General features: G+C 29.9%; 31 protein-coding genes and 1 tRNA gene. 21 read left to right on the top strand and 11 right to left on the bottom strand.

Annotated features, from left to right (window positions below):
* The first annotated feature begins 233 nt into the window (after positions 1–233).
* Together GQS58_RS16055 and GQS58_RS16050 are read left to right on the top strand one after the other, a co-directional pair.
* A complete protein-coding gene (locus tag GQS58_RS16055; RefSeq protein WP_166387772.1) occupies positions 234–596 on the top strand; it encodes a hypothetical protein in 363 nt (120 codons plus the stop codon).
* Between the two features lie 124 nt (positions 597–720).
* Positions 721–2,079: a sigma-54-dependent transcriptional regulator gene (locus GQS58_RS16050; protein WP_166387770.1), complete on the top strand. Its 1,359-nt coding sequence runs from the start codon at positions 721–723 to the stop codon at positions 2,077–2,079.
* Here the strand turns inward: GQS58_RS16050 and GQS58_RS16045 are convergent.
* Positions 2,072–4,501: an ATP-binding protein gene (locus GQS58_RS16045; RefSeq protein WP_166387768.1), complete on the bottom strand. Its 2,430-nt coding sequence runs from the start codon at positions 4,499–4,501 to the stop codon at positions 2,072–2,074. The genes GQS58_RS16050 and GQS58_RS16045 overlap by 8 nt on opposite strands.
* 61 nt (positions 4,502–4,562) lie before the next feature.
* Complete coding sequence (locus GQS58_RS16040; protein ID WP_166387766.1) at positions 4,563–5,780, bottom strand: DUF5103 domain-containing protein; 1,218 nt, start codon at positions 5,778–5,780, stop codon at positions 4,563–4,565.
* A 204-nt stretch (positions 5,781–5,984) separates the two neighbouring features.
* Between GQS58_RS16040 and GQS58_RS16035 the strand changes: the two genes are divergently transcribed.
* From GQS58_RS16035 to GQS58_RS15980, 12 genes are all read left to right on the top strand, one after another.
* Positions 5,985–7,334, top strand: coding sequence for a Na(+)-translocating NADH-quinone reductase subunit A (locus tag GQS58_RS16035; RefSeq protein WP_166387764.1), 1,350 nt, complete (start codon positions 5,985–5,987; stop codon positions 7,332–7,334).
* Between the two features lie 4 nt (positions 7,335–7,338).
* Positions 7,339–8,538 carry an NADH:ubiquinone reductase (Na(+)-transporting) subunit B gene (locus GQS58_RS16030; RefSeq protein WP_166387762.1) on the top strand — a complete coding sequence of 400 codons (1,200 nt, stop codon included), beginning with the start codon at positions 7,339–7,341 and terminating at the stop codon, positions 8,536–8,538.
* Positions 8,539–8,540: 2 nt separating this feature from the next.
* Positions 8,541–9,287: a Na(+)-translocating NADH-quinone reductase subunit C gene (locus tag GQS58_RS16025; protein WP_166387759.1), complete on the top strand. Its 747-nt coding sequence runs from the start codon at positions 8,541–8,543 to the stop codon at positions 9,285–9,287.
* A gap of 3 nt (positions 9,288–9,290) precedes the next feature.
* The gene (locus GQS58_RS16020) at positions 9,291–9,938 is read left to right on the top strand and encodes an NADH:ubiquinone reductase (Na(+)-transporting) subunit D (protein ID WP_166387757.1); all 648 of its coding nucleotides are present in this window, start codon (positions 9,291–9,293) and stop codon (positions 9,936–9,938) included.
* A gap of 79 nt (positions 9,939–10,017) precedes the next feature.
* Positions 10,018–10,743, top strand: a complete 726-nt coding sequence (gene nqrE, locus GQS58_RS16015; protein WP_166387755.1) for an NADH:ubiquinone reductase (Na(+)-transporting) subunit E — start codon at positions 10,018–10,020, stop codon at positions 10,741–10,743.
* Between the two features lie 2 nt (positions 10,744–10,745).
* Positions 10,746–12,056, top strand: coding sequence for an NADH:ubiquinone reductase (Na(+)-transporting) subunit F (gene nqrF, locus GQS58_RS16010; protein WP_166387753.1), 1,311 nt, complete (start codon positions 10,746–10,748; stop codon positions 12,054–12,056).
* Positions 12,057–12,296: 240 nt separating this feature from the next.
* Positions 12,297–14,021: an OmpA family protein gene (locus GQS58_RS16005; RefSeq protein WP_166387751.1), complete on the top strand. Its 1,725-nt coding sequence runs from the start codon at positions 12,297–12,299 to the stop codon at positions 14,019–14,021.
* Positions 14,022–14,113: 92 nt separating this feature from the next.
* The gene (locus GQS58_RS16000; protein WP_166387749.1) at positions 14,114–15,469 is read left to right on the top strand and encodes a hypothetical protein; all 1,356 of its coding nucleotides are present in this window, start codon (positions 14,114–14,116) and stop codon (positions 15,467–15,469) included.
* A gap of 171 nt (positions 15,470–15,640) precedes the next feature.
* Positions 15,641–16,333 carry a hypothetical protein gene (locus GQS58_RS15995; protein ID WP_166387747.1) on the top strand — a complete coding sequence of 231 codons (693 nt, stop codon included), beginning with the start codon at positions 15,641–15,643 and terminating at the stop codon, positions 16,331–16,333.
* 30 nt (positions 16,334–16,363) lie between these two features.
* Positions 16,364–17,026 (top strand): hypothetical protein, encoded by a 663-nt coding sequence (locus GQS58_RS15990; RefSeq protein ID WP_166387745.1) that lies wholly within the window; start codon positions 16,364–16,366, stop codon positions 17,024–17,026.
* Positions 17,027–17,109: 83 nt separating this feature from the next.
* Positions 17,110–17,805, top strand: a complete 696-nt coding sequence (locus GQS58_RS15985) for a sensor histidine kinase (RefSeq protein ID WP_317168398.1) — start codon at positions 17,110–17,112, stop codon at positions 17,803–17,805.
* The gene (locus GQS58_RS15980; RefSeq protein WP_240914643.1) at positions 17,789–18,538 is read left to right on the top strand and encodes a LytR/AlgR family response regulator transcription factor; all 750 of its coding nucleotides are present in this window, start codon (positions 17,789–17,791) and stop codon (positions 18,536–18,538) included. The genes GQS58_RS15985 and GQS58_RS15980 overlap by 17 nt, the downstream gene beginning before the upstream one ends.
* Positions 18,539–18,704: 166 nt before the next feature.
* Here the strand turns inward: GQS58_RS15980 and GQS58_RS15975 are convergent, their stop codons facing one another.
* Entirely contained in the window at positions 18,705–18,884 is a 180-nt protein-coding gene (locus GQS58_RS15975; protein WP_166387741.1) for a hypothetical protein, read from the bottom strand.
* A 209-nt stretch (positions 18,885–19,093) separates the two neighbouring features.
* Between GQS58_RS15975 and GQS58_RS15970 the strand changes: the two genes are divergently transcribed.
* From GQS58_RS15970 to GQS58_RS15940, 7 genes are all read left to right on the top strand, one after another.
* On the top strand, positions 19,094–19,885 hold the full coding sequence (locus tag GQS58_RS15970; protein WP_166387739.1) for an alpha/beta hydrolase: 792 nt from the start codon (positions 19,094–19,096) through the stop codon (positions 19,883–19,885).
* Between the two features lie 52 nt (positions 19,886–19,937).
* Positions 19,938–20,387 (top strand): retropepsin-like aspartic protease, encoded by a 450-nt coding sequence (locus GQS58_RS15965; protein ID WP_166387737.1) that lies wholly within the window; start codon positions 19,938–19,940, stop codon positions 20,385–20,387.
* A gap of 20 nt (positions 20,388–20,407) precedes the next feature.
* On the top strand, positions 20,408–20,857 hold the full coding sequence (locus GQS58_RS15960) for a GatB/YqeY domain-containing protein (RefSeq protein ID WP_166387735.1): 450 nt from the start codon (positions 20,408–20,410) through the stop codon (positions 20,855–20,857).
* Between the two features lie 34 nt (positions 20,858–20,891).
* A tRNA-Arg gene (locus GQS58_RS15955) sits at positions 20,892–20,965 on the top strand.
* Between the two features lie 493 nt (positions 20,966–21,458).
* Entirely contained in the window at positions 21,459–22,901 is a 1,443-nt protein-coding gene (locus tag GQS58_RS15950) for a hypothetical protein (RefSeq protein ID WP_166387734.1), read from the top strand.
* Between the two features lie 231 nt (positions 22,902–23,132).
* Positions 23,133–25,217, top strand: a complete 2,085-nt coding sequence (locus GQS58_RS15945; protein WP_166387732.1) for an AAA family ATPase — start codon at positions 23,133–23,135, stop codon at positions 25,215–25,217.
* Positions 25,208–27,082, top strand: a complete 1,875-nt coding sequence (locus GQS58_RS15940; protein WP_166387730.1) for a UvrD-helicase domain-containing protein — start codon at positions 25,208–25,210, stop codon at positions 27,080–27,082. Before GQS58_RS15945 ends, GQS58_RS15940 begins: the two co-directional genes overlap by 10 nt.
* A 737-nt stretch (positions 27,083–27,819) precedes the next feature.
* Here the strand turns inward: GQS58_RS15940 and GQS58_RS15935 are convergent.
* From GQS58_RS15935 to GQS58_RS15900, 8 genes are all read right to left on the bottom strand, one after another.
* Positions 27,820–28,809, bottom strand: a complete 990-nt coding sequence (locus GQS58_RS15935) for a hypothetical protein (RefSeq protein ID WP_166387728.1) — start codon at positions 28,807–28,809, stop codon at positions 27,820–27,822.
* On the bottom strand, positions 28,809–29,321 hold the full coding sequence (locus tag GQS58_RS15930) for a hypothetical protein (protein ID WP_166387726.1): 513 nt from the start codon (positions 29,319–29,321) through the stop codon (positions 28,809–28,811). Before GQS58_RS15930 ends, GQS58_RS15935 begins: the two co-directional genes overlap by 1 nt.
* Complete coding sequence (locus GQS58_RS15925; protein WP_166387724.1) at positions 29,314–30,054, bottom strand: DUF6291 domain-containing protein; 741 nt, start codon at positions 30,052–30,054, stop codon at positions 29,314–29,316. The genes GQS58_RS15930 and GQS58_RS15925 overlap by 8 nt, the downstream gene beginning before the upstream one ends.
* Before the next feature lie 2 nt (positions 30,055–30,056).
* Entirely contained in the window at positions 30,057–30,488 is a 432-nt protein-coding gene (locus GQS58_RS15920) for a hypothetical protein (RefSeq protein WP_166387722.1), read from the bottom strand.
* 9 nt (positions 30,489–30,497) lie between these two features.
* On the bottom strand, positions 30,498–30,776 hold the full coding sequence (locus GQS58_RS15915) for a helix-turn-helix domain-containing protein (protein WP_166387720.1): 279 nt from the start codon (positions 30,774–30,776) through the stop codon (positions 30,498–30,500).
* Between the two features lie 450 nt (positions 30,777–31,226).
* Entirely contained in the window at positions 31,227–32,687 is a 1,461-nt protein-coding gene (locus tag GQS58_RS15910; RefSeq protein WP_166387718.1) for a hypothetical protein, read from the bottom strand.
* A gap of 353 nt (positions 32,688–33,040) precedes the next feature.
* Positions 33,041–38,455, bottom strand: coding sequence for a T9SS type A sorting domain-containing protein (locus GQS58_RS15905; protein ID WP_166387716.1), 5,415 nt, complete (start codon positions 38,453–38,455; stop codon positions 33,041–33,043).
* A gap of 430 nt (positions 38,456–38,885) precedes the next feature.
* Positions 38,886–41,880: T9SS type A sorting domain-containing protein (locus GQS58_RS15900; protein WP_205860454.1), on the bottom strand; the 2,995-nt coding region annotated here is incomplete at its 5' end.

Here is a 41,880-nt window from a genome sequence, read left to right as displayed (position 1 = left end):
GATTTTGGAACAGCTACAGCTATTAAGGCATACGTAAACGGTAGTGAGCAATATAAGTTTGAACTTACTTTAGACGGGGCTGAAAGTGTAGTTTATGCAGATAAAGAAGGTAATTGGTTAAAAGAAACCGATGTTATAGTAGTAGAATAAGGGTGTAGTATTACAGTGATTACAGATCTAAGGATCTTTAATTTAAAAGTATTCAATCATAAAAAATATAAAAGCATACAATCATGAGAAAATTAATTTTAACAGTAACCGTAGCACTTTTAACAAGTGGAGTATCAGTATTTGCAGCAGACAATATCCAAACGAACAATGTAGACGAAATTGTTGTAGTAGTAACGAATGATGATTTTAAAGAAATAAGTGTAAAAGAATTGCCAGAAGCGGTTTCTAATTCAGTTTCAAGAGATTTTTCTACAGCTACAGTAGTTAAAGCATATTTAAATGGTAGTGAGCAGTATAAAATTGAACTTACTGCAGATGGAACTCAAGGTATTGTTTATTTAGATAAAGAAGGAAACTGGTTAAAAGGTACAGACATTATATCACCAAGTGAAGAAGGGGACGTTAGTGAAGAAAAAGAGGAGTAGTTAGAAGACTTAAGGATCTTTAACCTCAATTTTTCAAAGAGAAAGACATTTTTTAATTAAAATGTCTTTTTTTTTTACCACAATCAATTTATCTTGATATTTTTGTAAGAAATGTATAAGCTTTATGAAGGAGATTTTATTAGTTGAAGATGATGTAGCATTTTCAGAAATGTTGAAGCAGTTTCTTAAGCGACATAAGTATGTTGTGGAGGTTAGTTATAATATAAAAAATGCTTTGCAGCAGTTAGAAAAGAAAAACTACGATTTAGTTTTTACAGATTTGCGCCTTCCTGATGGTGATGGAATTACCTTGTTAAAGCAAATAAAACTTAGTAAACATGCTACTCCCGTAGTTTTAATGACTAGCTACGCAGAGGTTTCTACCGCTGTACAAGCAATGAAACAAGGGGCTTTTGATTATATATCGAAACCTTTTAACCCAAGTGAAGTTTTAGAGGTTATTAGCAATGCTTTAGAGGAAAAGGCAAGTGATGTTGCTGATGATCAAGAAAAAAAGCAAAAAGAAGCACAGCAAGAAAAAGAAAATAGTAAAACCGATACCGGCTTTGTTAAAGGTATAAGTAGTTCATCAAAAGTACTTGATGAATATATTTGTCTAGTTGCTCCTATTAATATGTCTGTGCTTATCACAGGAGAAAGTGGTACGGGAAAAGAAGTGGTTGCAAAAACAATTCACTTACAAAGCCCTAGGCATAACAAACCTTTTATAGCCGTAGATTGTGGTGCAATACCTAGAGAAATAGCTTCGAGCGAGTTTTTCGGACATAAAAAAGGTTCTTTTACGGGGGCTAATGAAGATAAAATTGGGCATTTTGAATCTGCAAATGGAGGCACTCTTTTTTTAGATGAGGTAGGTAACTTAACCTATGAAAATCAAATACAACTCTTACGTGCTTTGCAAGAAAGAAGAATTAAACCAGTAGGAAGTAGTAAAGAAATTAATGTTGATATTCGTTTAATTACGGCAACAAATGAAGATTTGCTTTTGGCAGTTGAAAAAGGCGATTTTAGAGAAGATTTGTACCACCGTTTAAATGAGTTTTCTATTAAAGTACCTAATTTAAAAGATAGAAAAGACGACTTAATCTTATATGCAGATTTCTTTTTAAACAAAGCAAACCAACAGTTGAGTAAATCTGTAATTGGTTTTTCTAAAAAAGTATTAACTATTTTTCAGAATTATCAGTGGCCAGGTAACTTAAGAGAACTGTCTAATGTAATTAAAAGAGCTACTTTATTAACAAAATCAGAAATTATTGATGTAGATGTTTTACCTAGTGAATTAACTAAAGTAAAAGCAAATACTGTTTCATCAAATAAATTTTCTACAAAAGAAAACGAAAAGGTGCTGATTATAAGTGCGCTAGAAGAAGCAGGAAATAATAAAACACAAGCGGCAAAATTATTAAATGTTACTAGAAAAACACTTTATAACAAAATGAAAGAGTACGACCTTAATTAAGGTACTCTTTTAAAGTTGTTATAAAAATATTTAACTGGTTCTCAAAATCAATAAAATCATCTTTATTAATAGCTGTCGTAGTTTCAAATACTTCTAAATAAGGAATTACGGCCTTTACTTCTAATTGTTTAAACATACTAAGCATTTTATGACTTATTTCATTTAAAGTCTTAATATCAGTGTCTTCTTTTGCCTTTTTTAGTGTTAAAAGATTCTTTTTAGTGTCTTCTAAAAAAATATGTAAAGTGTTTTTTATAGCAGCAATATCATTGCCTAAAAAAGATTGTAAAGATTCTATACTAAAACCTGTAGTTGCTTTTTCTGTACTTTCTACAACTTTGGTTTTAAGTGGTATGTTACTCGACTTAAAAAAACGATGTAAAACATCTTGAAGCTGGTTGGAGTTAAAAGGTTTTATCAATACTTCTGCAAAGCCAATTTTTAAATATTCTTCTCTAGAAATATTTGCACGCCCAGTCATGGCAATAATCGGTTGATTTTTATAAAGTTTATGATTTTTAAGGATTTCCATAAAATGGATACCATTCATTTTTGGAAGTTGAATGTCTGTTATTACAAAATTATACGAAATTTCATCAATAGCATTAATGGCATTTTGTGCGTTTTCAAAAGTGTATACTTCAATATTAAATTGTTTTAAAAAATCATTTAAAAGTAAGCGAACAGAGGCATCGTCTTCTACAACAACAGCTGTTAAGTTAAAATTGGTAGTAGTCTTTTTAGTTTCTTCAATCTTTACAATAGGTTTGTCAGATAATTTTACGGGTATTTTTAAAGTAAAAGTACTTCCTATATTTAGTTTGCTGTCTAAGGTTAGCTTTCCGCCTAAAAGTTCTGCTAGTTTTTTAGAGATGGTTAAGCCCAAACCAAAACCTTTTAGATTATTGTCGCTTGCATTTTCTGCCTGACTAAAAGCTTTAAAAATAGATGCTTTTTGGTCTTTACTAATCCCGATTCCGGTATCTGTTATTAAAATTTCTAAGGTGGTTTTTTGGTGCTGTTGCGTTATAGAACTTTCAATAGTAATGGTGCCTTCGTTTGTGAATTTACAGGCATTTACAATTAAATTGTATAAAATTTGTTTAATTCTAAACGGATCACTAATAATAAGACTGTTAATAGAATTGTCTTGTTTAACCACAAACCGTACTGGTTTATCTTGAATGATATTTTTTGAATTTAGAATAATTTCATTGATATAACTTTCTAGGTTGAAAGGAATAGATTCTATAGCAATATGACCATTTTCTAATTTAGAGAACTCTAAAAGATCATCTACCAATTGCCCCATGTATGTAGATGCGCTTCTTATATGGTCTAAATAATTTTTGTCTTTTGTGTTCTCTGTAGATTTTTGAAGTAGTTCACTAAACCCAGAAATAGTACTTAGCGGAGTTCTTAAATCATGGCTAACCATAGAGATTAACTGTTCTCTACTTTTTAAAAGTGATTGTGTTGTGCTGTTTGCTTTTTCTAATTGTAAACGGTAACGCTGGGTTTTCCAGAAATCGCTTAGAATAATAATAGAAAAAATAATAATGATGATAAAACTAATTCCGGCAGCAAATAAAATAATTTTTCTACTCTGGTTTAATGTTTCTTCTCGTTGTTTGTCCATATTACTAGTATAGAAAAGAATGTCTTTTTCTAGATTCTCTAACAATTCTTGTAATTTTCTAGAAATGGTTAAATCATTATTTATAAGTTCATTTTGTTTTTTTCTAAGAAAAAAACGCTGGTTGTTACTTTTATTTTGAGCCTCTTTTAGCATTTTTCTAGAAATAGAAACTAAAGAGTCTATTTGTTTTTGTTCAATATTATTAATAGAATCTTTTGGGACGTATTGGTTTAAGGCTAGTGCAAAATTTTCTAATTTAGAACTTGTTCCATTATCAAAATACAACGGATTTTTAATAAAATCGTTTATTGTAATTTTTAAAAGCAGCGAATCTATAGAACCTAATTTATTGATCGCTTCGTTTATAGATTTATTAGAATCATAGTTGGTATTTAAATCTTTTAAATCGATAATATTTTTTAGTTTTTTATCAATTATTAATTTAATACTATCTAAAATAAATTCTTGAGAATTGTTAGCAACAATAAGGCTCAGTGAGTCTATTTTTGATACTAATTTTTTGTTTTCTTCTAGGTATTCATTAAATTGTGTTGGAGAATTTAACTGTAATGCGGCTCTGGCGATACTTTCGTTTTTGTATATGTGAGCTATTAAAGTACCCGTTCTAACAATTACGTTTCTGTCTGAGATATCTTGTTTTTGTAATTGTGTAAATGTTTTTAGTTCAGAAAGCACTAAATAACCAGCAACAGTAGCTAAAAGCCCCAGAATGATGTAGCCTATTATAACTTTAAAAGTAATATTCTTTTTTAATGATTTCATAAAGTAAGTGTGTAATATTTTTTAAAGCAAGCTAATTTTATAAAAAAAAACAATATTTTGTTTACCTATTCTGATTGAAATAACCGTTTCCAATACCAATTACACGTTCATAAAAACTACCAAAAGGTTTGTAATATACAATTACAGTGTATTCGTTTTCAGTTTCATAAAATGTACCAAGTATGTCATTTGTATTTACATTTCCATCGGCATTTAAGGTTGCAAAAGTGTAATTGTAAAAACCTTGTTTTAAAAGCATATTTGCAGCATAGTATTTTTCCTTAGAATTATATTCCATTCTATTTTCTTCCGTAATATTAAAATCATTAAAAGCACCGTAAACATAAAGATCTTTATTAGCAATAGGTTCATCAGCCAAAACAGAAAAGTGCATCATTGCATAATCTGCTTCCGTTCTAGAATCATCTGCTTCTATAGTTCTAACCACAAATTGTCCGTTAATATCTGGGTTGTATTTGTATTCGTTAAATTCATTATAGGTGTAAGGATATAAGTAATGATTAAAAACATCTTCCTTAATTACTTTAACCACATTTAAACTACTATTTCTAATAATTTTATTGTCGAAATTTAGATATTCGTTTCCTCCCCAAAAATTAGTTTTGTTGGTATACGTATATAATAATTGATTTGGTTTAAAAAATGTAGGTTGAATGTCTGTTATTTTTTCGTTCCAATTATTGTTTTTTAAGATAACAACATTTATTTCTTGATTAGGGTTATTTATTTTTATGTTTGGATGCGTAATCGAAAACTGAACTGTTTGTTGTGTGTTTAATGTTTTTGTATTTCTACTTCTTTCTACAGATACTCCAACGGTAGTAGCGTTTTCGTACAAAACAAAACGTCTTGTAAAGATAAGCTCGTCATAACTATTTAAAATTGATACAAGGTAATTTCCACTTTTTGTAATTACCGTATTTACATTTGGTATTTCTACAGAATAATGAGAGTAGCTTTGTAGGGTGTTAAATGAGTTTGTTACTTCTATAATGGTATTTTGATTAAATCCATTTATATATTGACTAGAAGACAATCTACTAGGTTGCCAATCATGCGTCATGTGTTCTATTTTGTATTGATAATCTTTGCTATCTGCATCTAAATCATCAAAAGAAAGTTCTAGTACAGTACCAAGAGGAACAATGGCAGAAAAGTTGTTTTCTTGCAATGTTCTTAACTGAATAGATTTTATGTTTTGCGAAAAAGAGTTTAGGCAAAACAAGATTGAAACAGTGATTAGAAGCTTTTTATACATATTACAAAAATAGTGTTCATTTATTTTAATTATCAATATTTAAGCCAAAATTTATGACATAACCGTTCTCATTTATTTCAATTATTTAGATTAGATATAAATAAGAATATTTAACTAAGATAAAAGTTAAAATATTTCACTCATACATAGCAAAAAGCCTAAATTTGCTTGATTTTTTAAGATAACTAACAATTCCAATTTACTATGTCAAAAGACATTCGTATTAAAAAAGGCTTAGATATTAAGCTTATTGGCGGTGCAGAAAAAACGACTAAAGAGGTTTCTTTAAGTAGTGTTTATGCAGTTTTGCCAGAAGACTTTCACGGAATTACACCCAAACTTGTTGCCAAAGAAGGAGCAGAAGTAAAAGCAGGAGAAGTACTTTTTTATTCAAAAAGTGACGAACGCATTTTATTTCCAAGTCCTGTTTCTGGTAAAGTAGTAGAGGTTATACGTGGAGCAAGAAGAAAAGTATTAGCAGTTAAGATCTCTGCAGACTCAACACAAGAATATAAAGATTTCGGTACTAAAGATGCAGCTAAAATGTCTGCAGAAGAAGTTAAGAATCATTTATTTGCTTCTGGTTGTTGGCCATTTGTAAAACAACGTCCTTATGATGTAGTTGCAAATCCAAACCAAGCACCTAAAGCTATTTTTGTTTCTGCGTATGCAAGTGCACCTTTAGCAGCCGATTTAGACTTTACTTTAGCTGGTAAAGAAGCCGAATTGCAAGCAGCAATTACCGCGGTTTCTAAACTTACTAACGGTAAAGTACATGTTTCTGTAGGAGCCAATTCTAACTCACCTTTAGCTAATATTAAAGGAATAGAGTTGCATAAGGTTTCTGGCCCGCATCCTTCTGGGAATGTGAGTACTCAAATTGCAAGCATAGATCCTATTAATAAGGGAGAAGTTGTTTGGGTAATTACACCACAAGACTTAATTGTTATTGGTGAATTGCTTTTAACAGGTAAGTATAATGCAACTAGAACAGTAGCTTTAACAGGTTCTAAATTTAGCAAACCACAATATGTAACTGCAATTGCAGGAGCCTCTATTGCAGATGTTACGGCTAACAATTTAGTAAATGATAATACACGAATTATTAGTGGAAACGTACTTTCTGGAAAGCAAGTAAAAGAAACTGAATTTTTAGGGTATTATGATAATCAAGTTACTGCAATTCCTGAAGGAGATGATTATGAATTATTTGGTTGGAATAAGCCAGTTTTTAATAAGATATCTGCCTCTAGAGCGTTAACTTTTTCTTGGTTAACACCAAAGAAAAAATACGATTTAAATACAAATACAAACGGAGAGCATAGAGCATTTGTTGTAACAGGTTCTTACGAGAATGTTTTTCCTTTAGATATTTATCCAATGCAATTGTTAAAAGCATGTATGTATAAAGATTTAGATGAAATGGAAGCTTTAGGAGGTTACGAAGTAGCTCCAGAAGATTTTGCACTAACAGAATTTATTTGTGTATCTAAACAACCTCATCAGAAAATAATACGTGAAGGTTTAGATTTAATGAGAGAAGAATTAGGATAAGATTATGGGCTTAAAACAAAATTTACATAATTTAAAAGAGAAATATAAAGGAACTAAAATGGCTCCTGCGTTTAACGCAATCCATACCTTTTTATATTTACCAAATGATGTTACTCACGGAGGAACTCATATAAAAGCAGCAGACGATTTAAAGCGTACCATGAACACGGTAATTATGGCTTTAGTTCCTTGTTTGATTTTTGGAATGTTTAATGCAGGTTATCAACACTATGCAGCAATAGATGGTTCTTTAAGAGCAGATGTATTAGCTAACTTTTTTACGTTAGATAATCTTTGGATAGGAATCATTAAAGTATTACCACTAGTAATCGTTTCTTACGGAATTGGTCTTGGAGTAGAATTTATTTTTGCGATCATTAAAGGTCATGAAGTAGAAGAAGGATACTTAGTAACAGGTATGTTAGTGCCATTAATTGTACCAGTTGATACACCGTTATGGATGTTGGCTGTTGCCGTTGTTTTTGGTGTAGTAATAGGTAAAGAAGTTTTTGGTGGTACAGGAATGAACATCTTAAACCCAGCTTTAACCATTAGAGCTTTCTTGTTTTTCGCATATCCTACATGGATGTCTGGAGATAAAGTTTGGGTACACGATGCTGTAAATAGAGCCGGAACTGCAGATGCAATTTCTGGTGAAACTATTTTAGGTAGTTACGCTCAAAATAGTGAAGTAATTTATTCTAACTTTGATAAGTTCATGGGGTTCATTCCTGGTTCTGTTGGAGAAACATCTACATTATTAATCCTTTTAGGAGCCGCTTTCTTAATCTTTACTAAGATTGGAAGTTGGAGAATTATTCTTTCTACATTTATAGGAGCAGCCGTTATGGGATTAATCTTTAATCAAATTGTAGCAGCAGATATTATTACAGAATCTAGTTCTTTTTACGGATTAATGAATACGGTTTGGTGGGAACATTTAATGATTGGTGGTTTAGCATTTGGAGCTGTTTATATGGCTACAGATCCTGTAACAGCATCACAAACAAACAAAGGGAAATGGATTTACGGTTTCTTAATTGGTTTTATGTCAATTATGATTCGTGTATTTAACCCAGCGTACCCAGAAGGAGTATTTTTAGCAATCTTATTAATGAATGTTTTTGCTCCAACAATAGATCACTATGTGGTACAAGGAAATGTAAAGAAAAGATTAAAACGTGCTAAAGTTAAAACTGCCTAATTATGAGTAAGAGAACAGATAGTAATTCATATACAATGATTTTTGCCGTAGCAATGGTATTAGTTGTTGGTACTATGTTGGCTTTTACGGCTTCGTCTTTAAGACCAACCATAACAGCGAATCAACGTATAGAAAAACAGCAAAATATCTTATACGCTATGGGCGTAAATGATAATGATGAAACAAGTGCAAACTTTGTTTCTACAGATATTGCTCAAGAGGAATTTGAAAAATACATTAAAAAACAATTAGTTATTCAAGGTGATAAAGTTACTGAAGATGACAAAGCGTTTTTAATTGATATTAAAAAAGAACAAACAAGCGCAAAAGAAGGAAACGAACGTCGCTTACCATTGTTTATTGGTGAGAAAGATGGTGAGACTTTTTATATTGCACCAATTAGAGGAAAAGGACTTTGGGATGCTATTTGGGCTTATATTTCTATAGATAAGGACATGGTTATACAAGGTGCTTATTTTGATCATAAAGGAGAAACAGCTGGTTTAGGTGCAAACATAAAACAACGTTTTTTTATGGATGATTTTATTGGAGAACACTTATTATCTAGCAATGGAAACTTTAAAGGAGTTGATGTAGCAAAAGGTAATAACGATCCATTAAATGAAGACAAAACGGATAATGAAGTAGATGCCATCGCTGGAGCAACAATTACAGGTAACGGAGTGTCTGCAATGATTAAAGATGAGTTAAAGCTTTACATTCCTTATTTTAAAACTTTAAAAAAATAATTTATGGGACTTTTATCAAAAAAAGACGCAGCATTAATTACAGATCCTTTATTAGATGACAACCCTATTACGATACAAGTATTAGGTATTTGTTCTGCTTTAGCTATTACAGCAGAATTAAAAGCATCTTTAATTATGGCGTTTTCAGTAATGGCAGTATTAGCTGTAGGAAACGTAGTTATTTCATTGATGCGTAACATTATACCATCTAAAATTAGAATTATTGTACAACTAGTTGTAGTTGCTGCTTTAGTAATTGTGGTAGATTTAGTTTTAAAAGCTTTTGCTTATGAACTAAGTAAAACACTTTCTGTTTTTGTTGGTTTAATTATTACAAACTGTATTATTATGGGACGTTTTGAAGCTTTTGCTTTAGCAAACGGACCATGGAGATCTTTCTTAGATGGAATTGGTAATGCAGCAGGTTATGGTTTAATTTTAGTGATTGTAGGTTTCTTTAGAGAATTATTAGGTTCTGGTACTTTATTAGGATTTAAAGTTTTAGGAGATCCTATTACTAAAACAGGTTTGTATGCATTTGGGTACGAAAATAATGGATTTATGATTATGCCTCCAATGGCATTAATTGTAGTTGGTATTATTATTTGGATACAGCGTAGTAAAAACACATCATTAATAGAAGAAAATTAAAATGAGTTTGCAGTAAGCAGTTACAGTTTGCAGTAAAATGCTCACTAAATACTGATACTAAAAACTGAAAACTAAAAATATGGAACATATAGAATTATTTTTCAAATCGATATTTATAGATAACATGGTATTTTCAGTATTCTTAGGAATGTGTTCTTACCTTGCCGTATCTAAAAAAGTAACTACTGCCGTTGGTTTAGGAGCTGCTGTAATTTTTGTATTAGCAGTAACTGTACCTTTAAACTGGTTATTAGATCAATATATCTTACAACCAGGCGCATTAAAATGGTTAGGTGCAGAGTATGCAGAATACGACTTAAGTTTCTTATCATTCATCATGTTTATTGCAACAATTGCAACCATGGTACAATTGGTAGAGATTATTGTTGAAAAATTCTCACCTTCATTATACAACTCACTAGGTATTTTCTTACCATTAATTGCAGTAAACTGTGCTATTTTAGGTGGAAGTTTATTTATGCAATCTCGTGAAATTCCTACCTTAGGTTTAGCATTAACTTACGGAGTTGGTTCTGGAATTGGATGGTTTTTAGCTATTGTAGCAATTGCTGCAATTCGTGAAAAAATTAGATACTCTAACGTTCCACCTGCATTAAGAGGTTTAGGAATTACGTTTATCATTACAGGATTAATGGCTATTGGATTTATGAGCTTTGGAGGAATGTTAACTGGTGGTGGTGATGAAGAAGAAAAACCAGCTACGGAAGCTAGTATTAAGAAAGAAGAAGTAAAACCGGCAACGAAAGAAATTGTAGCTGAAAACACAAATACAAACCAAGAGTAGATATGATATTAGCAGCAGGTACAACAGGAACCATAATTGCAACAGTAGCAGCTTTTTTAGTATTAACACTGGTATTGGTCGCGTTATTATTATTTGTAAAACAAAAACTATCGCCATCTGGTCCAGTAACAATTACTATTAATGGTGAGCGTAAAATAGAAGTTGGTTCAGGAAGTTCTCTTCTATCAACTTTAGGAAACGAAAAGATATTTTTACCATCTGCATGTGGAGGTGGTGGAACTTGTATTCAATGTGAGTGTCACGTAAATTCTGGTGGAGGTGAAGCTTTGCCAACAGAAATACCTAACTTTACTCGTAAAGAATTAAAAGAAGGAATTCGTTTAGCTTGCCAGGTAAAAGTAAAACAAGACATGGATATTTCTATTCCAGAAGAAATCTTCGGAATTAAGAAATTTGATGCAGTTGTTGTAAGAAATTACAATGTAGCTACTTTTATTAAGGAATTTGTTGTTGAAATACCAGAAGATATGGGGTATAAAGCAGGTGGATATATTCAAATTGAAATTCCAGCTTGTGAAGTAAACTATGCAGATATGGATATTACAGCGCATCCAGAAGAGCATGATACACCAGATAAGTTTGAAGGTGAGTGGGATAAATTTAACTTACGTCCATTAGTAATGAAGAATACAGAAACTGTAGAAAGAGCATATTCTATGGCTTCTTACCCTGCAGAGGGAAGAGAAATTATGTTAAATGTACGTATTGCAACACCTCCTTTTGATAGAGTGAAAGGTGGCTGGATGGATGTAAATCCTGGTATTGCTTCTTCATATATTTTCAACCTTAAAAAAGGTGATAAATGTGTTATTTCTGGACCTTATGGAGAATTCTTTATTAATGAGTCTGAAGCAGAAATGTTATATGTAGGTGGTGGAGCAGGTATGGCACCAATGCGTTCTCACTTATATCATTTATTCAGAACCTTAAAAACGGGTAGAAAAGTAACATATTGGTACGGAGGTCGTTCTAAAGCAGAATTATTTTATATCGAACACTTTAGAGCATTGGAAAAAGATTTTCCAAACTTTAAATTCTATATTGCTTTATCAGACCCTACAGAGGCAGATAACTGGACAAAGAAAACAGACATTCATGATGAAGCTGGAGATGGTTTTGTTGGGTTTATTCACAACTGTGTAATTGATAATTATTTATCTAAGCATGACTCACCAGAAGATTTAGAATTGTATTTCTGTGGACCACCATTAATGAACAATGCTGTTCAGAAAATGGGTGAAGATTTTGGTCTTGCAGACGAGAATATTCGTTTTGATGATTTTGGAGGATAGACTTCAATTAATTATAATATTACAAACCGATTCAGAAATGAATCGGTTTTTTTGTGGAGTTAACTTTCTAAAATATACAGGTATTCCTCTATATAACCTCATCATTACCATTTATAGATTGAAAACGTCAGTTTATAAAATCACCCTTTAATAAATTAAGATTTAATAGAATATTTGTTCAGTATTAATCAGATAAAAAGCAATTAAGAGGAAATGCTTTTTTGTAAAACAAACTCTATTATGAAAAATTTATTTAAACTATTACTAACGCTATTTGTACTTACAAATACATTCTCATCATTGGCACAACAAGAGCCTTTAGATAATAATTATTTTCAATTAAGTCCCAGAGTAGGATACGATTTTCCGACCTACAATAATAATACTCCTTATATCGATTATAAAGGTGGTTTAGATTTAGGAATTTCCTTAGACTATTATTGGACATGGTTTGGGATAGGTGCAGATTTTGATTACATTAAAAACAAGCCAGAAAGTACATATCCAATAATAGCAAGTACTTTACCAACAGCTTTATCCGAAGCCAAAATTACACGTATATTTTATGGAATTGGTCCCAATGCACAAATAAGAAGTAATTCTGGTAGATTTAAAACTGAATTTAATACCCGTTTTGGATTAGCATCTATAAAAGGTGGTAGAACACTTTTAACAGGTCCAACAGCAGCAAACATATTAAATTTTCATGCTGGTTATAATGCATCAAGTGTATTTACATTTAAAGGTCAAGTTCGTTTTACTTATTTCTTATCTGAAAATTTTGGAATTAATGCTGGTGCCTATTATATGCGACACTTTGGTGTTACAGAGTTAAATGAAGCAGGGAGTTCTGCAAGTTACCAACCTTTTACAGAAGATGCTGGGGAGTTTTATCTTGATCAAGGAAATCCAGAGGTAAGAAGTGAACCGTGTGATTGCGATATTTCTTCAGTTGGTTTATTTGCAGGTGTTACGTTTAAATTCAGTAAAAAAGAGAACTCATGTCCGGTTTGTGGAGAAGACCATGTTCCACATTGCTGTGCAACTTGTGGGTGTAGTGTAACTGTAACAGCTAAAGATAAATTTACAAAACAAGTTTTACCAAATACAGATATTGTGTTAACAGATTTAAACGGCAATATTGTAAAAAGTGCGACTACTAATACTTACGGCGTTGTGGTATTTACAGATGTACCAGAAGATAATTATGTAATTAAAGGAAAATTGTATAATGTTTCTTTAGATGAAGGCACAATTACCAAGGCAGAATTTAAAAACTGTAAAAAGGAAAGTGCTGGTATACAAAAAGTGATTGTATATGCTGATGAAAATTTTATCTTAAAGGGAAATGTAGTTGAATGTAATTCTACAACCGGAATACAAGGTGTAGATATCATCTTAAAAGATAAAATAAATGCAGGTCAAAAAAACACTTTATCAAATGCAGAAGGAGATTTTATTTTCCATTTAAAACAAGCATCAACTTTTGGTTTAAACGGAAGAAAAGATGGGTATTTTTCTAATGAAGTAGAAGTTTCTACAAATTCTTATAATAGAGATAATACTCTTTTTATAGATTTTGAAATGTGTATTGATCCTTGTGGTGTGGCTATAAAATTAGACAATATCAATTTCGATTTAGATAAAGCAATTATTCTACCAGCTGCAAAACCAGATTTAGATTATGTGGTAAAATTAATGCAAGACAACCCAAGTATAACTGTAGAAATGTCATCGCACACAGATAGTCAAGGAGGAGATGATTATAATCAAAGTTTATCTCAAAGAAGAGCAGATGCTACCGTAAATTATATTGCTGGTAAAGGTATTTCAAGAAGTAGATTAATTTCTCGAGGTGCAGGAGAAAGTGAATTAAAGAATACCAAATGTGCTAATAATGTACCATGTACAGATGATGAACATAGAATAAACCGTAGAACAGAATTTAAAGTAGTTTGCTTTTAATAAAATTATTTTAGTTTGATTTATTAATAATTAGTACCCAAGTCAAGGCAGTAAAAGGCTGTCTTGACTTACATTTTAAAAACCTAGAAAATATGAAAACGAGATATAAAAATAGAAGAGTTAAAACTTTTCAAAATTCAATTAAATTATTAAGCCTTTTTGCATTAATTAATCTTATTGGTTGTAGTGATGATGATGGTTGTGCTTATGATTCTAATACTAGTTTGTGTACTTTTTCAAAAACGAATACAAAACTTTCAGGTTGGTCAGTTGCAACCTGTTACGCAGGTACAGCAAGTAATCCTATTGGCGTAATTTATGATACAAGTCTAAATTCATCTGCAGTGCCAGGTGATGATTGGGGAGCTATTTTAGGTCCAGTTTTTCCTATTTCTCCAAAAGCTATCCATCCACCGAGCTGGACAGCAGCAAATATTGGACAAGTTTTTGGAATTGCTATTGATGACAGTGAAAATATTTTTTTAGCAACTTCAGGAATTTATAATCAATCATCAGGATATAATTATGATAATGGTGTTAAATCAGCAACTATTTATAAAAGTAGTTCTCCTAGTTGGAGTGCAACTCCTTTTATTAGTCTACCAACATCAACAGGAAATTTTAATGATATTGGTAATATTGCTTATGATAAAAGAAACAATCAATTATTTGCAACAAATTTAGAGAATGGTATCATATATAGAATTACGGGTTTAAATGGCTCTTTAGGCACAGTGGTTGACGTATACGATCCATGGTCTCAAGATCCATTACCTTCTGCACCTGGTATTGTAAGTCAAGATGAACAAGTATGGGGTATTGGCGTAAACTATGAAGGAGGAAACACAAAGGTTTATTTTCCAAGAGTAACAAGTGCTGGGGCAAGAGAAATTTATTCAATTACATTAAATAATGATGGTAGTTTTCCTGTAACAGCTTCAGAAGTTGTAGAAATAAGTGCTGTTCCAGGAACTCAAAATGTAATTTCAGATTTTGCTTTTTCTAGTGATACTAACGAAATGTTACTTTCTGAAAGAGGAAACCCTCATGCTTCAAAAGTTTTTAGTTATTCTAGAACGTCTGCATGGAACTTTAATAAGCAATATTTTGTTGGAGCAAACGCAGGAGCAGATGGTGAAAATTCTGCAGGTGGAGTAGACTTTGCTTATAAAGAACTAAATGGAGATATTAGTGCTGATTGTGATAATTTCTTTTGGGCTTCAGGGAATTATATGGATGCTAGTAATATTTCGGGTAAAGTCTATGGGCTAGAGGGTATTTCATATTCAGGAAATAATTCTTCTACTGCCGTAAGTCCAACTGCAAATAAAGACACAGATTTATTTATAGATTTAAATGGAAGCTATTCAACTGGAGATAAATTAGGAATAGGGGATGTAGAAGTTTTTGATGCAAACTCTTGTTTTATAGATATCTGTAGTCAATAACTAAAATAAATAATTTATTTTGGATTGATTATTCATGAAAAGGCAATGGAGATGGTATCAAAGTTGCTTTTTTAAACCTTATTTTAAAAACTAATACAGAAGTTATTTATTTAGATATCAAACATTTTTTTTAACATTTCATTAATTAACATTAACTTTCAAGAAAAAAATATGAAAAATTTAAAAATCAAACACCTTTTTTACGCAACTATTACTGCTTTAATCTTTTGTTCTTGTGCAAGCCCAATTGAATTATATGAAAAATCAGGGCACGCAATTACAATGAAGCAAAGCCACAGTTTATATGAAAATTACAATGATAATATAAAGCCTTACGTTGAAAAAGCACAAAATTCAATTTTGGATAGAAAAGGATATGAAGGAACAGAATATGTATTGGTTAGCATACAACAATTAGAAAATTACATTCAATTTTTAAAGGAAGTAGAAAAAACAAATAAAGGTAATGAGAACAATAAAGTTACTGGAATTGCAATATTTTTAGGTGCTCATGATAAAAATAAAACACTTAATTCTATACCTAAATTTAATCATAATATTAAGAGTTATGACGAGATGAATGAGAAAAATGATAGGGTAGTTGGAGACATGAGACATAGAGAAACAGTTTTTTTAGCTCCAACCTTTAGAGAAAACCATAAAGATTCAATATTTACCAATGAGTTTGATAGACATATTCCCTTTTTTATTGAATACACAAACCAAGATAATAAATATAAAGGAACTTATAAATATTTATTACCCTACCTGAAAAATAAGGAAACTAAAAGTGCTACAAGATCTTTAGAAAGAAATTCAAGTTTAAATGCAGATGAGTTTAATATTATGCCTCCTAAGTCTTAATTAAATAGTTTAAACTAAAATAATTTTCTTTTGATAGAAGTAATATATGAATCTGTAGTTTATGGTTATTTATATATACAAATAATACCAGCGATTATTGGTTTATTTTGTATTAAGAAACTAGATGTTAAATATCGATATTTTCTGCTATTACTTTGGTATGGGGTATTTAATGAAATTTTTTCTTTATACTATGGTAGATATATTGTAATACATAAAAATGTAGTTTTTTATAATATTTTTAATGTCATTTATTTTAGTTTTCTATTTTGGTTATTCTATTCTAAATTCAATAGTAAAATATTTAAAAATATAATTATATTTTTTGGAGTTCTATATTTCACAGTTGTTGTGTATGAATTACTGATTAAACAAATAGATTACACTAGTCAGAGTTTTTTAGAGTCTTACATAATTGGTGGATTTAGTATTTTAATCTTTGTAGCTTATTATTTAATGGTGTTATTAACATCTAGTAAACAAGAAAATATATATACCAATTTATTACTATGGATTGCAATTGCACATTTTATCTACTATTTAGGCTTTATACCTTTTAAAGTAGGTCAAAATTATTTTGCAAGTTTTAAAGAGTTTCACCATTTGTTTGGTTTATTAATTACAATTACAAGTTTAAAAAGTATCATTTTAAGTATCGGTTTTATATGCACTCACCAGAAGGTTCAATCATAGGTTATTCAATATTAATACTCGTTTTTTTAGGGGTATTACTAGTATTGCTTTTTTTTGTGTTTATAAACCGAAAAAACAAATTAGTGCGTAATAATTTTGAGGCAACTATACAAAACCAAAAACGCCAACACAATCTAGAATTAAAGGCGTTGCGTAGTCAAATGAATCCACATTTTGTACATAATTCTTTAAATGCGATTCAATATTATATTCAACAGAATGATGTAGAAACATCAGAAAACTATTTAGCAAAATTCTCGAAATTGATGCGTCAGTTTTTTGATTATTCAAGAAGGAAAAGTGTTAGTTTAAGTGAAGAAATTAGCTTGCTAGAAAATTACCTTCAAATAGAAAAATTACGCTTCGAAGAAAAAATAGCGTATGAAATAAAGGTAGATTCAGAATTAGATATTGAAGAAGAACAGATACCTTCTATGCTTATACAACCGTTAGTAGAAAATGCTATAAACCATGGTTTATTTCATAAAAAAGGGAATGGAAAAGTAACTGTACTATTCAATTTTATAAATGCAAATTGCTTTAAAGTTAGTGTAATAGATAATGGTGTTGGTTTACAAAAATCGAAAGAACTAAATACTTCTATTAAAAGTCAAAATGCTTCACATTCATCTGAAGTATTAACTGAGCGAATTCATTTTTTAAATGAAAGTGGTTCTTGGAATGTAAGCCATAAGATGATAGATCGTTCTATAGAAACAGGTAAAACAGGTACAGAAATTGTTTTAGAATTTAATCAAAACTATGATGACAAAAATTAAAACGATACTTATTGATGATGAGCGTAAAGCATTATCTATTTTAAAAAATAAAATTGAAAGATATTGTCCAAACATAGATATTATTGCAGAAACTCAGAGTCCAGAAAAAGGTTTAGAACTTATAGATAAATTGCAACCTCAACTGGTATTTATAGACATTGCAATGCCTGTAATGAATGGGTTTGATGTTTTAGCAAAGGTAAAGAACCCAAATTTCGAAATTATTTTTGTAACCGCTTTTGACCAATATGCAATAGATGCTATAAATTATAGTGCTATTGGTTACTTATTGAAGCCGGTGGATAATGAAACTTTAATAGCAACCGTAATAAAGGCTTCTAAAAATATTGCAGATAAATCTGCCTTAGAAAAAAACAAATTACTGATTGAGAATTTAGGTGTACAAAATTTTCAGAAGAAAAAAATAGTCATTCCATCTGCAGATGGATTAGAGTTTGTAAAAATAGATGCAATTATACATTGCGAAGGTGTAGATGGCTATACTAAGATTCATTTCAGCAATCAAAAACCTATTTTAAGCTCACAAAGCATAGGTCATTTTAATAAATTATTACAGCAGCAAGATTTTTACTTAGTCCATAAATCTCATTTGATAAATCTAGAGCATATAAAAAAATATTTGAACGAAGGTTACGTATTATTAAGTGAGAATCATAAAGTGCCTGTCTCTAGAAATAGACGACAAGATTTTTTAAATAATTTAAAAGGTTAATTTTAAGTGTTTTGAAAAGGTAGTTCGTTCATTTAATGTTTCATCAAAGAAGCTTTTATCAACACAAAATTTAATAAAAAAACCGATTCATTTCTAAATCGGGTTTTTTATACACATAAATTTTGCCTTCTTAATAAAAAAGAAATTTTACTTTAAGTTTTACTATTTACTCTTTAATTTTAATATCTACATTTCCGTCTCCATCAGTTTTTACACTTCCTTTTGGAGTTTCAATATTTACATTATTTTCAGTTTTAACTTCAGTCTTTTTTTCTGATTTTTTATCTTCTCTACAAGCGGTAAATGATATTGTTAAACATACAACTACAAATAATAATTTCTTCATTTTTTTATGTTTTATAATTCATAGTAAGTTAAAAACATTTTTTTACTAATGTGCTTTTTATTTAAAAAGTTAATTAATTATTTATAAATACTTTTATACTCATTAAATCTATTTTTTAGGTTGATTATCTCTTAATTCATTTAGATATATTGTAATCACGTTTATTTTATAATCATTAAAATGATTAATTTTGTTGTTCAAATTTATAAATGGTTTATTTAGTATATTCTTTACCTGTAATAATAAGTGTTGTTTTTATTGTTCTTTATCTCTTTCAAGAAAAATTCATTTTTTTTAATGGTGATATATTAGCTAAAAATTATCAATATAAATTTACAAACCAGTTTGAAGAAGTCTTTATTAAGACAGATGGAAGCAATGTAATTAATGGACTTCACTTTCAATTACCAAACCCAAAAGGAGTTGTTTTATTTTGTCATGGTAATAAAGGTAATTTAACAAAATGGGGAGATCGGGTTGCTTACTTTTTAGAATACAATTATGAAGTCTTTGTTTTTGATTATCGTAATTACGGAAAAAGTACTGGTGCATTTAATGAAGCAGCCATGTACAAGGATGGTTTAGTTGTTTATAATCAGCTAAAAAAAAGTTTTAAAGAAAAGAATATTGTTGTTTATGGTTTTTCTTTAGGTGGAACTTTTGCAACCAAAATAGCGTCTCTTAATACCCCAAAAGAATTAATTTTAGAAGCTCCTTTTTACAATTTTAAAAAAGCAGCTACTTATAAATTTAAGGTTGTTCCAACTTTTTTGTTAAAATATCAATTTAGGTCTGATAAGGATATTTCTAAAATAACGTGTCCTATTACCCTTTTTCATGGTAATAAAGACGATACAACCTCTTATAAGCAATCTAAAAGCTTGTTAGCACTAAATACATCAACTAGAAATAAGTTTGTAGAGATTGATGGAGGAACGCATCATAATCTTAGAGAATTTGCTATTTACAAAGAGAATCTTAAAGAAATTTTAGAACGATAGTACTTCTTAAAATTTATAAATCGTATTTTTGATCACTTCAAAGCATAATAAGATGAGTAGTATTGAGAAAATTTTAAAGAAGAAGAAATTCGTCAAAATAAAGCTAAATAAAATTGCTACCAATCATTTAGAATTGAAGGCAACAATTAATGGTGTTAAAGGGCGATTTATTTTAGATACAGGTGCTTCTAATTCTTGTGTTGGGTTAGATATGATTACTCATTTTAATTTGGATGCTCAAGAAAGTGAAACCAAAGCGGCTGGGGCAGGAGCAATAGATATGGAAACGTTACAATCTGATAATAATTCTTTAAAAATAGGAAATTGGAATACTAAGAAATGTCATTTAGTATTGTTTGATTTATCGCATGTAAATACTGCTTTAACGCAGCACAAAGCAAAGGAAGTACATGGTATTATTGGTGCAGATGTACTACAAAAAGGAAAAGCATTTATAGATTATCGTAAAAAAGTTTTATACTTAAAGAAAACAAAGAAATAATTAATTTAAAATAAAATACAATGAGTTTGCAAAAAGAAGTAATGGATAAAATGAAAGAAGCAATGAAAGCAAAAGATACGGTTGCTTTACAAGCTTTAAGAGCGGTTAAATCTGCCTTTTTATTAGCGAAAACCGAAACAGGTGTTCAAGCAGAAATTACGGAAGAGCAAGAAATTAAAATTATTCAGAAGCAAGTTAAACAAAGAAAAGACAGTGCAGCTATCTTTATAGAACAAGGCAGACAAGATTTAGCAGACCCGGAATTGGCTGAATTGGCTGTTTTAGAACAATTTTTGCCAGAAGCATTATCTGAAGAAGAAATTGAAAGTGTTGTTGTTGCTACGATTAGTAAAGTAGGAGCATCTGGAATGAAAGATATGGGGAAAGTTATGGGAATTGTTTCTGCTGAGTTAGCAGGTAAGGCAGATGGTAAAACCATTTCTACTTTAGTGAAAAAGAATTTAATGTAAAAAATATTTTTGTTTTCTTTATAGAAAACAAAATGGCTGCGTAGTTCAACTGGATAGAATATCAGATTTCGGCTCTGAGGGTTGGGGGTTCGAATCCCTTCGCGGTCACTGATCAAATCACTTAAACTATTTATTTTAAATGGTTTAAGTGATTTTGTTTTTATGAAAATCATTTAATTGGTACTATTTGCGGAACGAAAATGTTTTGTAATATTACTTTATTAAATAGATAATTAATTTTATTATGGACTAAATCTTTGGGGTATTCTTAATTTATAATTTAGTGTGACTATTGATTCTTATTTTATAATCAGTTGTGTTTATTGATGTTTTTAATAACATGTTAGATCTAAAAGTATAATGAAAAATTGAATTATTATGCGAAAATATTGTTTTTATTATCCCTGAAATTTTTAAGGGAAATGTAATATATTTGATTAAATACAACATGTTACCTGCAATGCGTGAAATCCAGCCTCAAATATTCATATGACAGTTTTTTAGAGACTTTTTTACAAAAAAATAACGAAAACACTGGGATAACAAGAAAAAAATAAAACCATTGCTAAACTCTAAAGAGTTTATTTATATATAGTGTGATATGACAATAATAGAAGATATTTTAAACAAAAGAGGTCCTTTAATGTCAAATGAATTGTCAAAATCATTAGAAAAATCTGAAGGCATTAATTATAACACTGCTAGCCAAAGAGTTGCTAGAAATAAAAAAATATTAAAAATTAAAGGGTACTTTATAAGTAATTTATCGCTTTGCTATTTAGAAAAACACATTGAGGATGGACTTTTGTATGACTCACTAAATAAAGCAATGTTCGAAAATGGAAAGAAATATTGGTACACATTGAATGCTCTAGAACTTCACGGGGGAATTATTAATCAGAATTTTTTAGAATGTTATACAAATTATCCGATTTTAGCTTTAAAAGGACATTTGCCTTTCAAAAAAATAATTCAAAAATTTATAAAATCAAATATTCTAAATTATAATAGTGAGTATTATTATATTTCTCCTAAATTAAAAAGAACAAATTTAAATTCATTAGCCTATAAAACGATAGAAGCTATTAAAGAAAATATTCTTACTGATTTTGGAAACTTAACTAAAAACATTGGATTAATTTCCTATAACACAGCTGAAAATTACGGAGAATTCGGGAAGTTTAGATGGGCTTTTAAAGGTGTTTCAAACATAACTGGACTGATGCAAGGGAAAAACCCTGGTTTTGTATTAGCTGACATTATAATTGGCGTTCCGATTAATGAAAAAGATATTTTATTCTTTATTGAAAAAATAAAACATATTCAAAGTTTCAATAACGCTTCTAGAATTATTCCATTTCTAATAGTCGATGATTTGAGCAAGGAAGCTTTAACATCTTTAAAATATCACGGAATAGCTGTCGGTTTTATTAAAGAATTATTTGGACAAAAATATGCTGAAACACTCAAAGAATTAATTGGTGTACTAAATAATGCTGGCGCCAGTTTAAAATCTTCTCCAGAAAAATATCTAGATTTAATTAAAGAATTAAAAAAATATAATGAAGGTTTAGCTAATAATATTAAAGGAGCACTTTTTGAATTTGTTGTCGGACACATTCATTCTTTAAATAGCAACAATAGTATCGATTTAGGTCGTGAAATATATGAAAACAATTCTAGGCACGAAATTGATGTTCTAGCCAATTATAATGATAAGATTGTTATAGCAGAATGTAAAGCCACACGTTCGAGGATAGATTTAAAAACTATAGATAAATGGTTAGGAAAAAAAATCCCAGCTTTTAAAGTATGGATAGAAAAACAAGAAACTTGGAAAAAGAAAAAAATCGAATTTGAATTTTGGTCGACTGGTGGGTTTACAGATGATGCTATCGCAAAACTAGATTATATATCTTCATCTGCTTCTAAATATAAAGTATCATATTTCAAACCAGATGATATTAGGAATAAAGCTTTATCTATGGACAATAAAAAATTAAAGGAAGCATTAGACGATTTCTTTTTAAAAGCGAAAGTATAGTGAAGAACAAAGCACTGCAGGTAACACCGTATATAATTTATTGCTGGCTTATCGCTTACTTACGAAAGTCCTCGCGGACTTTCTTGGTCGGTAATTATTCACTAAATTAGTTGCTTGAAACACGCAACAAACCATATACAACAACGTTACCCCCAATGCATGAATTCCGTAAATTAAAAAAGTCTTCTGACACAAATACTTACTTTACTCAAAAAAAATAAATAAAACTTAATGAGAATAGAAAACATTGAAATAGACAACTTTAGAAGCTTTGAAAAAGGAACAACTGTTAAATTTAAAGAAGGTGTAAATGTTATAATTGGACATAATAACGCGGGAAAATCAAATCTACTCAAAGCATTAGGATTAGTATTAAACCAAGGAGCATCAAAACGTCTTGAAGTTGATGATTTCAATAAAAAAACTACTATCGCAGAATTAAAGAATGAACCACCTTTTGTTCAAATAACAGTTTCCTTTGTTGAATCAATAAATGAGGTTGAATATTCAGATGATTTAGTTACGGTATCTACTTTTTTAACAAAAATTGAAACTCCATATGAGGCAAAATTGACATACCGATTTTATTTACCAAAGAAAGATGAGGAAGAATATAAGAAATCCTTAAACAACATGTCATCTACTAATATCAATGATTATTGGTTAATAATTAAACATCAGTTTTTAAAAAAATATGTTTCAAAAATATATGGAGGTAATCCGGAGTATAAAAATATTGCAGACCCTGATGCATTAAGAAAGATCGATTTCCAATTTTTAGATGCGATTAGAGATGTTGAAAGAGATTTATTCTCAGGTAAAAACACATTACTACGTGAAGTTATTGATTTTTTCATGGATTTTGATATAAAAAATGATGATAAAAAGGGTTCTAAAAAAATTGATAAAGAAGAAAAAATAGCGAAGATTATTAAAAGGAAAACAGATTTTTCTGAGGAAGCCAAATCATTAATAGATTCCTTACATAGAAGAATGAAAGAAGGGAAAAAGGTCATGTTGCAATATGCAACTGATACTGGTGCATCTTCATTCAATAATGCTAAACCAGAATTTGATGGGCACATACTAGATACAGAGCTTTATTCTGCTTTGAAACTTGTAGTGGAATATACAACTGGAATGAAAATAACTATTCCAGCAACACATAATGGCTTAGGGTATAATAACTTGATATTTATGTCATTACTACTTGCCAAAATGCAAAAAGATGCATCTGGCGAATATCTTGGTAGTAATGCTAAAGTATTTCCCGTTCTTGTTATCGAAGAACCAGAAGCCCATTTACACCCATCCATGCAATATGAGTTTTTGAAATATATTACCAACAGTGAAAAGAATAATGTCAGACAAGTTTTTATCACTACACATTCACCAAATATAACAGCAGCTGTGCCGTTAGATAAAATCATTTGCTTACATCGTGACCCTAAACATCAATTAAATATTGGGTATTTAGGAGATGTATTTACCAATTCTGATACTGATATTAAGTCAAAAGCATATGTACAAAGATTTCTAGATACCACAAAAGCTGATATGCTTTTTGCAAAAAATATTGTTATGGTTGAAGGAATTACAGAACAGCTACTGCTACCTATATTTTCAAATTATTTACATAAGGATTTAGAAAAAGGCCATACTTCTGTCATTAATATTGGAGGCCGATATTTCAATCATTTCTTAAAATTATTTGATTCAACTAAACCAAACACAATTCATAAAAAGGTAGCTTGTATTACTGATTTAGACCCAGTAAGAAAAGATATAACTGTCCCTGATTCAAGTTTCGAAAAGTGTTATCCCTTTGAATTGCATCTCAGCCCTTCTAAATACGAATACAAAGAGACGTCAAATGATATAATTGATACATATTCAAAAGACAAAAACCACGCAAATATTAGAGCATTTTCGCAAAAGAAGAATATAAGCAAAACTTTTGAGTATGCATTAGCATATGAAAACCCCAATTGTGAATTAATAGTTACAGAATCAATAAGCAATAAAAAAGAACTGAAAGGATTAATAAATAGTAATAGTAAGACTATTGACAATCTTTTTGAAACAGTACATAAAAGTAATGAGAGTAAGCGGATAATAAAAGGTTTAGAAGAAATAAGTATGAATGATGACGAGAAAAAGAAACACTTATTTGCTGCTCGATATTTAAATTCTTTAAATAAAGGAGAAAATGCTTTTGAATTAGCAAATGATCTAGCTAATAATTTACCTGAAAACAAAGCCGAATTTAACGTTCCTAATTACATTAAGGAAACAATAGATTGGATATGCGAATAACATCAAAAAGCAATATAGATATAGAGCAGCATTTTAAGGTAATTGCTGGGCCTGGAGCTGGGAAAACAACATTCTTGATTAATCACATTAGAAATGTATTGCGTGAATCTAGTAGATTAAATAAGTGCAGAAAGATTGCTTGTATTACTTATACTAACGTTGGCGTTGATACAATTATTAATAAATTAAATGATTCAAATGATCATGTCGAAGTTTCGACAATACATAGTTTCTTATTTACTCACATTGTAAAACCGTACTTATTTACAATAAGTAAAAAATATGATTTAGGCTATAAATTTCGTATAGATGATAATGCTCTTATAAATTTAGAAAACGATATTCCTACAAGATTAATTGAGAAATTAAAATCAATTAAGAATAACATATACAATAAAATAGATTTTGAATCTGAATTAGTCAAAGTAATAAAAAAAACAAACGTAAGTAAGTTTTTTAAAATAATAAAAGAGAACTCTCTCTATTTATCTCAAAATTTTGATAGCCCATTTGAACATATCATTTCAGAAAGATATTTCCGTAAAACGGATTTACCAGGGAGGTATATAAAGAAAAATGAATTAAAAAATATGTATTGGGCAATTGATAACAATCAATGCGTTTTAAAATTGAAAGGTAGAAAAATGGATTTTCACAATTCATTATTAAAATACAAATTAAATTATTGGAATAACGGCATTATGCACTACGATGATGTTTTAGCATTTGCTTGGGAAATAATAAATTCAAACTCTAATGTGTTACGTGTATTGAGAGCAAAATTTCCATATTTCTATATTGATGAGTTTCAAGATACAAGTCCTATTCAAACAGAAATCTTAAATAAAATAGCATCTGAAGAGACAGTTGTTGGTGTTATTGGCGATGATGCACAATCAATTTATGAGTTCCAAGGTGCGAGCGTAGAAGATTTTAAGAATTTTGAATTACCTAATATTAAAAAATATAAAATTGAAGATAATTATAGAAGTACAGAGCAAATTATTGATGTGTTATGTTGTATTAGAACAGGTTTTAAGCAAATAAGTCCAGATAAGAAACAAGGTGTAAAGCCAATGATTTTAATTGGAGATAGCATTAAGGCTTTAGAATTTGTAGAAAGTAAACATGGTCTAGAAAATGTTAATTCGTTATCATTTATGAACCCTACAGCATCAGCAATGCGTAATCGCACAACTCTAAGCGATGAGAAGATTACTCCGATTTATAATTATTTTGAATTTGATTCAAACGCTAATAGAATAAAGGTTTTAATCAGTCTAATTAAATCATTAGAATTTTCGAAGGTTAAACTATACGCTGATGCTATAAAGGAAATAAGTAGATATTTTAAAGGGAAAGACAACTTTAAAGGACAAAAAATAGCTTTACAAGTTATTAAGACATTTTTAAAAGAGTATGAATCAATAAAAGAAGGTTCTTTATTTGATTTTTATGAAAGAGTTTTCGGCTTGGAATACTTTAAGTCAGGGAGCTATAAAATTAGCAAGATTTCAAAATTAGCCTTAATTGATTCTTATAAAGCATTACCTTTTTCAAAAATCATTTTATCTGTCAGATTGAATAAAGATGAAACCCAACATCGTACAATTCATAAAGCCAAAGGAGATGAGTTTAAAAATGTTATCGTAATTGTAAAAGGTAAACAAGGTAACAAGTACAAGGAAGAAGGAGATTTGTCTTTTTTACTAAACCCTACGATAAGTAAAAAAGAAAGTGAGAATGAAAGAGTTTATTATGTTGCTTGTAGTAGAGCAATGAATAATCTTTATATAAATGTTCCTGACATTTCTGATTCAGCAAAAAATAAACTGAAAGACATTTTTGAAATAAAACATGTTTGAGGTTAAAAAAAATAAAAGCACAGGGGGTAACAACGTGTATAAGTAATAAGGGCTAAGTGCTATACCGAAAGTTAGTGCTTATTTACAAAGTCCGCCCAATTTGCAATTTGACAGTTAAATAAAAAAGATAACAATAAAATTGCAAATTGGGCTAAGTGCTAAATTGAAAATCAATGTATATTTAACCCCTTACTACTCATACACAAAACGTTGTAAAAAACTGGGCGATTGTACGTTTCTGAAAATTTTAAAAGTGCCACTTCTTGAAATAGATTACATAATTTTAAACATTATGTATAGAAATGACAATAGGTAATTCCCTTTTTAAGATAGCTTTTTAATTTTTTAAGATTGATTCTAAATTCTATTATTTTTTTCTTTTATGTCTATGGATATAGATTCCGTTTTTTAAAATAGTTGAACTTGCTTCAACTGTTTTAAAAAATGCACGAGCATAAGCGAGATAAAATAACTCCAATTTTCGTTAGAAAAATGTTACTATGAATATAGCAAGTTTGTGAAATGTGGCCACATTACACACTACTTGCCTTTAGAATTATGCAGTCAATTTAGTTAAATATAATAACTAAAATTTTAATCTTTAAAATGTAAAAAAAGCCACTTCTAGAAGTGGCTTTAAATTTGTGAAAAAGAAAATGTTTAGAAAACATTTCGTTTATTTTTTAAATATAACTATAATTTTAAATTTTTTTTCTAAACATACTTTTTTTATTTAATTAGTTTGAAATTGTATTTATAATTTCTTTTGTTTCTGGCAAATAGTCATAATCGTAATTTAAAGGATTGTGTTTTCTAACTAAGTATTGAATAACGTTTTCATAAACTTCATTTCCTTTTGAAATATTTATTTTGGTTGGAAACCATTCAATAATTAAATCTTCATGGCTTTTCGTTGAGCTTCCTCCTGTTAGTTTTTCCCTAACATTATGCACGCTGATAACGTTGTTATTTTGTTCACTTCTATTTACGGTCCATGTAAAATGTGCTTTATTGTTCCAGAACCCAAATTCAGCATCAATTGGATATATTTCTTTATCGTTATTTCTAGCGGCGGTCATGTTAGGGTGTTGTGAAACGTGTATCGATATATTTTTCTTACACCATCTTAACACCTTTTTAGAGCTATAAACACCATCATTATAAGTGTTTCCTGTGTCTTTGTATCCGAATTCAAAAGAGTTAACCGGATCTAAAAATAAACCATGTGCATTAACTCCATCTTTTATCAAGCATTCAGTTACTTTAATAGCTTCTTCAATTGTTTCTACGTCTAAGAATATAAAATGCTGATCTATCCAGTCGCTTGCCATTTTGTGAAGTTTCGGGTTGCTTTTTTTTATATCAATTGCAAAATCTCCTAAGAAATATTGTAAGTACTCAACTTTAGAACTCCAATCACTGTTTTCTTGAAAAGCTACAACCCAAACAAGATTATTAACAATAGATTGCATTAACTGTATGATCTTGTAAATAGTGGTCTTACCATCTCCTTTACGTCCTGTTAAGGCATATAGAGATTTCTCTTTACATACAAAGTGTTTATCAAAACAAGGGATACCTATTTCAAACCCTTTTTGTATTTCTCCTTTGTAGAATTTTTCTACATTTTCATTTATTGAATTGGAATTTACAATGTGATTTTTATAATTAAAATCATCTTTAAAATCTTCTTCCTTAAAACTGTTAGGTGTATCTATGTCAAACATTAGCTTCTTCTGTGTAAGGTGTTAGACATCATTTCATTTAGTTTACTCTTAACAAGTTCCAATGTAAAAGTTTCTTTAAATCGATGGTAATCCATCAATATGTTATGACCTTCAGTATCTGTAAAATCATCTTTGGTAAGTTTGTTTAGTTGATTACTACATAAATCTTCGTAAAAAGTTTGATAAAATAATTCTAAAGGTTTTGATAATTGATTAGAGATTTGAATAAAAACCGAATCGTTAAAAACAGTAGTTTCTTTTTCTCTTATTTGCCCTAATAGCTCCATGATGAACAACTTTGCAAATAATTCGTTATTAGAGATAGTTTTGCTTTCCAGTCTATTTACCATGCCTAAGATGCTTTTAAGTGCGTTAAAATCGTCTTGTAGTACCTTAAACGTTTTAAACTCTCCTTTTTCATTAGGTGATATTCTCCATAAAAGCCTATTTCCGCTTTTTTTAACATCCCAATAGTCTTTCGAGTATTTTATTTTTTCGTTATTGCTAGGCATATCTAATTGGTTTTTCAGATTTAATAACTGTTTTGATTTTCTGTTTTCTTAACCAATTAGAAAAATGTATTTGAAATGTATTTTTAGTTTGGTGAACTTCTTCACTTACGTTTAATTGAGCTAAAAATGATTTTAAGTATTTTTCTATAGTTAATTGTAAAACTGTCTTGTCTGTAGATATTTTGTGTAGCTTGTTTAAGTTTTCTAATGCAGCTAAATCTTTAGATATATTATCTGCATACGAATTGTAGTTTTTAGAACACTTTATAAAAATACCATCAACAACATCATCAAGATCCCCTTTATTATTAATATCATTAACATTAACATTAACATTATCAGCGATGTTTGCGATATCTTGCGAGTCTTTGCGACCATTACTATCGGGGTGCGATGCTTTGCGACTACCTGCGATTTTTTCTGCTTGATCTAAAGTTAATTCATTTGATTTGTATTTGTCGTAAAGCTCTCTATTCCATCTTTTTAAATTACCTTCTCTTCCTGAAATAGATCTTCTTTCTTTCGTTTCTTCAAACTTCTCTAAATCTCTATTCAGTTGTCTTTCTATAGGTTTCCATGCTGATAGTATTACTCTATCAGTTAATTCTGGTTCTTTACCGTTTACATACTCTAGAAGATGTTGAAATAATATTCCTTTTTCTTCAATTGTTAAATGATCTATATTGTCCATTAAATCACAATATAGAACAAAAGATTTTTTGTTTTCTGCCATGATTATAGATTTTTTTGAAGATTAGAAGCTGCAATACAGTATTTCTCCCATTCTTTAGGCTTTGTTGATACATATTGTACGTTTCTTGATTTTGTAGTGATGCATCTATCATAAAAAACAACTCTTAATTTGCTGTTTTTTTCTAAGCTTCGTTTTAACTGTGTACAATATTTATTAGGGATTCCAAGATCTTCGGAAACTTTGGTAACTGTTGTTGTGTTTTGGAGTAAGTAGTTGTAGAATCGTGTTCTATATTCTTTTCGAAAAACATCAACTAAAATAAGTAAGCCAAATGACTCGCAAGTTTTAGGTCTTTCTGAGATTGAAATATATTTAGATTCTCTAATATAATTTTTTATTTTCTGATAATTAGCCTTATATTGATCTTGCTTAATAATATTACAATCAAGGCCTTGTGTTTTCTTCTTACACATAGCCTTGATTTATTTTTTTAATTCAACAATTCTTTCTTGTATAGCTTTAAGGTCGTATAAAACTCTATTACCTATTGATTTAGGTATTAAAATCCCTTTGTGATGCCAATTATGCAGAGTAGATAAATTTACTCTTAAATACGCTGCTGTTTCCTTTCTGGTAAGGTAGGTTGGTAATTGTTTTGCTTGTTTTGAATTTTTAAACTCTTCAAATTTCTTGTCAAAGTGGTCAAAAATTATTGCATAATGTTCTTCTAGGGTAGTACCTACTAATTGAATTTGTTTCATTGCTGAATTGTTTGTTATTAATATTTAGCAAATCAACTCAACGCAAAAAAAAATGTATCTTTGTAGTTCCTAGTTACAAGGGCATTCTATTCGGCGCAAGTTGATGGTTTGCCTTTTTTTTATTTTAGTTAATTCTTAACTAATTTGATTTATGTAAATCTAAGTCTATTTAATCGTTTTCCTTTTATTTTTGCTATTTTTTAAAAGATTGATATTCAGTTGTTTAGTATTTTTGTTGGTAAATAGCTCTGTATATGTATGTTTAATTACGTCTATTTTGGTGTTTATTAGTTGATTTAAGGCATTATTTTAACTAGTTGATGACTTTATATGTTTTTATTATTTTTATGTTGTAAAATTGAATTATAAGTGTTTTTTGTATGCTTGATCAGTGGTTGTGAAAAATATATAGTTGTTAAAACTGAAAATTTCTAAATAAGTCGTCTTGTTTTATTGGTTTGAAACATTTCTAATAATTTTAAGGACTGCTTTTTTATTCTTTTTCCTTTCTTCTATTTCTCTTAATCGTTCTTCGTGATATAGGTCTATTTGCAATTTTGTACGTTTGATATTCGTTTCTTCATTGTTGTTGATGTAGCTGCGTAGCATTCTTTCTGTTTTATGTCCTGTAATAGCTGTAATTAATGCAGTATCTATTTTTCCATAATAATTGGTAGCAAAAGAACGTCTAAAAGTTCTTGTTGTAATTAATTCGTGCTTAGGTCTTTTACTAATAGTGTTTCTAATTTGTTCCTTTCCATTGATCTCTATAATTTCTGCTTTGCTTCCTTTTATCTCCTCATTTATACCAGATAACATACATACTTTCTTTATGTCTTTGTTTAGTTTAACACCATTTGAAGGATAGTTGCTTTTAGGTAGTCCATATTTATCAATTAAATACAGTATTCTATTAGATATGGTTATTTGTACAATAGAATCTGTTTTGTCTGTTCTAAATTTCCAATAATCAACACCATCAACATTTTTAATATTTTCATCTACAAGTTTATTCATATCTGTGTAGCGTAAACCTGTTTCACAGCCTATTAAAATTGCTTTTTTAGCATCCTGTAGTTCTTCTTCTGTTATTTCTTTATTATCTATTAGATCAAGTTCGTCATAATTAAGTGTAACTACAATTTTACCTTTATAAACATCTTTAAACATTTTAAAGGTTCTTAGTGTTTTACTTATTTTAATAATATTGTTTTCGTCATTTTCATAAGAATTGATAGCGGAACTTCTTAGCTTTTTTAATTGTTGGTTTATGTAGGATTTTGAGTACTTCATTTCTAATAAAGCCCAATTCTGGAATTCAGTTGCGAAATCTTGGTTTAGATCAAGTATTTTAAAAACTTGGTTTTTGTTTTCTTGATACTTTAATAGTAAGCTATGTGTTACTTTGTATTTCTTTAATTCGTTTGGGTTAGTAGCGTACTTAACATACATTTTAGTAATTGCAGAAGTTAATAAGTTAGCTTTCTTTATTTTTTCTTCTTTTTTTGTTTCTTTAGATAATGCTAAAGCTTCATTATCAACAATAATTTTTATTTTTTCTTTTGTGTCAAGTATTTCTGTATTTTCTTGAATTGTATTTTTTAACCATTCTCGAGTTATTGGAATTCCTTTGTTGAAATCAAAAATAAATTTATCTACAATATCATCTTCAAGCTTATTAAGTTCTGCTTGGTGTGCTTTTTGGGTTGCAGGAATCTTTTTACCAAAGTCTTTTAATTGAAGTTTTTTATCTATGGTTTTTCCTTTTTCGGTTGTTCTTTTAAACCAATATTCTTTTTTTGATACAATAGGGGAGGAGATTCTAATATCTATTTCTTTTCGGTGGGTTAACCTTATTGATAATTTACCTGTTTCTTTTGTGCTACGATATTGGAATGTGATTTTAGGCATATTGTAATTTTTGAACAATACAAAAGTATACAATTGGTACTTAAAATGGAACGAAAATGATGTATTATTTTAAACTTAATTAAATCTTATTGTGTTTTATTTGTTTTAAATCCTTTTAAATAAAGGGTTTTATAGTTTATTTGATATCCTTCTGGTTTAAATATTCGAATCCCTTCGCAGTCACAAAAAAAAGGCTAAGAATTACATTTTGTAATTCTTAGCCTTTTTTAATTTATAAGATAAAAGAGGTTATCTTTTTTTGTCAACCTAAATTTATTTCAGATTCTTATGATGGTTGAAGTTGCATCAGTTAAGATGCTGAAACTAGTTCAGCATGACAAGGTTTAATCTAATTACTCAATAACCAATTTTTTGCTTATGGTACCTTTATCTGTATTCATTTTTACAATATAAATACCTGTTGTTAATTGTTTTTTGATGTTTAATTGATACGTAGATTTTTGTTCTTTAATATTCCAAGTACTTACTTTTTTACCAAGAATATTAAATAACTCTACATTTTGAATGTTTACTTCTTGGTTTTTAGAGATTACAATGTTGTTATTATCATTGTCTGCATAAATACTCGTTTTACCAGCAAGTATATCTTCTTGAACACCAAGTAGTGTTTCCTCGGTTGCGTTAAAAGCTAAAACAAACCTATCTGTGTACGTTCCTGCTTTTAATTGATACGTTACATTGGCATTGTTTATTTGCTGTGTTTTACCTGTTAATTTGTCTTTGATGTAAACGTCTTGATTGATGTTGTTTATTTCATCAATATTAATGGTAATAATACTGTTTTCACTTACAATAACTTCTAAAGGTACTTCTAATGCGTTAGAAATTTCTTGTACTCCAGAAATTACATAGCTATTTGCGTCATTTGGAAACTTCCAATAGAAATCTGTAGTACTAACATCAAACATTTCTGAGTCATATCCTTTTTCATAACTAAAAGAATTTGCTTGATTAAAAGAAATTCCAATTTGACGATGTAAATTACTTCCTTGATCATTAGAGTAACTCATTCCTAATTTTAATATAGGTAGCTCATTATTAACTGATTTCACAGTTTTTTTCTGACTACTTTTTAAGAATATAGAGGTACCATCTCCTTCTGTTTTGTACTCTCTTTGACTATTGTTAAATTTAATTTTTCCGTTACCAATACCTTCTACAAAGAATCCTTGACCAATTGCAACATATGGTTCTGGAGTTTTGTATAAATTTGTATAAGTATCACCTCCTGAGTCTGGAATACAAGCTAACTGACCATCTTCATCTTTTAAAATTATCTTATCAATATAAAGACGTTCACTAGAGTTAGAGTTAGAGGTTAATGTTATGTCACTACCTGATGTTATGCACATAGCAAACTTTATTTCTTCAAAACGATTACTAGTGTTTGGAAGCTTAAATTCTCCTCTTTCAACATTATTTATTTTAATTTTTAATTTTTTAAGTCCTGTTGCTCTATATACAATTCTTAAAGAATCTACTCCTCTAGTAATATTTTCAAAAGTGATATATTCATCTTTAGCTAAAGAAACTTCTTTATTACCTAGACCAATTAGGTCTAATATAGCTCCAATTAATGTTGGTGAATCTTCAGCTTCAAGCGTGTAGTTAACAGGTTCTATTTTACCCGTTTTTACAGCTGTTGCCATACTTACGTTTTGAGCAGCATATCCACCAATATAACCTCCAAAGTTATGACCAGCAGTTCCTGAAGCTTCCGTTTCTGCTACATGTTGCCAAAAATAAATAGTTGATATTAAAGCGTTATTATCATCTAAAAACTTTCTAGCATTTAAAGCAGAAGGGAAAGGATTACCTATTAAATAAGATTGTCCTTTAGTTATATTCTTAGTCTCAAACTTACCATCATTAGGGGTACCCACAAATGTGTAATTTTGGTTTCTTCCTGGTCCTTTAAAAGTATAACCATCACCTCTATCTATAATTCCTTTTTTATATTTATGTGCCCAGTTAGCTCTTCCGTTACTAGCAGGAGCATAGGTATATACCCAGTAATCTGCTAAGGAAATACCAGATCCAGTAAATGCACCATCATAACCACCAACAAATTTAATTTCTTTAGGTGTATTTGCTATGGTACCGTCTCTAAGAACAGATTCTATAGTATAGGTATCTTCATTTAAAGTGGTAACAGGAGAACTCATGTAGTTGTAACGATATAAACTAGGTACTTCTGAGTTTTGATCTACAAACAACCTTCCATCCCCAGAAACGGTACTTGCATCTGTGTGTGTTTGTATCAATTGAGCAGAAGAACCAGATAAACGAATTTCTCCGTTTAACTCTATATCATTAGTAACGACTAATAATTGATCTGTTACTCTTAATTCATTATTCTTAACAACCTTTAATTTTCTTGCACTTAATCTATTGTTCTCATGATTGTAATATGCATTAACTATAACATAACGAGATCTGTCTGGAAAACCATTATTCCAAGTACCATCTGTATTTGTTGTAGTTTCCTTAATTCTGTGTAAACCTAACAAGGTATTTGCTTGTTTATTAGAAGTCTTTATTTCTGAAATTAAAGGATCTTGAGAGTGTCTTTTAGTATTGCTATTACCACCACCATATCCAGATTGGTATGAGTTTATGGCATCATCTATAAATACTACCCACTCACTTTTTGTATAGTTAGGATTCGTTTTTAATGTTTCATCTATTCTTACAACCGAAGTTTTGTTAGCAATATTAGAGGCTACATCGTATCTATATGCCCAAGAATACACTCCAGAAACAGAAGAAAGCGTAATAATATCATTAGTAGCATCATCTAAACTAGTTAACGCATTATTAATAATAATGGTTGCATCTGCTGCTAATTCATCCTTAGAAATAATACTGTTTGTACTATTTTTAAATAATACAGATTTACCTGCTTTTAGTTCTGTACCAACAATATAAGAAGCATCTGCTTCTACACCTGTTTGATCGCCTGTTTTATCTTTATATAATTGAATTTTAATAGTTTTAGCAGGTATAACTTTAGAACTGATATTTGTAATTTCAATCCATTTTTCATTGTTGAATTGATATACTTGGGTAATCATCACATCTGCAGCTACAGGTACATCTCTATAATCAAGATTACCGGTAGTTGGGGTTTTAGGGTCGAAGTCATTGTCTTCATCACCAAAAGAGTTTTCTAAAGTTACTAGGTCTGTTACTTTATTGTCAGGATTTAAACCATCATTAACAGTAGCTCCATTTATTGATGAATCATCATTATCCTCAAAATTATCATCTAAACCGTCATTATCTTTGTCATTTCCACTAAGGATATTCTTTGTATGACCATTTTCAAAAATATCAGGAATTCCATCATTATCTGAGTCTGAATCTAAATAATCTGCTTCGTCTGTTTTATCCGTATTTTCAGGAGTAAGACCAACAATATTATTTGAGATGTCTTCATAATTGTCATCTACACCATTGTTGTTGGTGTCTTTTATAGTAGTTCCTATTCCGCTAGGGGCGATGTAATCAGCTGTAGTTTGTCCTTCAATATTATCTGGAATCCCATCATTGTCTGCATCAATATCTAAGTGGTTTAATTTACCATCATTGTCTGCATCACCTGTTTTGTAAGAGTTTGGTTTTCCATTATTATTCGTGTCAGTTCCTGTAATTATTAAAGGAGTACCAGAATTTATAGCACCATCTACTGCATCGTCAAAACCATTTGTATTTCTATCAGTTGTTAACTTTCCGTTGGTATCAATATTATCTACTTTACCATCTTTGTTAGCATCTTTTCCTCCAGCTTCAATAATATCTACAATACCATCGTTGTCTGAATCTAGGTCTAAATGATTTGGAATTCCATTTCCATCAGTATCTCCAGTTGCATAAGAGTTTGGTTTACCATCTTTATCTGTATCAGATCCGGTAATTATTAATGCATTATTCTTGTTATTTGATGTTCCTGATTGGCCAACATCACCATCTACAAGATCATCAAAACCATCACTGTCAATATCATTTTTAAGTTTACCATTGGCGTTAATAGTATCTACTAAACCATTTCCGTCAGTATCTGTTCCGCCTGCTTCTATAATATCAGGAATTCCATCATTGTCAGCATCTAAATCTTGTGTATCAACAATTCCGTCGTTATCTGTATCTGGGTTTGTAATAGCAACTCCGTTAGTTCCTCCTTTTACATTAGCGTCGTAACGATCATCTAAACCATCTTTATCAACATCATTTTTAAGAGTTCCATTTGTATTAATATTGTCTACTAAACCATTTCCGTCTGTATCAACTCCACCAGCTTCTACAATATCAGGGATACCATCGTTGTCTGAATCTAAATCTAAATGATTAGGTATACCATCTCCGTCTGCATCATAAACATCTGGGATACCATCGTTATTAGCATCTGTATAATTTGTTGTACTACCATCACCAGAATTACCATTATCTTCAGTGTCTAAATAGTTAGGAATTCCATCACCATCCTCATCACCATCAGCAAAGTTGTTTCCATTTTCAACAGTATCTAAAATACCGTCATTATCATCGTCTAAATCTATAATATTAGCAATACCATCATTATCTGTATCTGCAGATACTGTAATTTGTAATTTTCCATCATTAGAATTTGCGCCAAGTGTATCTGCTACTCTAAATAGAATAGAAGCGTCTCCAACATAATCTGTTGCAGGAGTATATATTACTTTTCCATTTTTATTTACGGTATAGGTACCAACTCCAGGAATTACTAACGGCTTACCAACACTTCCTAGGTTTGTTAGGTCATTTGGGTCTATTAACGTAATTGTTTCTGGAGCTAAATTACCATCAGGATCACTAGATCCGTTAAGTACATTTTTTGTAAATGTGGTGTTAGAAATAATGATGTTGTTTAAGTTATTTATTACAACTGGTGGCTCATTTACTTCTACTACAACAGGTCTCGTAAAGACTACTTCTCCTAGAAATCCAACAGAAATATTTCTTGTTATATTTGGTACGTTGTTATTTCTACCTAATGTAAAGTCTACGACACTTACGTTTGTGTAATTAATTCTTACAATAGATCTTGTGTTATCTATAGATACACTTTGGTCTGTTGTATTTGTTTCACTAGTAAAACGAGTTGAGTTCGCTACCGAAGTTCCTGGAGTTGCAGAAATAATAGTAGGACTAGCAAGTTGATAACTATCTGGTACAATAACTTCTGCCCATTCTCCTGCATCTAAATCTATAATTTCTAACGTATAAGAATCTAAAGGAAACACTACTGCGTCATTTATATTACTATCTGCAGAACCGGCAGCAATAAATTCTATTCTCCAACGTACAGCCTGATTAGGTTGACTGTATGTTATAACAGGTTCAAATCTGTTTTTAACAAATTGTGTATCATCAATGCTTACAATAGTTGGTGTACCAATAAAGGATACAATACTTAGAATTGCATCAACATCATAAAGGCTTCCATTGGCTTTAAGTTGTACATCTTGTATTAAATACTTTGCACCTGGTCGTTTGTCAATACCTTGCTTTAACACTTGACTATTTGGAAAAATAGGAGTGCTTTGCCCATTTGTGTTTTGAAAAGTAATAAGTAAACATGTAGTAAGTATAAGATAAGAAACCTTATTTGAATTTGATACTAATGTGTTTTTTAAACTAAATAAAGATAAGTTTATAGGGTTAAATACATTAAAACGAGCTATTTCCCCAAATAGTTTCGTTTCTTTTAGATATTTAATCATTTAAGAAAGTTTTTTTTAAAAGGGTGCAAAAGTAGTTATTATTAACTGAGCACCATGTTATAGAAACTATTAAATTTTATATGTCACACTTAATTTAAATATTTAATTGTTTAAGATATTTTAGGACGAGAATTTTAAATAAATAATACATTCATTATATAGATAATTTTGAAAAAGTAACTGATTGAGAGAATTTCCTTTTTAGAAGCTATCCTAAAAGAGGTTGTCTAATTTTTCTTGTCAATCTGAATTTATTTCAGATTCTTATGATGGTTGAACTTCCGTAAATTTAGATACTGAAACAAGTTCTACATAACAAGGTTTAATCTTTTTTTATTGAATTTATTTTGACAAAAAAAAACCAGTGAAAATTTTTCACTGGTTTAAATTTTAAGAATTGTTCCTTTATATCTGGAATATTTCTAAAGTATTATTCAATAACTACTTTTTTATTGATAGTACCTTTATCTGTATCCATTTTTACAATATAAATACCTGTTGGTAATTGTTTTTTGATACCTAATTGATAAGTCTCTTTTTGTTCTTTAATATTCCAAAGGCTTACTTTTTTACCAAGGATGTCAAACAACTCTACCTTGTTTATTTCTATTTCATTGTTTATAGAAATTACAATTTGGTTGTTTTTATTGTCTGCATAAATATTGGTGTATGCAGCTAATATTTCATCTTCTAGATCTAAAGTATTGCTTGGAGTAAAAGCAAGTACAAAACGATTAGTGTATAGTCCTTTATCTAAAGTTAAAGTAGTTTTTCCGTTTTTAACACTATATGAAGTTCCAGTAAGTTTATCTGTAATGTAAATATCTCTAGAAACATTCTGAATTTCATCTACCATAATATTTACTTTACCAGAATAATCCATGATAACTTCTAAAGGCACTTCTAATTCATTAGAAATAGATTGCACACCAGCAATTACGTATTTTCTATAATCATTAGAGAATTTCCAATACATATCGGTTTTACCAATTTCATAAGCTTCAGAATCATATCCTTTATCATAAGCAAAGGAGTTACTTTCTTGAAAAGAAATTGCTATCTGATTATGTAATAACAAGTCATCTGTGTTTTTATATTCAAACCCTAATTTAATAACTGGTAATAAACTAGTAGTATTTACTTTTTTACTACTTTTTTTACTTCCTTTAAAGAATACAGATTCTGCACCTTCTGTTATATAGGCTCTTTGGCTGTTGTTAAATTCAATAGGTCCACCGGATGCATCTTCTCCTTCTACAAAGAAACCTTGGCCAATTGCTATATAAGCCTTTGGTGTTTTATATAAATTTGCATCTACTGTACCTTCTCCAGAACCACCAGTACCATTGTTGTTATTGGTTGCTAAAGAGGTTGCAGCAGCACCTGTTGCTAAGTTTACCGTTGCATATCCTCCAATGTATCCACCAAATATATGTCCATCGATTCCATTTCCTTCTCCAAGTTTACTTTCTTGATGTTCCCAGAAATAAAGTGTTGCCTTAATACTATTAAAGTTATCTTTTATAAACTTTTTAACATTTATAGCAGAAGGGTAAGGGTTACCTATTAAATAATCATCTCCTGCTCCAATATTTACAGCAGTTGTAAACTCACCGTCATTTGGGGTCCCTTTAAACGTGTAGTTTTGCCCTAGTTCTTTTCCTGGTCCCTTAAAGATAAAACCATCACCTCTATTTATTGGACCATCTTTATATTTATGCACATAGTTAGCTCTACCACTAGAGGAAGGAGCATAGGTGTAAACCCAGAAATCTGCAATAGTAATAGGATCTGTAGCAGCTCCGTCATAACCAGACATAAATTTAATGTCTTTTGGATTGCTTGGGTCTGTACCATCTTTTAAAACATTTTCTAATGTATAAGTATTATTTAAAGAATTAACAGGAGAACTCATATACCCATATCTATATAAACTAGGTATCAACGAGTTTTGATCTACTAAAAGATTACCTATAGCTCCAGCAGTGGTACTTGTAATAGTACTTGTACTGGTATGTGTTTGTACTAATTGAGCTAAAGTACCTGCTAAACGAATATCTCCATCTAAGGTAATATCATTAGTAACTACTAATAATTGATCTGTTACCGTTAATTTTTTATCTGTGTTTACTTTTAGTTTTCTAGCACTTAATCTGTTCGCATTGTGTTCAAAATCTTGATCAATTACTACAGAACGAGACCTGTCTGGAAAACCATTAGTATACACATTAGCATTAGGGGTAGAGGCAGTAATATCAACTCTGTGTAACCCTAACAATGTGTTTGCTTCTGTATTAGAACTTGTAATTTCAGAGATTAAAGGATCTTGCGGATGCCTTTTAGTTCCTGTTACATCTGCATCACTTATTGGTTGATAAGGTACGATTGCATCATCTATAAATACTACCCACTCATTGGTGTTATAGTCTTTATTAGGCGTTAACCTTTCGTCTATTCTAACAACTGATGTTTTGTTTGCAATATCAGAAACCACGTCATATCTGTTTGCCCAAGAAAATGTGTCTGTGGCAGAAGATAATATGATGATATCATTAGCATCAGCTAAGTCTGTTAATGCATCATTTACTACAATTGTTCTACCAGTTGTTGCAAAGTTTTCTGGGGTAAACGCATTATTAGAGTTGCTAAATAATATTGATTTACCTGCTAATAAAGGAGTTAGAACACTATAAGATTCATTTGGCTTAATACCTGTTTGATCTCCTGTTTTATCTTTATATAAATGAATATTAATGTTGTTTGGAAGAACCGTAGAAGTACCAATGTTGGTAATTTCTATCCATTTTTCTGTACCAACCTGATATACTTGTGTAATCATCACATTTGCAGCGTCAGGAATATCTCTATAATCTAAATCACCGTTAGGTAAATTAATATCTAAATCGGCATCACCAAAAGCATCTTCTAAAGAAGTATCTAAAATACCTGTATTGGTTACTTTGTCTCCATTTCCTAATAAATCGTTACCTAATCCATCATTCACTGTTGCACCTGCAATACTAGAATCGTCATTATCATCAAAAGCATCGTCTAAACCATCTTTATCTGCATCATTACCAGAAGCAACGTTTTGAGCATCTCCATTTTCAGCAATATCTAAAACACCGTCGTTGTCTGAATCATTATCTAAATAATCTGGTAAATAATTAGTTCCTGAATCTCCGTCTGTATTTACAGGCACTAATCCAATATTGGTACCATCTTCATATTGGTCATCTACACCATTATTATTCGTATCTGTTATTCCTGTAGCCACACCTGTTGGTGCTTTATAACCTGCAGTAGTTTGTCCTTCTACATTATCTGGAATACCATCATTATCTGAATCGATGTCTAAAAAGTTAGGAAGATTGTCTGAATCGGCATCACCTTTTGTGTAAGTGTCTGCTATTCCATCAGTATTT

Origin of the sequence: Polaribacter sp. 11A2H, assembly GCF_011379025.1 — a bacterium.
GTDB lineage: Bacteria > Bacteroidota > Bacteroidia > Flavobacteriales > Flavobacteriaceae > Polaribacter.
The sequence above is the reverse complement of the archived record's forward strand: the minus strand, read 5'-3'. Positions and strand labels throughout refer to the sequence as shown.

What these genes read in the sequence shown, in the direction of transcription:
- GQS58_RS16000 (WP_166387749.1), top strand. Translation starts at nt 14,114, where the DNA reads ATGAAAACGAGATATAAAAATAGAAGAGTTAAAACTTTTCAAAATTCA.
- GQS58_RS16020 (WP_166387757.1), top strand. Translation starts at nt 9,291, where the DNA reads ATGGGACTTTTATCAAAAAAAGACGCAGCATTAATTACAGATCCTTTA.
- GQS58_RS15915 (WP_166387720.1), bottom strand. Translation starts at nt 30,776, where the DNA reads ATGAAACAAATTCAATTAGTAGGTACTACCCTAGAAGAACATTATGCA.
- nqrF (WP_166387753.1), top strand. Translation starts at nt 10,746, where the DNA reads ATGATATTAGCAGCAGGTACAACAGGAACCATAATTGCAACAGTAGCA.
- GQS58_RS15970 (WP_166387739.1), top strand. Translation starts at nt 19,094, where the DNA reads ATGGTTTATTTAGTATATTCTTTACCTGTAATAATAAGTGTTGTTTTT.
- GQS58_RS15940 (WP_166387730.1), top strand. Translation starts at nt 25,208, where the DNA reads ATGCGAATAACATCAAAAAGCAATATAGATATAGAGCAGCATTTTAAG.
- GQS58_RS16005 (WP_166387751.1), top strand. Translation starts at nt 12,297, where the DNA reads ATGAAAAATTTATTTAAACTATTACTAACGCTATTTGTACTTACAAAT.
- GQS58_RS16030 (WP_166387762.1), top strand. Translation starts at nt 7,339, where the DNA reads ATGGGCTTAAAACAAAATTTACATAATTTAAAAGAGAAATATAAAGGA.
- GQS58_RS15910 (WP_166387718.1), bottom strand. Translation starts at nt 32,687, where the DNA reads ATGCCTAAAATCACATTCCAATATCGTAGCACAAAAGAAACAGGTAAA.
- GQS58_RS15980 (WP_240914643.1), top strand. Translation starts at nt 17,789, where the DNA reads ATGATGACAAAAATTAAAACGATACTTATTGATGATGAGCGTAAAGCA.
- GQS58_RS15965 (WP_166387737.1), top strand. Translation starts at nt 19,938, where the DNA reads ATGAGTAGTATTGAGAAAATTTTAAAGAAGAAGAAATTCGTCAAAATA.
- GQS58_RS15905 (WP_166387716.1), bottom strand. Translation starts at nt 38,455, where the DNA reads ATGATTAAATATCTAAAAGAAACGAAACTATTTGGGGAAATAGCTCGT.
- GQS58_RS16050 (WP_166387770.1), top strand. Translation starts at nt 721, where the DNA reads ATGAAGGAGATTTTATTAGTTGAAGATGATGTAGCATTTTCAGAAATG.
- GQS58_RS16025 (WP_166387759.1), top strand. Translation starts at nt 8,541, where the DNA reads ATGAGTAAGAGAACAGATAGTAATTCATATACAATGATTTTTGCCGTA.
- GQS58_RS15925 (WP_166387724.1), bottom strand. Translation starts at nt 30,054, where the DNA reads ATGGCAGAAAACAAAAAATCTTTTGTTCTATATTGTGATTTAATGGAC.
- GQS58_RS15995 (WP_166387747.1), top strand. Translation starts at nt 15,641, where the DNA reads ATGAAAAATTTAAAAATCAAACACCTTTTTTACGCAACTATTACTGCT.
- GQS58_RS15960 (WP_166387735.1), top strand. Translation starts at nt 20,408, where the DNA reads ATGAGTTTGCAAAAAGAAGTAATGGATAAAATGAAAGAAGCAATGAAA.
- GQS58_RS15920 (WP_166387722.1), bottom strand. Translation starts at nt 30,488, where the DNA reads ATGTGTAAGAAGAAAACACAAGGCCTTGATTGTAATATTATTAAGCAA.
- GQS58_RS16040 (WP_166387766.1), bottom strand. Translation starts at nt 5,780, where the DNA reads ATGTATAAAAAGCTTCTAATCACTGTTTCAATCTTGTTTTGCCTAAAC.
- GQS58_RS16055 (WP_166387772.1), top strand. Translation starts at nt 234, where the DNA reads ATGAGAAAATTAATTTTAACAGTAACCGTAGCACTTTTAACAAGTGGA.
- GQS58_RS16035 (WP_166387764.1), top strand. Translation starts at nt 5,985, where the DNA reads ATGTCAAAAGACATTCGTATTAAAAAAGGCTTAGATATTAAGCTTATT.
- GQS58_RS15945 (WP_166387732.1), top strand. Translation starts at nt 23,133, where the DNA reads ATGAGAATAGAAAACATTGAAATAGACAACTTTAGAAGCTTTGAAAAA.
- GQS58_RS15950 (WP_166387734.1), top strand. Translation starts at nt 21,459, where the DNA reads ATGACAATAATAGAAGATATTTTAAACAAAAGAGGTCCTTTAATGTCA.
- GQS58_RS15975 (WP_166387741.1), bottom strand. Translation starts at nt 18,884, where the DNA reads ATGAAGAAATTATTATTTGTAGTTGTATGTTTAACAATATCATTTACC.
- GQS58_RS15930 (WP_166387726.1), bottom strand. Translation starts at nt 29,321, where the DNA reads ATGCCTAGCAATAACGAAAAAATAAAATACTCGAAAGACTATTGGGAT.
- GQS58_RS15935 (WP_166387728.1), bottom strand. Translation starts at nt 28,809, where the DNA reads ATGTTTGACATAGATACACCTAACAGTTTTAAGGAAGAAGATTTTAAA.
- GQS58_RS16045 (WP_166387768.1), bottom strand. Translation starts at nt 4,501, where the DNA reads ATGAAATCATTAAAAAAGAATATTACTTTTAAAGTTATAATAGGCTAC.
- nqrE (WP_166387755.1), top strand. Translation starts at nt 10,018, where the DNA reads ATGGAACATATAGAATTATTTTTCAAATCGATATTTATAGATAACATG.